The sequence below is a fragment of the Pseudomonas vlassakiae genome (assembly GCF_014269035.2).
Classification (GTDB): Bacteria; Pseudomonadota; Gammaproteobacteria; order Pseudomonadales; family Pseudomonadaceae; genus Aquipseudomonas; species Aquipseudomonas vlassakiae.
On record NZ_JABWRP020000003.1, the window covers coordinates 1 to 56,806 of the forward strand.

At 62.6% G+C, this 56,806-nt stretch carries 54 protein-coding genes (1 of these 54 cut by a window edge); 31 read left to right on the forward strand and 23 right to left on the reverse strand.

Features of this window, described 5'->3' with window-relative positions; translation table 11 throughout:
• Positions 1–387: 387 nt before the first annotated feature.
• Entirely contained in the window at positions 388–1,608 is a 1,221-nt protein-coding gene (locus HU738_RS04250) for a CaiB/BaiF CoA transferase family protein (protein WP_186601627.1), read from the reverse strand.
• 14 nt (positions 1,609–1,622) lie between these two features.
• A complete protein-coding gene (locus HU738_RS04255) occupies positions 1,623–2,804 on the reverse strand; it encodes an acyl-CoA dehydrogenase (protein ID WP_186601626.1) in 1,182 nt (393 codons plus the stop codon).
• 163 nt (positions 2,805–2,967) lie between these two features.
• Here HU738_RS04255 and HU738_RS04260 point away from each other — a divergent pair, with 163 nt between their 5' ends.
• From HU738_RS04260 to HU738_RS04305, 10 genes are all read left to right on the forward strand, one after another.
• Positions 2,968–3,894 carry a LysR family transcriptional regulator gene (locus HU738_RS04260; protein WP_186601625.1) on the forward strand — a complete coding sequence of 309 codons (927 nt, stop codon included), beginning with the start codon at positions 2,968–2,970 and terminating at the stop codon, positions 3,892–3,894.
• 411 nt (positions 3,895–4,305) lie between these two features.
• On the forward strand, positions 4,306–5,427 hold the full coding sequence (locus HU738_RS04265) for a Re/Si-specific NAD(P)(+) transhydrogenase subunit alpha (protein WP_099815286.1): 1,122 nt from the start codon (positions 4,306–4,308) through the stop codon (positions 5,425–5,427).
• Positions 5,428–5,438: 11 nt separating this feature from the next.
• On the forward strand, positions 5,439–5,753 hold the full coding sequence (locus HU738_RS04270; RefSeq protein WP_003256966.1) for an NAD(P) transhydrogenase subunit alpha part 2: 315 nt from the start codon (positions 5,439–5,441) through the stop codon (positions 5,751–5,753).
• Between the two features lie 2 nt (positions 5,754–5,755).
• Positions 5,756–7,192 carry an NAD(P)(+) transhydrogenase (Re/Si-specific) subunit beta gene (locus HU738_RS04275; protein WP_186601624.1) on the forward strand — a complete coding sequence of 479 codons (1,437 nt, stop codon included), beginning with the start codon at positions 5,756–5,758 and terminating at the stop codon, positions 7,190–7,192.
• A 185-nt stretch (positions 7,193–7,377) separates the two neighbouring features.
• On the forward strand, positions 7,378–8,871 hold the full coding sequence (gene scpC, locus HU738_RS04280) for a succinyl-CoA:acetate CoA-transferase ScpC (RefSeq protein WP_176508376.1): 1,494 nt from the start codon (positions 7,378–7,380) through the stop codon (positions 8,869–8,871).
• Between the two features lie 354 nt (positions 8,872–9,225).
• Complete coding sequence (locus HU738_RS04285) at positions 9,226–9,441, forward strand: DUF1127 domain-containing protein (protein WP_054884336.1); 216 nt, start codon at positions 9,226–9,228, stop codon at positions 9,439–9,441.
• Between the two features lie 300 nt (positions 9,442–9,741).
• Positions 9,742–10,059, forward strand: coding sequence for a DUF2388 domain-containing protein (locus HU738_RS04290; protein WP_186601623.1), 318 nt, complete (start codon positions 9,742–9,744; stop codon positions 10,057–10,059).
• An 89-nt stretch (positions 10,060–10,148) separates the two neighbouring features.
• Positions 10,149–10,442, forward strand: coding sequence for a DUF2388 domain-containing protein (locus HU738_RS04295; RefSeq protein ID WP_186601622.1), 294 nt, complete (start codon positions 10,149–10,151; stop codon positions 10,440–10,442).
• A 36-nt stretch (positions 10,443–10,478) separates the two neighbouring features.
• Positions 10,479–10,799, forward strand: coding sequence for a DUF2388 domain-containing protein (locus HU738_RS04300; RefSeq protein ID WP_054884339.1), 321 nt, complete (start codon positions 10,479–10,481; stop codon positions 10,797–10,799).
• Positions 10,796–12,754, forward strand: a complete 1,959-nt coding sequence (locus HU738_RS04305) for a DUF7844 domain-containing protein (protein ID WP_186601621.1) — start codon at positions 10,796–10,798, stop codon at positions 12,752–12,754. Before HU738_RS04300 ends, HU738_RS04305 begins: the two co-directional genes overlap by 4 nt.
• 101 nt (positions 12,755–12,855) lie before the next feature.
• Here the strand turns inward: HU738_RS04305 and HU738_RS04310 are convergent, their stop codons facing one another.
• A complete protein-coding gene (locus tag HU738_RS04310) occupies positions 12,856–13,257 on the reverse strand; it encodes a GFA family protein (protein WP_176508380.1) in 402 nt (133 codons plus the stop codon).
• Between the two features lie 278 nt (positions 13,258–13,535).
• Here HU738_RS04310 and HU738_RS04315 point away from each other — a divergent pair, with 278 nt between their 5' ends.
• The 9 genes from HU738_RS04315 to HU738_RS04355 all read left to right on the forward strand — a co-directional run bounded on the left by HU738_RS04315 (position 13,536) and on the right by HU738_RS04355 (position 23,698).
• Complete coding sequence (locus HU738_RS04315; RefSeq protein WP_099815282.1) at positions 13,536–14,843, forward strand: CitMHS family transporter; 1,308 nt, start codon at positions 13,536–13,538, stop codon at positions 14,841–14,843.
• 68 nt (positions 14,844–14,911) lie between these two features.
• The gene (locus tag HU738_RS04320; RefSeq protein ID WP_099815281.1) at positions 14,912–15,682 is read left to right on the forward strand and encodes a TerC family protein; all 771 of its coding nucleotides are present in this window, start codon (positions 14,912–14,914) and stop codon (positions 15,680–15,682) included.
• Between the two features lie 229 nt (positions 15,683–15,911).
• Entirely contained in the window at positions 15,912–17,570 is a 1,659-nt protein-coding gene (locus HU738_RS04325; RefSeq protein WP_186601620.1) for a Na/Pi cotransporter family protein, read from the forward strand.
• A 30-nt stretch (positions 17,571–17,600) separates the two neighbouring features.
• Positions 17,601–19,007, forward strand: a complete 1,407-nt coding sequence (locus HU738_RS04330; protein WP_186601618.1) for a M16 family metallopeptidase — start codon at positions 17,601–17,603, stop codon at positions 19,005–19,007.
• Between the two features lie 91 nt (positions 19,008–19,098).
• Entirely contained in the window at positions 19,099–20,121 is a 1,023-nt protein-coding gene (locus HU738_RS04335; RefSeq protein ID WP_186601616.1) for a DUF5924 family protein, read from the forward strand.
• 81 nt (positions 20,122–20,202) lie between these two features.
• On the forward strand, positions 20,203–21,336 hold the full coding sequence (locus HU738_RS04340; protein ID WP_186601614.1) for an ABC transporter permease: 1,134 nt from the start codon (positions 20,203–20,205) through the stop codon (positions 21,334–21,336).
• Positions 21,333–22,124, forward strand: a complete 792-nt coding sequence (locus HU738_RS04345) for an ABC transporter ATP-binding protein (protein WP_186601612.1) — start codon at positions 21,333–21,335, stop codon at positions 22,122–22,124. Before HU738_RS04340 ends, HU738_RS04345 begins: the two co-directional genes overlap by 4 nt.
• A gap of 3 nt (positions 22,125–22,127) precedes the next feature.
• On the forward strand, positions 22,128–23,066 hold the full coding sequence (locus HU738_RS04350) for an MlaD family protein (protein WP_176508387.1): 939 nt from the start codon (positions 22,128–22,130) through the stop codon (positions 23,064–23,066).
• Positions 23,063–23,698 (forward strand): ABC-type transport auxiliary lipoprotein family protein, encoded by a 636-nt coding sequence (locus HU738_RS04355; protein WP_186601610.1) that lies wholly within the window; start codon positions 23,063–23,065, stop codon positions 23,696–23,698. Before HU738_RS04350 ends, HU738_RS04355 begins: the two co-directional genes overlap by 4 nt.
• On the opposite strand, the gene HU738_RS04360 is transcribed toward HU738_RS04355, so the two are convergent.
• From HU738_RS04360 to HU738_RS04385, 6 genes are all read right to left on the reverse strand, one after another.
• On the reverse strand, positions 23,680–24,909 hold the full coding sequence (locus tag HU738_RS04360; RefSeq protein ID WP_186601608.1) for a nucleoside recognition domain-containing protein: 1,230 nt from the start codon (positions 24,907–24,909) through the stop codon (positions 23,680–23,682). The genes HU738_RS04355 and HU738_RS04360 overlap by 19 nt on opposite strands.
• A 165-nt stretch (positions 24,910–25,074) precedes the next feature.
• Positions 25,075–26,403 carry a glutamate/aspartate:proton symporter GltP gene (gltP, locus tag HU738_RS04365; RefSeq protein ID WP_176508390.1) on the reverse strand — a complete coding sequence of 443 codons (1,329 nt, stop codon included), beginning with the start codon at positions 26,401–26,403 and terminating at the stop codon, positions 25,075–25,077.
• A 726-nt stretch (positions 26,404–27,129) separates the two neighbouring features.
• Positions 27,130–27,603 carry an inhibitor of vertebrate lysozyme family protein gene (locus HU738_RS04370; RefSeq protein WP_186601606.1) on the reverse strand — a complete coding sequence of 158 codons (474 nt, stop codon included), beginning with the start codon at positions 27,601–27,603 and terminating at the stop codon, positions 27,130–27,132.
• A gap of 2 nt (positions 27,604–27,605) precedes the next feature.
• Positions 27,606–27,767, reverse strand: a complete 162-nt coding sequence (locus HU738_RS04375) for a DUF1328 domain-containing protein (RefSeq protein WP_003252966.1) — start codon at positions 27,765–27,767, stop codon at positions 27,606–27,608.
• A gap of 42 nt (positions 27,768–27,809) precedes the next feature.
• Entirely contained in the window at positions 27,810–28,103 is a 294-nt protein-coding gene (locus HU738_RS04380) for a hypothetical protein (RefSeq protein WP_186601605.1), read from the reverse strand.
• 177 nt (positions 28,104–28,280) lie between these two features.
• A complete protein-coding gene (locus HU738_RS04385) occupies positions 28,281–29,084 on the reverse strand; it encodes a BON domain-containing protein (protein WP_225923405.1) in 804 nt (267 codons plus the stop codon).
• 228 nt (positions 29,085–29,312) lie between these two features.
• Between HU738_RS04385 and algB the strand changes: the two genes are divergently transcribed.
• Complete coding sequence (gene algB / locus HU738_RS04390; RefSeq protein ID WP_176508394.1) at positions 29,313–30,659, forward strand: sigma-54-dependent response regulator transcription factor AlgB; 1,347 nt, start codon at positions 29,313–29,315, stop codon at positions 30,657–30,659.
• Between the two features lie 8 nt (positions 30,660–30,667).
• Positions 30,668–32,434: a KinB sensor domain-containing domain gene (locus HU738_RS04395; protein WP_189660505.1), complete on the forward strand. Its 1,767-nt coding sequence runs from the start codon at positions 30,668–30,670 to the stop codon at positions 32,432–32,434.
• Positions 32,435–32,446: 12 nt separating this feature from the next.
• Here the strand turns inward: HU738_RS04395 and HU738_RS04400 are convergent, their stop codons facing one another.
• The 7 genes from HU738_RS04400 to HU738_RS04430 all read right to left on the reverse strand — a co-directional run bounded on the left by HU738_RS04400 (position 32,447) and on the right by HU738_RS04430 (position 39,607).
• A complete protein-coding gene (locus HU738_RS04400; protein ID WP_186601602.1) occupies positions 32,447–34,066 on the reverse strand; it encodes an EAL domain-containing protein in 1,620 nt (539 codons plus the stop codon).
• Between the two features lie 82 nt (positions 34,067–34,148).
• Complete coding sequence (locus HU738_RS04405) at positions 34,149–34,925, reverse strand: N-acetylmuramoyl-L-alanine amidase (protein WP_197894656.1); 777 nt, start codon at positions 34,923–34,925, stop codon at positions 34,149–34,151.
• Between the two features lie 65 nt (positions 34,926–34,990).
• Positions 34,991–36,928, reverse strand: a complete 1,938-nt coding sequence (locus HU738_RS04410; RefSeq protein ID WP_186601600.1) for a GGDEF domain-containing protein — start codon at positions 36,926–36,928, stop codon at positions 34,991–34,993.
• Between the two features lie 98 nt (positions 36,929–37,026).
• Positions 37,027–37,881 (reverse strand): endonuclease/exonuclease/phosphatase family protein, encoded by an 855-nt coding sequence (locus tag HU738_RS04415; RefSeq protein WP_176508399.1) that lies wholly within the window; start codon positions 37,879–37,881, stop codon positions 37,027–37,029.
• A gap of 12 nt (positions 37,882–37,893) precedes the next feature.
• On the reverse strand, positions 37,894–38,529 hold the full coding sequence (dsbA, locus tag HU738_RS04420; protein WP_176508400.1) for a thiol:disulfide interchange protein DsbA: 636 nt from the start codon (positions 38,527–38,529) through the stop codon (positions 37,894–37,896).
• Between the two features lie 153 nt (positions 38,530–38,682).
• Positions 38,683–39,300 carry a c-type cytochrome gene (locus tag HU738_RS04425; protein ID WP_176508401.1) on the reverse strand — a complete coding sequence of 206 codons (618 nt, stop codon included), beginning with the start codon at positions 39,298–39,300 and terminating at the stop codon, positions 38,683–38,685.
• A 31-nt stretch (positions 39,301–39,331) separates the two neighbouring features.
• Positions 39,332–39,607 carry a c-type cytochrome gene (locus HU738_RS04430; RefSeq protein ID WP_176508402.1) on the reverse strand — a complete coding sequence of 92 codons (276 nt, stop codon included), beginning with the start codon at positions 39,605–39,607 and terminating at the stop codon, positions 39,332–39,334.
• Between the two features lie 220 nt (positions 39,608–39,827).
• On the opposite strand from HU738_RS04430, the gene yihA reads away from it, so the two are divergent.
• Entirely contained in the window at positions 39,828–40,460 is a 633-nt protein-coding gene (gene yihA, locus HU738_RS04435; RefSeq protein WP_054884364.1) for a ribosome biogenesis GTP-binding protein YihA/YsxC, read from the forward strand.
• Between the two features lie 402 nt (positions 40,461–40,862).
• Here yihA and polA read toward each other — a convergent pair whose 3' ends face one another.
• Positions 40,863–43,610 carry a DNA polymerase I gene (gene polA, locus HU738_RS04440; protein ID WP_186601599.1) on the reverse strand — a complete coding sequence of 916 codons (2,748 nt, stop codon included), beginning with the start codon at positions 43,608–43,610 and terminating at the stop codon, positions 40,863–40,865.
• A 74-nt stretch (positions 43,611–43,684) separates the two neighbouring features.
• Here polA and HU738_RS04445 point away from each other — a divergent pair, with 74 nt between their 5' ends.
• Positions 43,685–43,972 (forward strand): DUF2782 domain-containing protein, encoded by a 288-nt coding sequence (locus HU738_RS04445; RefSeq protein ID WP_027917186.1) that lies wholly within the window; start codon positions 43,685–43,687, stop codon positions 43,970–43,972.
• A gap of 71 nt (positions 43,973–44,043) precedes the next feature.
• Entirely contained in the window at positions 44,044–44,994 is a 951-nt protein-coding gene (locus tag HU738_RS04450; RefSeq protein WP_186601598.1) for a homoserine kinase, read from the forward strand.
• Positions 44,995–45,104: 110 nt separating this feature from the next.
• On the opposite strand, the gene HU738_RS04455 is transcribed toward HU738_RS04450, so the two are convergent.
• Positions 45,105–46,061 carry a zinc ABC transporter substrate-binding protein gene (locus HU738_RS04455; RefSeq protein WP_176508405.1) on the reverse strand — a complete coding sequence of 319 codons (957 nt, stop codon included), beginning with the start codon at positions 46,059–46,061 and terminating at the stop codon, positions 45,105–45,107.
• An 18-nt stretch (positions 46,062–46,079) separates the two neighbouring features.
• On the opposite strand from HU738_RS04455, the gene zur reads away from it, so the two are divergent.
• The 4 genes from zur (at position 46,080) to HU738_RS04475 (ending at position 48,945) form a co-directional block, all read left to right on the forward strand.
• Positions 46,080–46,565: a zinc uptake transcriptional repressor Zur gene (gene zur, locus HU738_RS04460; protein WP_054884368.1), complete on the forward strand. Its 486-nt coding sequence runs from the start codon at positions 46,080–46,082 to the stop codon at positions 46,563–46,565.
• Positions 46,562–47,335, forward strand: coding sequence for a zinc ABC transporter ATP-binding protein ZnuC (znuC, locus tag HU738_RS04465; protein WP_054884369.1), 774 nt, complete (start codon positions 46,562–46,564; stop codon positions 47,333–47,335). Before zur ends, znuC begins: the two co-directional genes overlap by 4 nt.
• Positions 47,328–48,110 (forward strand): zinc ABC transporter permease subunit ZnuB, encoded by a 783-nt coding sequence (znuB, locus tag HU738_RS04470; protein WP_054884370.1) that lies wholly within the window; start codon positions 47,328–47,330, stop codon positions 48,108–48,110. Before znuC ends, znuB begins: the two co-directional genes overlap by 8 nt.
• Before the next feature lie 127 nt (positions 48,111–48,237).
• Entirely contained in the window at positions 48,238–48,945 is a 708-nt protein-coding gene (locus tag HU738_RS04475; RefSeq protein WP_176508408.1) for a PA5502 family lipoprotein, read from the forward strand.
• Between the two features lie 48 nt (positions 48,946–48,993).
• Here HU738_RS04475 and katE read toward each other — a convergent pair whose 3' ends face one another.
• Positions 48,994–51,123, reverse strand: coding sequence for a catalase HPII (katE, locus tag HU738_RS04480; RefSeq protein WP_186601597.1), 2,130 nt, complete (start codon positions 51,121–51,123; stop codon positions 48,994–48,996).
• A gap of 224 nt (positions 51,124–51,347) precedes the next feature.
• Here katE and HU738_RS04485 point away from each other — a divergent pair, with 224 nt between their 5' ends.
• The 3 genes from HU738_RS04485 to HU738_RS04495 all read left to right on the forward strand — a co-directional run bounded on the left by HU738_RS04485 (position 51,348) and on the right by HU738_RS04495 (position 53,864).
• On the forward strand, positions 51,348–52,355 hold the full coding sequence (locus HU738_RS04485) for a methionine ABC transporter ATP-binding protein (RefSeq protein ID WP_186601596.1): 1,008 nt from the start codon (positions 51,348–51,350) through the stop codon (positions 52,353–52,355).
• Complete coding sequence (locus HU738_RS04490; RefSeq protein WP_176508411.1) at positions 52,355–53,026, forward strand: methionine ABC transporter permease; 672 nt, start codon at positions 52,355–52,357, stop codon at positions 53,024–53,026. Before HU738_RS04485 ends, HU738_RS04490 begins: the two co-directional genes overlap by 1 nt.
• A gap of 64 nt (positions 53,027–53,090) precedes the next feature.
• Positions 53,091–53,864, forward strand: coding sequence for a MetQ/NlpA family ABC transporter substrate-binding protein (locus tag HU738_RS04495; protein ID WP_186601595.1), 774 nt, complete (start codon positions 53,091–53,093; stop codon positions 53,862–53,864).
• A gap of 150 nt (positions 53,865–54,014) precedes the next feature.
• Here the strand turns inward: HU738_RS04495 and HU738_RS04500 are convergent, their stop codons facing one another.
• The 4 genes in view from HU738_RS04500 to HU738_RS04515 are tightly spaced (at most 9 nt apart) and all read right to left on the reverse strand, a layout consistent with a single transcriptional unit that may run on beyond the window.
• A complete protein-coding gene (locus HU738_RS04500; protein WP_176508413.1) occupies positions 54,015–54,647 on the reverse strand; it encodes an SCO family protein in 633 nt (210 codons plus the stop codon).
• Positions 54,644–55,537, reverse strand: a complete 894-nt coding sequence (gene cyoE, locus HU738_RS04505) for a heme o synthase (RefSeq protein ID WP_186601594.1) — start codon at positions 55,535–55,537, stop codon at positions 54,644–54,646. Before cyoE ends, HU738_RS04500 begins: the two co-directional genes overlap by 4 nt.
• Positions 55,522–56,601, reverse strand: a complete 1,080-nt coding sequence (locus tag HU738_RS04510; RefSeq protein WP_186601593.1) for a COX15/CtaA family protein — start codon at positions 56,599–56,601, stop codon at positions 55,522–55,524. The genes cyoE and HU738_RS04510 overlap by 16 nt, the downstream gene beginning before the upstream one ends.
• 9 nt (positions 56,602–56,610) lie before the next feature.
• Positions 56,611–56,806, reverse strand: partial view of a PA_0111/PP_0108 family redox-active disulfide protein gene (locus HU738_RS04515; RefSeq protein ID WP_176508416.1) — the end only. 386 nt of this gene lie beyond the right edge of the window; only the last 196 of its 582 coding nucleotides appear in the window; the start codon falls outside the window, past its right edge; the stop codon is at positions 56,611–56,613.

Consider the following 56,806-nt stretch of genomic DNA (forward strand, 5'->3'; position numbering starts at 1 on the left):
CTCAACCGAGGCGCGCATTCTACGCTTTCCTCATTTGCTGTCAAGCGTTTATTTTGAAGTTTTTGCGAGAAACTCGTTTAGCTTCAAACACTTGACTCGCTGCGATCTCTCGTAGCGGGAGGCGAATAATACAGCGTTTAAAACCGCTGTCAACCTTCATCTCGACCGCCATCGATCATTCGATCGAAGCGCTTCCAACCTCACCATAACTACCTAACTCGTTGAATTTCAAGGAGTTTGTCGTTCCGATGTCGCTGGAAGTGGGGCGCATTATAAGGGGATTCGAGACCCCGTCAACCTTTAATTTCTGGAAACTTCAAGATCGCTGAAAAGCAATGCGGGGAGGCCTGACGGCCTCCCCGCATTTCAACTGCTCTATCTATAGCCTCAAAGCACGCCAGCACTGCGCAAACGCCCCACGGCAGCGGCATCCAACCCCAGCACATCGCCCAGCACAGCCTCGGTATGCTCACCCAACAGCGGCGGCGCATGGCGATACTCCACAGGCGTCTCGGACAGCCGAATCGGGCTGGCTACTTGCGGTACGCTTCCCGCCAATACATGTGGCATGGATACCTTCAGCCCTCGCGCCAGTACCTGCGGATCCTGGAACATCTGCGCGAGATCGTTGATTGGCCCGCACGGCACCCCGGCAGCCTCCAGCTGGCTTACCCATTCGGCAGTGGTCTTGAACACCGTCGCCTGGCGAATCAGCGGAATCAGTTCGGCCCGGTTCGCCACCCGCTGCTTATTGGTCGTGAAGCGCGGGTCATCCGCCCACTGCGGCTGCCCAGCCACTTCGGCAAACTTGCGAAACTGGCCATCGTTTCCCACCGTGAGGATGAAATCGCCATCCGCTGTCGGGAAGTCCTGGTAAGGAACGATGTTGGGGTGCGCATTACCCAACCGCCGCGGCGAATTACCCGTGGTCAGGTAGTTCATCGCCTGGTTTGCCAGGCACGCCACCTGTACATCCAGCAACGCCATATCGATATGCTGCCCAACGCCATGCTGATCGCGGTAGGCGAGGGCGGCCAGAATCGCCACGGTCGAGTAGAGCCCGGTAAGAATGTCGGTCAGCGCAACACCTACCTTCACTGGCCCAGCACCCTCTTCTCCATCCGGGCGCCCCGTAAGGCTCATCAGCCCTCCCAAGCCCTGGATCATGAAGTCATATCCGGCACGCTTGGCGTATGGCCCCGTCTGGCCGAAGCCCGTGATCGAGCAATAGATGAGCTTGGGGTTCATCGCCTTCAGGCTAAGGTAGTCCAGCCCATAAGCGGCCAGCCCACCGACCTTGAAGTTCTCGATGACGATATCTGACTTGGCCGCCAGCTCTCGCACCAGGCGCTGGCCTTCCGGCTGGGTGAAGTCGATGGTCACCGAGCGCTTGTTGCGGTTTGCCGCCAGGTAATAGGCCGCCTCGCTGGTGTTCTCGCCTTCAGCATCCTTAAGGAAGGGCGGCCCCCAGGAGCGAGTGTCATCGCCACTGCCAGGGCGTTCGACCTTGATCACGTCTGCACCAAGGTCCGCCAGAATCTGGCCAGACCAAGGCCCCGCCAGCACACGGGAAAGGTCCAGCACCCGCAGATGAGATAGCGCGCCCATGGACTGGCTCCTTATCAGTAGAAAGCCTGGATGCCGGTCTGTGCACGCCCGAGGATAAGCGCATGCACGTCATGGGTACCCTCATAGGTGTTGACCACCTCAAGATTGACCAGATGGCGCGCCACGCCGAACTCGTCGGAGATGCCGTTGCCACCCAGCATGTCGCGGGCCATGCGGGCAATGTCCAGGGCCTTGCCGCAGGAGTTGCGCTTCATGATCGAGGTGATTTCCACCGCCGCAGTACCTTCGTCCTTCATCCGCCCCAGGCGCAGGCAGCCTTGCAGGGCCAGGGTGATCTCGGTCTGCATGTCGGCCAGCTTCTTCTGGATCAGCTGGTTGGCCGCCAGCGGGCGTCCAAACTGCTGACGATCGAGGGTGTACTGGCGAGCGGTGTGCCAGCAGGCTTCGGCCGCACCCAGCGCGCCCCAGGAAATGCCATAACGCGCCGAGTTCAGGCAGGTGAACGGCCCCTTGAGGCCGCGCACATCTGGGAAGATGTTCTCCTCGGGCACGAACACGTTGTCCATGACGATCTCACCGGTGATCGAAGCACGCAGGCCAACCTTGCCGTGGATCGCCGGAGCACTGAGACCTTCCCAGCCTTTTTCCAGGACAAAGCCACGGATATCGCCGGCATCATCCTTGGCCCAGACCACGAACACATCGGCGATCGGGCTGTTGGTGATCCACATCTTGCTGCCGCTCAGGCGATAGCCGCCATCGACCTTCCTGGCACGGGTAATCATCGAGCCTGGGTCGGAGCCATGGTTGGGCTCGGTCAGGCCAAAGCAGCCAATCCATTCGCCTGTCGCCAGCTTGGGCAGGTATTTCTGCTTCTGCGCTTCGGTGCCGAACGCATTGATCGGCACCATCACCAGCGAAGACTGCACGCTCATCATGGAACGGTAACCGGAGTCGATCCGTTCCACTTCGCGGGCAATCAGGCCGTAACACACATAGTTCAGGCCGCTGCCACCGTATTGCTCGGGGATGGTCGCACCGAGCAAGCCGACTTCACCCATCTCGCGAAAGATCGCCGGGTCGGTCTGCTCATGACGGAACGCCTCCAGCACACGCGGAGCCAGCTTGTCCTGGGCGAACTGATAAGCGCTGTCACGCACCATGCGCTCTTCTTCAGTGAGCTGCTGATCCAGCAGCAGCGGGTCGATCCAGTTGAAGCTTGCTTTACCGGCCATGAGCGAAATCCTCGAAAAAGGGGGAGCGGTGTCTTGTGCCATTGATCCTAGGCCTGATCCGCAAGCACGACAAACGAGGATTGCGCACGCATAAGTGATATTTTGTCACTCCGTGATACTGCATATCGCCATGTTCATGGCTCCATGAGTGAGGTTGACGTACATGCGCCGCAAAATCCCCAGCACCACCGCACTGGTCTGCTTCGAAGCGGCCGCACGCCACGAGAGCTTTACCAAGGCGGCCCAGGAACTGGCTCTGACCCAAGGCGCCGTCTGTCGCCAGATCGGTGGACTGGAGGCATTTCTCAATGTCGAGCTGTTCAGGCGCTCACGTCGCGGCGTGAAGCTGACCGAGGCCGGGCTGTCCTACAGCCGACAGGTCGCCGCACAGCTGGATGCGGTGGAGCGCGACACCTTGTCGGTCATGCGCCAGCAGGGCGCCAACGTGATCGAACTGGCCGTGGTGCCTACCTTCGGCACCCAATGGTTGCTGCCACGCCTCAAGGATTTCCAGCAACGCCACCCCGAGGTCACCGTCAACCTGACCAACCGTACCCGCCCGTTCCTGTTCGCCGACACCCCGTTCGATGCGGCCATCTACTTCGGCGATGCCGACTGGTCCGGCACTCAGTCTCATCGCCTGATGGGCGAGAACCCCGTCCCGGTGTGCAACCCGTCATTGCTGGGCGGGCAAGGCACGCTGGACGCCCAGCGCATTGCCGGCCTGCCGCTGCTGCAGCAGACCACCCGGCCCTATGCCTGGCGCCAATGGTTCAATGGGCTGGGCCTGAATATCGCGGGCGACATGACAGGCCCGCGCTATGAACTGTTCTCCATGCTGGCCCAGGCGGCCATGCATGACATGGGCATCGCCCTGATCCCGCCGTTCCTGATCCAGCGCGAACTGGAAGAGGGCAGGCTGGTGGTCGCTAACAGGTATGCGCTGTCCAGCGACAAGGCCTACTATCTGATGATTCCCGAACGCAAGGTGGAGTCTGCCTCGCTCCGGGCCTTCCGTGACTGGCTGGTTGGACAGGCACACCTCTACACCGCCTCGCACAAAGGCGAGAGCGCGGACCTGCCTTTGTAGTCAATTATTTTAAACACCTACAGATATACGTTTTTGTCGCATAACAGAAAACTGTTCAGGTGAATCGAAAAACCCCTTGCAAGCCTCTGAACACGGGGGTTTCAGGGGTTTTTACGACGCTCACGAGCCCATCCGCGAAATCATCGCAAAAAATTTCCAATTTTCTCCTAATCTGCGAATAGCCCATGGTTGACGGGCTGCAGCCGGTCGCTTGCGACATACGGTCACAGGGTGACTTGTAGTTTTGACTTCGTTTCGCTCCAGTACCGGTTGAAGGCCCCTGGGTTCGTCTGCAAAATGCTTCGCCCGCCTTGGATTCGGCGGGCTCGGCGCTCAACAGCCGCCCCAGCGCACCATCCGTAGTGTGCTGGCTCTTACAAAGACAAAAAGGTCACCGCAGGAGAAAAAGTCGTGCACATTGGTGTTCCTCTCGAGACGCAGACCGGTGAGACAAGGGTCGCTGCGACCCCGGAAACCCTCAAGAAACTGATTGGCCAGGGCCATCAGGTCACCGTCCAACGGGGGGCAGGGCTCAACGCCAGCATTCCGGACAGTGCCTATGAGGCCGCGGGGGCTTCCCTGGGAAGCGCAGCCGATGCCTACGGCGCCCAATTGATACTCAAGGTGGTCGCCCCCAACGACCAGGAACTGGCCCTGATCAACAGTGGCAGCCTCCTGGTAGGCATGCTCAACCCCTTCAACAGTGAGCTGATCGGCAAGATGGCTGAACGCGGGATCACCGCTTTCGCCCTGGAAGCCGCGCCCCGTACATCACGGGCCCAGAGCCTTGATGTGCTGTCTTCGCAAGCCAACATCGCCGGCTACAAGGCCGTGTTGCTGGCAGCCCATCACTATCCTCGCTTCATGCCCATGCTGATGACTGCCGCCGGCACCGTCAAAGCCGCGCGCGTACTGATTCTGGGGGCAGGTGTTGCTGGCCTGCAGGCCATCGCCACGGCCAAGCGCCTGGGCGCGGTGATCGAGGCGTCCGACGTACGCCCCGCAGTGAAGGAGCAGATCGAGTCGCTCGGCGCCAAGTTCATCGACGTGCCTTATGAGACCGACGAAGAGCGTGAATGCGCCGAAGGCGTCGGCGGTTATGCCCGACCGATGCCAGCCAGCTGGATGCAACGTCAGGCCCAGGCAGTACACGAACGTGCCAAGCAGGCGGATATCGTCATCACCACCGCTTTGATCCCCGGCCGCAAGGCACCGACCCTGCTCAGCGCCGAAACCGTGGCACAGATGAAACCCGGCTCGGTGGTCATCGACCTGGCTGCCGCCCAAGGCGGCAACTGCCCGCTGACCGTCGCGGACCAGGTGGTGCAGGCAAACGGTGTGACCATCGTCGGCCCGACCAACCTGCCAGCCCAGGTGGGCGCAGATGCCTCGGCGCTGTATGCCCGCAACCTGCTGGACTTCATGAAGCTGCTGTTCGACAAAGACGGCGCGCTGGTCATCAATCTCGAAGACGACATCGTCGCGGCCTGCCTGATGTGCCGCGACGGCCAGGTCGTCCGCAAGAACGGCTAAGGAGCACGACAATGGAAGACATGCTGATTTCCCATGGCATCTACAACCTGATCATCTTCGTGCTGGCCATCTATGTGGGCTACCACGTGGTGTGGAATGTCACCCCGGCGCTGCATACACCGCTGATGGCGGTTACCAACGCCATTTCGGCGATCGTCATCGTCGGCGCCATGCTGGCGGCGGCACTGACCGTGACCCCGGCCGGCAAGCTGATGGGCACCCTGGCGGTGGCCCTGGCTGCGGTCAACGTGTTCGGTGGCTTCCTGGTCACCCGTCGCATGCTTGAGATGTTCAAGAAGAAAACCAAGAACGAGGCGCAGAAGTAAGCATGAGCATGAATCTGGTAACGCTCCTCTACCTCGTCGCCTCGGTGTGCTTCATCCAGGCCCTCAAAGGCCTGTCGCACCCGACCACTTCGCGGCGTGGCAACCTGTTCGGCATGATCGGCATGGGGATCGCGATCCTCACCACGGTTGGCCTCATCTATAAGCTGGGTGCCGAGCTCGCCACTGCCGGCCTCGGCTACGTCATCGTCGGCCTGTTGGTCGGAGGTACCGCCGGCTCGATCATGGCCAAGCGCGTCGAGATGACCAAGATGCCGGAACTGGTCGCTTTCATGCACAGCATGATCGGCCTGGCCGCAGTGTTCATCGCCATCGCCGCCGTGCTCGAACCGCAGTCGATGGGCATCGTCGCCGCCATCAGCGACCCGATCCCCACCGGCAACCGCCTGGAACTGTTCCTGGGTGCAGCCATCGGCGCCATCACCTTCTCCGGTTCGGTGATCGCCTTCGGCAAGCTGTCGGGCAAGTACAAGTTCCGCCTGTTCCAAGGCGCACCGGTACAGTTCGCTGGCCAGCACAAGCTGAACCTGATCCTTGGCCTGACCACCATCGCCCTGGGCCTGCTGTTCACCTTCACCGGCCACTACAGTGCCTTCACCCTGATGCTGGTCCTGGCTTTCATCATGGGCGTGCTGATCATTATTCCGATCGGGGGGGCCGACATGCCGGTGGTGGTGTCGATGCTCAACAGCTATTCGGGCTGGGCAGCGGCCGGTATCGGCTTTTCGCTCAACAACTCGATGCTGATCATCGCAGGCTCCCTGGTCGGTTCGTCCGGTGCCATCCTTTCGTACATCATGTGCAAGGCGATGAACCGCTCGTTCTTCAACGTCATCCTCGGCGGGTTTGGCGGCGATACCGATGCCGGCGCGGCACAAGGCTCGAAAGAGCAGCGCCCGGTGAAGTCCGGCTCTGCCGACGACGCCACCTTCCTGCTGAGCAACGCTGACAGCGTGATCATCGTGCCGGGTTATGGCCTGGCGGTGGCCCGTGCCCAGCACGCATTGAAGGAACTGACCGAGAAGCTGAGCCACAACGGGGTGACCGTGAAGTACGCGATCCACCCGGTGGCAGGGCGCATGCCTGGGCACATGAACGTACTGCTGGCCGAAGCCGAAGTGCCCTACGACCAGGTATTCGAGATGGAAGATATCAACGCCGAGTTCGGCCAGGCCGACGTGGTGCTGGTGCTGGGCGCCAATGACGTGGTCAACCCCGCAGCGAAGAACGATCCAAAGTCGCCAATCGCCGGCATGCCGATCCTCGAAGCCTTCAAAGCCAAGACCATCATCGTCAACAAACGCTCGATGGCCAGCGGCTATGCAGGCCTGGATAACGAACTGTTCTATCTGGACAAGACCATGATGGTGTTCGGTGATGCGAAGAAAGTCATCGAAGACATGGTGAAGGCGGTGGAGTGACAACGGCCGCTGCAAACCAGTTGATATAAAGGAAGCCCCGGTCAGAATCTGCCGGGGCTTTCCTTTATTGATCCGGATCAACGGCTCTACGACGAGGCCTCTCATACGACCATGGTCGTGGGACGCCAGAGGGCGAAATCTCTAGACTGCGCCTCAGTAGTTTCAGTAGCCCGAGATAACAATCCATGTACCGTGATCGTATCCGCTTGTCCTCCCTGCACAGCAAGGTAATGAGTGCGGCTGATGCCGCTGGCCTGATCGAGGACGGCATGACCGTCGGCATGAGCGGTTTCACCCGCGCCGGCGAAGCCAAGGCTGTGCCGCATGCCTTGGCCGAACGCGCCAAGCAGTCGCCACTGAAAATCAGCCTGATGACCGGCGCCAGCCTGGGCAACGACCTCGACAAGCAGCTGACCGAAGCCGGCGTGCTGGCGCGTCGCATGCCATTCCAGGTCGACAGTACCCTACGCAAGGCCATCAACGACGGCAAGGTGATGTTCATCGACCAGCACCTGTCGGAAACCGTCGAGCAGCTGCGCAACCAGCAACTCAAGCTGCCGGACATCGCGGTCATCGAAGCCGTGGCCATCACCGAGCAAGGCCACATCGTGCCGACCACCTCGGTGGGCAACTCGGCCAGCTTCGCGATCTTCGCCAAGCAAGTGATCGTCGAGATCAACCTGTCGCACAACGCCAACCTCGAAGGCTTGCACGACATCTATATCCCGACCTATCGCCCGACCCGTACGCCCATCCCGCTGGTCAAGGTCGATGACCGCATTGGCAGCGCCGCGATCCCGATCGACCCGGCAAAGATCGTCGGCATCGTCATCAGCGACCAGCCAGACTCGCCATCCACCGTGCTGCCTCCGGACGACGAAACCCAGGGCATCGCCGACCACTTGATCAACTTCCTGAAGCAGGAAGTGGACGCTGGCCGCATGACCAACAAGCTCGGCCCGCTGCAGGCAGGTATCGGCAGCATTGCCAACGCGGTGATGTGTGGCCTGATCGAGTCGCCATTCGAAGACCTGACCATGTACTCCGAAGTACTGCAGGACTCGACCTTTGACCTGATCGACGCTGGCAAGCTGAGCTTTGCCTCGGGCAGCTCGATCACCCTGTCGACCCGTCGCAATGCCGACGTGTTCGGCAACCTGGAGCGTTACAAGGACAAACTGGTCCTGCGCCCGCAGGAAATCTCCAACCACCCCGAAGTGGTTCGCCGCCTGGGCATCATCGGCATCAACACGGCGCTGGAGTTCGATATCTACGGTAACGTCAATTCCACCCATGTCTGCGGCACCAGGATGATGAACGGCATCGGCGGCTCGGGTGACTTTGCCCGCAACGCCCACCTCGCGGTATTCGTCACCAAGTCGATCGCCAAAGGCGGTGCCATTTCCAGCGTGGTGCCGATGGTCAGCCACGTCGACCATACCGAACACGACGTCGACATCCTGGTCACCGAGCAAGGTTTGGCTGACCTGCGCGGCCTCGCTCCACGTGAGCGGGCGCGGGCGATCATCGACAACTGTGTGCACCCGGACTACCGCGCAGCGCTGAACGACTATTTCGAACGCGCTTGCCAGCGTGGCGGCCACACCCCACACATCCTGCGAGAAGCGCTGAGCTGGCACGAGAACCTGGAAGAAACCGGGCGCATGCTCGCCAGCTGATACAGTCGCCGCCACTGTTCAGGGCCCTGTCGTCGCTACGCCGGCGTCAGGGCCAGTACCGTCAAACCCCAGCACCCGAACACTTCGTTCATCTCTTTCATTCCAAACTGTACAACTGTACCGTTAATTCGGCGCCATCTCGCCCTCATCAGCGCGTACGCAGAGCGAAAACGCACCAACTTGGTGCGCACCGGTACAGTTTCGCCTGTTTCAAGTGCAACAGTCGGCTTAAACAGTTAACTGGCCTATCTCATTACTGGTGAACTGTATCTACTGTTATGGACAGCAGAGGAGGATCATTGGCATCAGTTAAATCACTACCTAATCCCGCCATAAGCGGAAGGATGAAACATCATGGAACGTACCCTCAGTTCCGGTCTGGTTTTTGAAAGCAACGCCCAGCAGTCCCAGGCTTCCCTGCCACTGCGCGCTATCTCCACCCTGCTGCTGTGGCAGCGTCGCATGGCCAGCCGCCGTCAACTGGCTCGCCTGGATGCCCGCCTGCTGGCCGACGCCGGTATCAGCGAGTCGCAGCGTTACGAAGAGCTGAGCAAGCCATTCTGGCGCTAAGCTCCGGTCCGCCGGCTGCGGCCGGCACCGCGAATTCCCCGACCCGTTGCAGGCGACTGCAGCGGGTTTTTTATTGTCCGCACGGCTCTGCCCAGAGCCATTCCGGGCGCCACCAGTACAGTTGCAAATATTTAAATATCGACCGAAACAGTTGTCCGCTCTCGCTCGCACTCACATTCAGAAACAGCACCGCGTGATACGCTTCGCTCAACAGTCTGTTAAAACCCGTTGTCGAACACGTAACGCGACCAGCAGTGCAAGCGTCCGATGAAGCAGAACCCTGTCCAGGAGTCCACGAACATGTCCCGTAAATACCTTATTGGTGCCGCCATGCTGCTCGGCCTGGCCAGCACCGCCCAAGCCAGCAGCTTCGTAGTCACCACCGATGCCGTGGTACGTGCTGTTGCCGCCTCGACTGACGCCACCTCCGACCTGACCTCATCGTTCCGCGATGACAAGATCGTGCAGGCCGCCCGTGATGACGCCGCCAGCTTCGTCGGTACTCAGGGCGCCATTCGTGGTGCGCGGCTGGAAAGTGCCTTGCTGCACATCCGTTCGAGCATGCCGCAGCTGCAAGCCAGTGATGCACAGCTGGCTCAGGCCATCCTCGCGATCTGATCAGGGCGCTGCAAAGCAGGTGCGTTGGCTAGCGGCCGCGCACCTGAGGTAGCCTTCGTCTTTCACTTCCCCTGCCGTCAAGAAAGCTCATGCGTTATCTGTTGCCGTTGCTGTTCAGTGCCACTGCCATGGCCAGTGCCCACGCCATGGACACCACCACACAAGGCCTGGTCATCACGGGCTACGTTACCAGCCAGGTCACCGCTGCCCCCTTCGACCGCAAACTGGTCAGGCAGGCTCGCGACGATGCCGCGGCATTCGTTGCCAGCGATGGCATGATCCGCGGTGCACGCCTGGAAGCGGCACTCGACTCGCTGCGCCACAACTGCACCCGGCCCTCCGTCGGCGACCTTGAACTGGCAGAAGCAATTCTCGTCCAATAACCACACCTGACTCCCTGTATTTTTCGGAGATGCTCCATGCGTAAACCGCTGATTGCCGCTACCCTCGGCATGTTGCTGCTGGCCGACCTGGCCCATGCACAGACCCTGGTGGCCACCAGCAACATCATCGTGCGCGCCTTTGGCCGCTCGATCGATTTCACCTCTGACACCACCACTTCGATCCGCGACGCCAAAGTCGTGCGCGAAGCCCACGACGACGCCGCCAGCTTTGTCGCCAGTAATGGCGATATCCGCGGTGCCCAGCTTGAGGCTGCACTCAGCACCCTGCGCGAGCGCGTGCCTGAAGCGCGCGACGCCAGCGACCAAGTACTGGCCGAAGCCATCCTCGCGCTGTGAGCCGCGTGCGTGCCTGGCTGCTCGGCTGCGCCCTGACGCTGCTGGGCACGCCCGCCCTGGCCGACCTGCAGCTTGAGCTGCAGGCGACCGGCCTCGACCCGCAACAGACCCAAGCCAGCCAGGCCCTGCTCGACGAAGCCATGGCCAAGCTGCCGCCCCTGTTCAAGCAACGGCTGGACAGGCGGGTAACGGTCAGCTGGAGCGACAACATGCCAGCCGATGCCTATGGCCAAGCTTCGCTGGTATCGACTCTCGAACTCAATCGCCGCCTGCTCCCCAGCCTCACTGACGGCAGTGCCGCCAGCAAGCGAACCAACCGTCCCCACGGCACGGTCCGTGAAGAGTTGCTGGCCACCGTCCTGCATGAGCTGACCCATATCTACGACCGTGCCCGCCTGTGGCCCGGCAGTGAGCGCTCGCTGATCGCCCGCTGCGCGCGCCAGCAAGCTACGCTGGGCAAGATCGGTCAGCTGGCAGAGTGCCGTAGTCAGGCCGAACGCCGTTTTACCCTCAGCGACGACCCGCGCTTTCTCGACCTGGCCGGCTGGCCGCAATACGTCGGCCGTCGTGGCGAACGTGAGCAGCACAACGCACAGTTCATGCGCAGCCCCGACAGTTATGAGCTGAGCAGTCCCAAGGAATACATCGCGGTCAACATGGAGTATTTCCTCCTCGACCCGAGCTACGGCTGCCGTCGCCCGGCGCTCAACCAGTACCTGCGTGACCACTTCGGCTGGGCACCGCCGCAGAACACTTGCGCCAAGGGCCTGCCGTTCATCAACGCTGGCAGCGACTTCGCCCGGCAGCCGCTGGGCGAAATTGACCCAGAACGGGTTTACGAGGTCGACTTCCTGCTGGCTGAAGCCAACCAGAACCTTGTGAGCCGCTGGGGCCACAGCATGCTGCGCCTGGTGATCTGCAAACCCGGCCGCCCCCGCGGGCCGGATTGCCGCCTGGACCTCGACCAGAGCCTGGTGCTGTCTTACCGCGCTTTCGTCAACGATGTGCAACTGTCCAGCTGGGACGGGCTGGTAGGTGCCTATCCCTCACGGCTGTTCGTGTTGCCGCTGGGCCAGGTGATCGATGAATACACCAAGACCGAACTGCGCAGCCTGGCCTCGGTACCGCTGAAGCTCAGCCGCGACGAAATCGAGAACCTGGTGCGCCAGGCCGCCGAGATGCACTGGAGCTACGACGGCAACTATTGGTTCCTGTCCAACAACTGCGCAGTGGAATCCTTGAAGCTGCTGCGCAGCGGCACTGCCAACCCACGCCTGAATGATCTCGACAGCATCATGCCCAATGGGTTGCTGGCCGTGCTCAAGGGCAGGGGGCTGGCCGATACCCAGGTGCTCGACGACCCACGCGAAGCCCTGCGCCTGGGCTACCGCTTCGACTCCTACCGCGAGCGCTACCAGGCCATGTTCGATGTGCTGAGGAAGCAGTTGCCGATCAAGCAGACCGAAGTCGAGGACTGGCTGGCCCTGGAGGCAGAGCAGAGGCGCCCGTGGTTCGACAAGGCCGACCTGCGCACCAGCGCGGCCTTGCTGTTGCTCGAACAGGCCAGCCTGCGCCGGCAGTTGCTGCTGGCTCAGGACGAAGTGAAACAGCGTTACCTGAACGCTGCAGCGCTGAAGGACGGCAGCATCAACAAAGCCGACGAGACCCTGAAGCAGATGCTCGCCAACAGCGGCTTCCTCAGCCGCCCGGCCGAGCTGCTGGATGCCAAAGGCTATGGCTTGCCGCAGCCGGACGAGCGCGCGCACCTGGAGCAGGTCAGTGCCGAGCGACAGGCCAAGCTGCTGCGCCTGAGTACCGACCTGGACAAAGAGGTGAGGGCGCTGCTGGAGCCGTCGCGGGCCAGCGAGATCGCGGCGGTCGAGGCCAATGTGAAGCACATTGGCGAGCATCTGCGGGCGTTGCACAAGGCAGCTGGCGGTCTGCAGTTGCCCTGAATCCTGAACCGGCCTCATCGCGGCTTAAGCGCTCCTACAGACTGAGGTGCGCCCCTGTAGCGGCTTTAGCCGCGATGAGGCTGGTACAGGCAGCACAAGGCCTACAGACTTTCCTCCGCCTCCCCGGGCAACGCCTCATCCAGATGCAGCCAGGGCAACCGGCTGCCAATCCAGATATGCCGCCTGGCAGGCGCCCGCTCCGGGTGGTCCAGCGTCGCCACCGTCACATCGATGGTCGTCGGGCTATGCTCGGTCACCAGCGCCACATGCGCCCCGCATTCGCCACAGAAGTACCGCTTGCAACTGGCTGGCGCCACATAACACTGGGGGCGCCCCGCCAGCCAGCGGAAACCCGTGCGGGGCAGGGTGAGCCAAGTCACCACGAGCCCGCCGCTGACCCGCCGGCAGATCGAACAATGGCAATGGGCGACATCCTTCAGGTCCCCCTGCAGCCGGTAGCGCAAGGCACCACAATGGCAGCCACCTTCGTTTACATCCAGCATCACCTACCTCCCGTCGCCGTTTTTCCGGCGAAAGCTGGCTGAAAGCTTACCCCCCTAGGATAGCCGCCACTACCGGCACAAGACCGGTCAGCCAGGGCACCCGGAAATCTCCGCGCCCGGCCCATCAACAACAACAATGGTGATTCTGATGTGTTCCTGCACCCGCCTGTTCGCACGCCTTCATTCAATGCCCCTGCGCATGCTCCCCGCTCAGCGCCAAACGCGCTGATTCGCCCGAATAGCCATTCCTTTCGCCGCGCCACGCCTGGAGTATTGCCATGCTGACCTTCCTCGGCTTTGCCATGGTCATCACCTTCATGTACCTGATCATGACCAAGCGCCTGTCGGCCTTGATCGCGCTGATTCTGGTACCCATCCTGTTCGCCCTGTTCGGCGGCTTTTCCGCCAAGATCGGCCCGATGATGCTCGAGGGCATCAGTAAACTTGCGCCCACCGGCGTGATGCTGATGTTCGCCATTCTCTACTTCGCCCTGATGATCGACTCCGGCCTGTTCGACCCGGCCGTGCGCAAGATCCTCAAGCTGGTCAAGGGTGACCCGCTGAAAGTCTCGGTCGGTACTGCAGTGCTGGCCCTGGTGGTGTCGCTCGATGGTGACGGCGCCACCACTTACATGATCTGCTGCGCCGCCATGCTGCCGCTGTACAGCCGCCTGGGCATGAGCCCGCGGATCATGGCCGGCCTGATCATCCTCGCCGGCGGGGTGATGAACATGACCCCGTGGGGCGGGCCGACCGCCCGCGCAGCAAGCGCCCTGCACGTAGACCCGTCGGACATCTTCGTGCCGATGATCCCGGCCATGGCCTTCGGCGTGCTGGCGATCCTTGCCATCGCCTACATGTACGGCAAACGCGAGCGTGCCCGCCTGGGTGAACTGCACCTGCCGACCGATGACATCGATCACAGCGAAATCAGCGTGTCGCAGTTCCCTGAAGCGCGCCGCCCCAAACTGATCTACTTCAACGGTGCCCTGACCGCCGGCCTGATGGTCGCACTGATCGCAGGCGTGCTGCCGCTGCCGGTGCTGTTCATGATCGCCTTCAGCATTGCCATGATCGTCAACTACCCGTGCCTGCAGCAGCAGAAAGACCGCATCGCCGCCCACGCTGGCAGTGTGCTGGCCGTGACCGGGTTGATCTTCGCCGCCGGTATTTTCACCGGCATCCTGTCCGGTACCGGCATGGTCGAGGCAATGTCCAAGAGCCTGCTGGCAGTCATCCCTGAAGCCTTGGGCCCGTATTTGGCGGTGATCACCGCGATCGTGAGCATGCCGTTCACCTTCTTCATGTCCAATGACGCCTTCTACTACGGTGTGCTGCCAGTGCTGTCGGAAGCGGCCAGCCATTACGGCATCAGCCCGGTGGAAATGGCCCGTGCCTCGATCGTCGGGCAGCCGGTTCACCTGCTTAGCCCGCTGGTGCCTTCGACCTACCTGCTGGTGGCCCTGGCCGGCATCGAGTTCGGCGATCACCAGCGTTTCACGCTGAAGTGGGCAGTGCTGGTATGCCTATGCATAATGCTCGCCGCGCTGCTGATGGGCATTTTCCCGCTGTTCAGTAGTCTTTAATTAACACGCATCACCCATGCGATGCGCCCTGAAGGGGCGCCTCGCCTTTATCGTTTGAAGGAATACACATGGAATGGCTGACCAGCCCGGAAATCTGGGTTGCCTTTTTTACCCTCACAGCGCTTGAGATTGTCCTCGGGATCGACAACATCATCATGATCTCGATCCTGGTCAGCCGCATGCCCAAGCACATGCAGCCGCGCACCCGGATCTTCGGCCTCGCCCTGGCCATGGTCACCCGGATCATGCTGCTACTGTCGATCACCTGGGTCATGCGCCTGACTGCCGACCTGTTCGAGGTGTTCGGCCAGGGCATCTCCGGTCGCGACCTGATCCTGTTCTGCGGCGGCCTGTTCCTGCTGTGGAAAAGCTCGCAAGAGATCTACCACGGGCTGGAAGGCGAGGAAGAGAGCGCCGACGAACCCAAAGGCGCTGGCGGCAAGTTCCTGTACACCATCATTCAGATCGCCATCATCGACATCGTGTTCTCGCTGGACTCGGTGATCACCGCCGTCGGCATGGTCTCGCACGTGCCGGTGATGATCGCCGCCATTGTTGTCGCCGTCCTGGTGATGATGGCCTGCGCCGGCGCCATCAGTGACTTCATCGACAAGCACCCGTCGCTGAAGATGCTTGCCCTTTCCTTCCTGATCGTCGTTGGTACCGTGCTGATCGCCGAATCTTTCGACGTGCACGTGCCGAAGGGTTACGTCTACTTCGCCATGGCCTTCTCGCTGGCCGTCGAGGCGATCAACATCCGCATGCGCACCGCCATGGCGCGCAAGCAGGGCAAGGAGCACGACCCGGTGAAACTGCGCAAGGACATTCCGGGTCAATAAGGTCAGGACAAGCAGCGTAAAGGGCCCTCCGGGGCCCTTTTTCATGTACAGCCTTTCATGACAGAAACATTTCAAATGCTTGCAGAGCGTGCCAAGCTGGCGCGAGGTCCGCAAAACAACTAAAGCTTGAGTAAGCACTGGATCAAAACACCCACCCCCGGGCCAGGCTTACGGCTTCACACATTTTGGCTCCAGTGCCGGAGCCCGAGAACAAAAGGGGGGCTCGACCATGCTGACCCTGCTCAACCTGCTCTCTGCCGTAGCCTTGCTGGTGTGGGGCACGCATATCGTTCGTACCGGCATCCTCAGGGTGTTCGGCTCCAACCTGCGCCGCGTGCTCGGCCAGAACATGAACCGTCGGCCACTGGCGTTCATCGCCGGCATCGTGGTCACTGCCGTGGTGCAGAGCAGCAATGCCACCGCCATGCTGGTGACCTCCTTCGTCGGTCAGGGCCTGATGGCCATGACCCCAGCGCTGGCGATCATGCTCGGTGCCGACGTGGGTACCGCGCTGATGGCGCGGGTACTGACCCTGGACTTGTCGTGGCTATCGCCGCTGCTGGTGTTCCTCGGGGTGATCTTCTTCCTCTCGCGCAAACAGACCCGTGCTGGCCAGTTGGGCCGCGTGGGGATCGGCCTGGGCCTGATCATCCTGGCCTTGCAGCTGATCGTACAGGCGGCGACGCCGATCACCCATGCACAAGGGGTGAAGGTGCTGTTCGCATCGTTGACCGGCGACATCATGCTCGACGCCCTGGTAGGTGCGCTGTTCGCCATGGTGTCGTATTCCAGCCTGGCTGCCGTGCTGCTTACCGCGACCCTGGCTGGGGCCGAAGTCATCAGCCTCCCGGTGGCCATCGGCCTGGTCGTTGGCGCCAACATCGGCAGCGGCCTGCTGGCCTTCATCAGCACCAGCATGCAGAACGCCGCTGGGCGCCGCGTGGCCCTGGGCAGCCTGTTGTACAAGCTGATCGGCCTGGTGCTGATCATCCCCGTGCTGCATCCGCTGGTGGAGTGGATGGACAGCCTGAGCTTCAGCCCACAGGAGCTGGTAATCGGTTTCCACCTGCTCTACAACACCCTGCGCTGCCTGATCATGCTGCCGACGGTCAACCCCATGGGCCGCCTGTGCAACACACTGCTACCCGAACGCGAGGCTGGCAACGGCCAGATACGCCCGCGCCATCTCGATGCTTCGGCGCTGGCCACGCCTAGCCTGGCCTTGGCCAATGCCGCCCGTGAAACCCTGCGTCTGGGTGACATCGTCGACAGCCTGCTGGAAGCCATGCTTGGCGCCTTGCGCGGTACCCATACCGCCATGCCCCAGCAGGTGCGGGCCTTGAGCGAAGATGCCGAAGCGCTGTACAGCGCGATCAAACTGTACCTGGCGCAGATGCCGCGGGAAGACCTCAGCGACCAGGACAACCGGCGCTGGGCCGAAATCATCGAGCTGGCGATCAACCTGAAGCTAGCCTGCGACCTGATCGAACGCATGCTGCGCAAGGTGCAACAGCAGAAGACCAGCCAGCGCCGGGAGTTCTCCCAGGTCGGCCTGGAGGAACTCACCGGGCTGCAGGAGCAATTGCTGGCCAACCTGCGTCTGGGGCTGTCGGTGTTTCTCAGTGCCGACCCGGAAAGCGCACGCCTGCTGCTGCGGGAAAAGCGCCGTTTCCGCGCCCAGGAACGGCGCCTGGCGCATGCCCATGTCAGCCGTTTGCAACGTAAGGTGGTGCAAAGTATCGAGACGAGTTCGCTACACTTGGAGCTCATCGCCGACATGAAGCGGTTGAACTCTTTGTTCTGCAGCAGTGCCTATGTGGTACTGGGTGGCTCGGACACTGGCGGGCTGCTGCTCGACAGCGTCCCGGAAGACGCCCACCTGTCCTGATCTCGCACACCTGGAGACCGTCGCTCGCCCATGCGTTGCCTGATGTTCGTTTGCCTGCTGATCTGCAGCCTGCCCTCATTTGCCCTCGATCGCTCGCGGGTCGAGGGTTACCTGTTGCCCAATGGCCTGCAGGTGATCCTGAAATCCGGTTACGAGCGCGACCATGTGGCGATCCGCCTGGTGGTAGGGGTTGGCCTGGATGACTTCGACTGCGAGCAGAAAGAGCTGCCGCACCTGCTCGAACACCTGCTGTTCACTGGCATCGATGCAACCGGTGAAGGCGGCCTGGAAGAACGCTTGCAAAGCCTGGGGGGCGAGTGGAACGCCTACACCAGCAGCGCCGACACGACGTTTGTCATCGAGGCGCCGGCACGCAACCAGCGCAAGGTGCTCGACCTGTTGCTGGCGATCATCCGCGACACCCGTATCGACGCCAAAGCCCTGGCCACGGCCAAGCGCATCATCGAACGCGAGGATGGCGGCCACTATGGCCACCTGCAGCGCTGGCTCGACCGTCAGGACATCGGCCACCCGGCCAGCGATCAGTTGGCCACCGAGCTAGGCCTGAAATGCCCCGAGCGCTCCAACGTCGCGGATATGACCCTGGAGCAGGTAAAAAGCCTGCGTGACCGCTGGTACGCCGCCAATAACATGACCCTGATCGTCGTCGGCGGCCTGGATCGGCTGCTGCCGGCCTATCTGGAGCGTACCTTCGGCGAACTGCCTGCCACCGAGCCGGAAGAGCGGCGCAACCTTGAAAGCATCAGCGAACAGGCCGAGCAGCGCCGCGACCTGACCCATGGCCTGTTGGGCGATAGCGTCAAGTTGCATTGGCTGTTCATCGAGCCGGTTCTGGACAATGACCATCAACAGACCCTTGACCTGCTGTCGCGCTACCTCGACTGGGCCTTGTACGACCAGCTGCGCCTGCGCAACGGCCTGTCGTATGGGCCGTCGGTACAACGTGAGAGCTTTGGCGACAGCGGCATGCTGAGCCTCAATGCCGACCTTGAGCGCGAGGATATCGACCACGCCGTGAAGGTCATGCAGCAGCTGTTCGATCACCTGCGCAAGGAAGGTCTCGACCCGGATACCTTTGCCCGCATCAAGGATGCCGCCGTGGCCAAGGAAAGCTGGAGCACTCAGGGCAACAGTGCGCTGGCCGATTATTACTGGGGGGCGCTGAACGATTACAACAACGGCCGCTTTGCCGACCCGGCACGCAAGCTGCGCCAGGTGACGCTGGAAGAGGCCAATGCGGCCCTGAAGGAATTGCTCAAGGATCAGGGCTACCTGCGGATCGAAAAGCCGTTCCTTGGGTATGACGAACTCTATGGCCTGGTTGCCTTGCTGGTGGGGCTGATTCTGGCGCTTGGGCTGTTACGCTGGCGGCGGCACAACCCGGAACGACCGAGTGGTGCTACACGGCAGCAGTGAATCGGCGGTATCCTTTTGCCAGTACCGGCCCTTTCGCGGGCAAACCCGCGAAGAGGCCGGCACAGCCACTTCCTATTGTTGTTTTAGACCCATGCCTCCAATACCCCACTTCGTCCAGCGCGCCATCGAACTGCTCAAACGCTATCCCGGCGTCATCGCGCTCGGTGGCTTCCTTTCCGGTATCGGCAGCTTCATCCTGGTCGATCGCCAGGCCAGCCTGGCCAGCTGGATCGCCATCCTCATGCTGGTCAGCTGGGTCTGGCTGATGCTGGAAAATACCCTGACCGGTCTGTTCGCTCGCACCTTCAACCGCGAGATCCCGCAGCCGTTGCTGCGCTACGCAACGCAGATGATTCACCAGGAAAGCCTGTTCTTCGTCCTGCCGTTCTTCTTCATCACCACCACCTGGAACAGCGGCCAGCTGGTCTTCACTGGCTTGCTTGGGGCCGCCGGGCTCGTTTCGATCATCGACCCGCTCTACTACAAGTGGCTGGCACCCCGGCGCTGGCTGTTCCTTGCACTGCACACCCTGACCCTGTTCGCCGCACTGCTCACCGCGCTGCCGATCATCCTGCACCTGACCACTGCACAGAGTTTCAAGCTGTCATTGATCGCCGCCATGGCACTGTCGTTCCCAAGCCTGATCAGCAGCTTCCCGGTCAATACCTGGCGCCGCGGCGTGGCACTGGTACTGGTGACCCTCGCGGTGGGCGGCAGTGGCTGGTTGCTGCGTTCGTGGGTGCCGCCGGCAACACTGTGGATGACGGACGTGGCGGTCAGCACCGAAGTACTCAATCGTCAACCCGGCGAATCGCTGGAAGAGGTGGCCGCCAGCCGCATCCGCAGCAACGGCCTGTACGCCTATACCGCAATCAACGCGCCGCGCGGCCTGGACGAACGCATCTACCATGTGTGGCAGAAGGACGGCCAGGAAGTCGATCGCATTGCCCTGGATATCCACGGCGGGCGCAAGGAAGGCTACCGTGCCTGGACCCACAAGCAGAACTTCCCACCCAACCCGGTGGGCAAGTGGCAGGTCCGGGTGCTGACCGAGGACGGCCAGATGATCGGCGTGCTGCGCTTCAAGGTGGTGGACGACGCGCCTGCGCCGTGACGCTGGGCGCACGACAGCACATTTTCAACAAACCGCTCCATGCCCGCTGCGCTATGATCAGCCTCTAGCCCAGCCGGATGCATGGAGCCTATGACCACCCCCAGCGCCACCCTGGACACCCGTTGCCAACCGGCCTGCCTGCGGATCGCAGGTGACTGGACCCTGGCTCACTACGCCAGCCTCAAGCGCGACAGCGAGCGCCTGCGCACGCAGTATGGTGCCGACACCATCGCCGACCTCAGCCAGCTGGGCCGCCTGGACACCGCCGGGGCCTCGCTGCTGGCCGAACTGCTTGGCTCCGAGCGCCTCTCGCAGTGCACCCATGGCCTGCCCGAAGCCAGTCGTGCCCTGCTCAAGAATGTGTACTGCTCGGTGCAGGACTACTGTATCCCGGTCAAGCAGCCCGAGCGCAACGTGGTGCTGGTGCTGCTGGAGCGTATCGGTTGCGCGGTCGGCACGCTGTGGCAGGACACCCTGCAGCTGCTCGGCTTCCTCGGCCTGATCATCGAAACCCTGCTGCGCCGCCTGCTGCAGCCACACCGCTGGCGCGTCACCCCGGTGGTCGCGCACATCGAGCAGACCGGGCTGGACGCAGCCCCCATCGTGGCCTTGCTGACCTTTCTGGTCGGCGCCGTGGTGGCCTTTCTTGGCGCCACGGTGCTGGCCGACTTCGGTGCAACCGTGTTCACCGTCGACCTGGTGGCCTTCTCGTTCCTTCGCGAATTCGCCGTACTGCTGACCGCCATTCTCATGGCCGGGCGCACCGCCAGTGCCTTCACCGCACAGATCGGCTCGATGAAGGCCAATGAAGAGATCGATGCCATCCGCACCTTGGGCCTTAACCCCATCGAGCTGCTGGTGGTGCCGCGGGTACTGGCGCTGCTGATCTCGCTGCCCTTGCTGACCTTCGTCGCGATGATCTGCGGCATCGTCGGGGGAGCGGTGGTCTGTGCCCTGTCACTGGGGATATCGCCGGCCATGTTCCTGTCGCTGCTGCAATCCGACATCGGTGTGCAGCACTTCCTGGTCGGCCTGGCCAAGGCGCCGATCTTCGCCTTCCTGATCGCCGCCATCGGTTGCCTCGAAGGCTTCAAGGTCAGCGGCAGCGCCGAATCGGTCGGTGCCCACACCACTTCCAGCGTGGTGCAATCGATTTTCGTGGTCATCGTGCTGGATGCGGTGGCAGCGCTGTTCTGCATGGAGATGGGCTGGTGAGTGGCCGGGAAGCGGTGATCGAAGCACGGGGCATCTGCAATCGCTTCGGTAGCCAGGTGGTGCACAAGGATCTTGACCTCGATCTGTACCGCGGCGAAATCCTCGCGGTGGTCGGTGGGTCGGGGAGCGGCAAGTCGGTGCTGCTGCGCAGCATCATCGGCCTGCGCCGCCCTGACGACGGGCAGATCAAGGTATTCGGCGAAGACCTGGCCGGTTTGCGCGAGCAACAGCGTTCACTGGTCGAACGCCGCTTCGGTGTGCTGTTCCAGAAAGGTGCGCTGTTCTCGTCGTTGACCGTGACCGAAAACGTCGCCCTGCCGCTGATCGAGCACGCTGGCCTGTCGCGCGCCGATGCCGAACACCTGGCCGGGGTCAAGCTGGCCTTGGCTGGCCTGCCCATCTCCGCTGCCGACAAATACCCTGCGTCGCTCTCTGGCGGCATGATCAAGCGCGCCGCCCTGGCGCGCGCGCTGGCACTGGACCCGGACATCCTGTTCCTCGACGAGCCCACCGCCGGCCTCGACCCGATCGGTGCTGCCGCCTTCGATCAGTTGATCCTGACCCTGCGCGATGCCTTGGGCCTGAGCGTATTCCTGATCACCCATGATCTCGACACCCTCTACACCATTACCGATCGCATCGCCGTGTTGTCACAGAAGAAGGTGCTGGTCGCCGGCCCTCTGGCCGAAGTCGAGCAGACCAACGACCCCTGGATCCACGAGTACTTTCACGGCCCACGCGGGCGCGCAGCGGAACACGCCGCCGCCAACGCCGGGCAGGAGCGCTGAACAATGGAAACCCGAGCTCATCACGTCCTGATTGGCCTGGTCACGGTGCTGGTGGTAGCGGGCGCCATGCTGTTCGGCCTGTGGCTGACCAAGTCCAGCGTCGACGACGCCTTCAAGGACTACGAAGTGATCTTCAACGAAGCCGTCTCTGGGCTGTCTCGGGGCAGCCCGGTGCAGTACAACGGCATCAAGGTCGGCGATGTCACCAGCCTGCGCCTAGACCCGAAAGACCCACGCCGGGTGCTAGCCCGCGTGCGCCTGAGCGGTGACACCCCGGTCAAGGAAGACACCCAGGCCAAGCTGACCCTGGCCGGGGTCACCGGCAACTCGTTCATCCAGCTCAGCGGCGGCACGCCGCACAGCCCGGAACTCAAGGGCAAGGACGGCAAGCTGCCGGTGATCGTCGCCTCACCGTCGCCTATCTCACGCCTGCTCAATGACAGCAGTGACCTGGTGACCAACATCAACATGCTGCTGCACAACGCCACGCAGATGTTCTCGGACAGCAACATCGAGCACCTGAGCAACACCCTGGCCAACCTCGACCAGACCACCGCTGCCTTCGCCAACCAGAACGGCGGTGTCAGCGAGGCAATCGCCCAGCTGGCCCAGGTCGGCAAGCAGGCCAATGCCACCCTGGCCGAAACCCAGGCGCTGATGCGCAATGCCAACGGCCTGCTCGGCACCCAGGGCAAGCAAGCCATCGGCAGCGCCGAGCAGGCCATGCAGTCGCTGGCCGACAGCGCCGCGACCCTCAACAGCCTGCTGCAAGACAATCGCCAGTCCATCGACGACGGCGCCCAGGGGCTCAACCAGCTGACCCCGGCCATCCGCGAGCTGCGCGAAACCCTCAATTCGCTCAAGGGTATTTCCCGGCGCCTGGAAGCTGACCCGAGCGGCTACCTGCTGGGCCGTGACAACAACAAGGAGTTCCAGCCATGACCCCATCGCTGCGCCTGCTGGCCCTGACGGCCGCCTTGAGCCTGGCCAGCGCCTGCTCGATCCTGCCGCAGAGCGAACCGGTGGATGTCTACCGCCTGCCGGTCAACCAGGCCAGCCACAGCAGCAACCCGGTGGCCTGGTCCCTGCGCCTCAACAAGCCACTGGCCAGCGAAGTGCTGGCCGGGCCACGCATCGCAGTGATCCCCCACGGCGATGTGATCAGCAGCTACAAGGGCGCCCGCTGGAGCGACCCGGTTCCGTTACTGGTGCGCAACCGCTTGCTCGATGGCTTCCAGCGCGACGGCCGGGTGCAGCGGCTGAGCGCTGACGACAGCAACCTGCAGGCCGATTACGAGCTGAGCGGCGAACTGCAGGCGTTCCAGAGCGAGTACCAGCCAGGGGGCAAGGTGGACGTGGTGATCCGCTACGACGCACGCCTGGTGCAAGGCCGCAGCCAGCGCATCCTCAGCAGCAAACGCTTCGAAGTACGCCAGCCGCTGGCGGATACCCAGGTGTCAGCCGTGGTCGCCGGCTTTGGCGCAGCCAGCGATCAGCTGGCCAGGCTGGTGGTGAACTGGACCGTAGCGCAAAGCAGCCAGGCTCAGCATCAGGTTCAGGCAAAGAACCAGTAGCAGACGCAGATGGCTGCGATCACACCGGCCAGCTCGGCCAGCAGGGCACAGCCAACGGCGTGGCGCACACGCTGGATGCCGACTGCGCCGAAATAGACCGCCACCACGTAGAACGTGGTTTCGGTGCTGCCTTGAATCGTCGCTGCCACCAAGGCCGGGAAGCTGTCGACGCCGTGGGTCTGCATGGTCTCGATCAGCATGGCCCGCGCCGCGCTACCGGAAAACGGCTTGACCAGCGCCGTGGGCAGGCCCTCGACAAAGCGGGTATCCAGGCCCGCCCAGTCGACTGCGTGGCGAATGCCATCCAGGGCCAGCTCGAGTGCGCCCGACGCCCGCAGCACGCCCACCGCGACCAGCATGGCCACGAGGTAAGGCAGCAGGCTCTTGGCCACGTCGAAACCTTCCTTGGCGCCCTCGACGAAGGTTTCGTATACCGGCACCCGCTTCAGCGCGCCGACCAGCAGAAACAGAATGATCACGCCGAACAAAGTCAGGTTGCCGAGGATCGACGACAGGCTGGCCAGCGCGGCCGCCGACAGGGTGCCCAGGAACGCCATGAAGCCGCCCAGCAGCAGCGCACCGGGGATCAGGTAGGCGAGCACCACCGGATCCCACAGGCGCAAGCGCTGCATCACCGCCACCGACAGCAGGCCGACCAGGGTCGAGGCACTGGTCGCCAGCAGGATCGGCAGGAACACCAGGGTAGGGTCGGTGGCGCCTTGCTGGGCGCGGTACATGAAGATGGTCACCGGCAGCAGGGTCAGCGACGAGGCGTTGAGTACCAGGAACAGAATCTGCGCGTTGCTCGCCGTCGTACTGCTGGGGTTGAGCTCCTGCAGTGCGCGCATGGCCTTCAGGCCGATCGGCGTGGCGGCGTTGTCCAGGCCCAGGCCGTTGGCAGCGAAGTTCATGGTGATCAGGCCCAGGGCCGGGTGGCCGGGCGGCACCTCCGGCATCAAGCGGGCGAACAGCGGCCCGAGCACCTTGGCCAGCCATTCGACGATGCCGGCCTTTTCGGCGATCTTGAGGAAGCCCAGCCACAGGGTCAGGGTGCCGAACAGGAGGACCATGACCTCGACCGACAGTTTGGCCATGGCGAAGATGCTCTCGACCATCGCGGCGAAGATGCCGGTATTGCCAGCGACCAGCCATTGGGCCAGGGCGGAGACAGCCGCCACCAGGAAAAAGCCGAGCCAAAGGCCGTTGAGCATCCGTGTGTTCCCCCTGAAAATTGCCCGCATGATAGCGTATCGTCGCCCCTCACTGGCGACCGAGATACCTGTAGCGGCTTTAGCCGCTCCCACAGGGACCGCACCAGACTCACAGGCAGCAAAAAGCCCCGATACGTCGGGGCTTTCTGGTTCAGCAGGTCAGGCTCAGCGCTTGGCGGGTTCGCCAATCACAGCGGCCTGCTGTTTGTCCGCCATCAGCGAAGCGTAGTACTGCTCGCCCTTGGCGGCGTCGTACATGCCTTCCCAGCGCGCAATGACCAGCGCTGCCAGGGCGTTGCCGATCACGTTCAGGGCGGTACGTGCCATGTCCATGATGCGGTCGACGCCGGCGATGAAGGCCAGGCCTTCCAACGGGATACCAACGCTGCCGAGCGTTGCCAGCAGTACCACGAAGGAAACGCCCGGCACGCCGGCGATGCCTTTGGAGGTGACCATCAGCGTCAGCACCAGCAGCAGCTGCTGGCTCCAGGACAGGTCGATGCCGTACAACTGGGCAATGAAGATGGCCGCGATGCTCTGGTAGAGGGTCGAACCGTCGAGGTTGAACGAGTAGCCGGTCGGTACCACGAACGAGCAGATCGACTTCGGCGCGCCGTACTTCTCCATCTTTTCGATCACGCGCGGCAGCACGGTCTCGGAGCTGGAGGTGGAATAGGCGAGGATCAGTTCATCTTTCATGATGCGCATGATCTTGATCACCGAGAAGCCGAACAGGCGCGCTACCAGGCCCAGCACCATGAAGGCGAAGAAGGCGATGGCGAAGTACACCAGCAGTACCAGCTTGGCCAACGGCAGCAGCGAGCTGAACCCAAAGTTGGCGACAGTCACGGCGATCAGGGCGAACACACCGATCGGGGCGTAGTTCATGATCATGTGAGTGACCTTGAACATGGTCTCCGACACAGCCTGGAAGGTGCGCACCAGCGGCTCACGCAGGTCGGCCTGCAGGCTCGACAGGCCGAGGCCGAACATCACCGAGAAGAAGATGATAGGCAGCATTTCGCCACGCATCAGCGCTGCGAAGATGTTCGACGGAATCAGGTTGAGCAGGGTCTCGATGAACGCGTGCTCATGCTGCACTTCGGCTGCAGTGGCCTGGTACTTGGAGATGTCGACGGTACCCAGGGTGCTCATGTCGATGCCGGCGCCCGGGTGGAACAGGTTGGCCAATACCAGGCCGACAACGATGGCGATGGTGGTCACCACCTCGAAGTAGAGGATGGTCTTCAGGCCGATGCTGCCCAGTTTCTTCGCATCGCCAACCCCGGCGATACCCACGATCAGCGACGAAATCACGATCGGGACGACGATCATCTTGATCAGGCGAATGAAGATGTCACCGGCGGGCTGGAGGACGTTGCTGATCCACCAGGCCTTTTCTGCGCTGAAGTGGTTCAGCAGCGCGCCGACTGCAACACCCAGGAGCAGACCGATGACGATCTGCCAGGCGAGGCTCAGTTTTGCCTTCTTCATGTCTTTACCCTTTGTTCTAGTGGTCACGGGTACCGACCGGAAAAGCGCGTAACAGAGCCGTTGGCAACGTCACGGGCAGCTTTGGGCTTCCGTCCGGGGACCTCGTGCAAGGACACCGCGAGCGAGCGACAGGGCGCTCGGGCCAGCGAAAAGGCGGCAACTATTGCGATGGGACAGGCTGAAATCTAATGCCGGAAACGCATACCCCATGCCGATACGGCATAGCCCAACAAGTCAAAATGCGTCGCACGTAAGTCATTGATTTATAACGTTCGGGAATCCGAACAAGACCGAACCGCCATATTTCGGCCGTTTTGGCGGTATAGGAGGGGAGATGAAAACGGCCTGTTCGACAATCCGAATGGCCGAAATGCCACTTGCGCGGCACCCGTACCGAGCGAAAAAAAGTTGATGTACGGTCAACACAAAATGTGTCTTGAGCCAACAACCTGAAAGGCATCCGTACAACGGGGCATGGCGCCTCGGAAGCCAGGCCAGGTTACGATGTTGTCAGACACCCCCGACCTGAAGCTTCCGATTCTGCCTTTTCCTGACCCGGCCCAATACTGGAGGCACTCCCTGTACCCCTAGGCCACTCCGATCCTGCAACAATCAGAACAGCCCGGCCCCCTGGTCATGCGCGGCCCCTCCTCGGAGCGGCGCATCATAGAAGCAGGAAAGATAAAAAGGTTCCGCTTCTATTGCGTGACAGCGCGCGACCGCTGGTCAGTACCAGTTCGGGTCACGTTTGAGTTGCTCTTGCAACAAGGCCTTCATGCCGTCGTCCGGCTTGCCCAGCCAACGGTACTGCGCATGGCGGGTCGGCGACTTGTCACGAGGCAAGCCTTCGGGCACCTCGACAAGCATCCCGTAGGCGTCGTCCTTGTCCCAGCTGAACGCTACGATCAAGCGCTTGTAGGTGCAGTTCTGCGGCGACTCGCACAACGGCCCCACCAGGTACTTCTCACCGTCTTCGGTCACGGCAGACATCTGCTCCTGGCCGCTACCGCTCAGGTTGATCACCCAATCAGGCAAGCGTTCCTCGCCCTTGATCGTGTCTTGCCAGGTTTCCCGGTATTCAGGGTCCGAGCCGAGCAATTGCTCGACCCGGATCTGGCCATCATTGGCCGCCAGCACGGCTGTACTACCGCCTGTCATCAGGGCGGCGACAGCAAGGGCTGCGCATAGCTTCCTGCTCATCTTCAACCTCGACCACGTCCAAAGAAGAAGGAGGCGACAAACAGGACCAGGAAGACAATGAACAGGATCTTCGCGATACCCGTAGCGGCGCCAGCGATACCACCGAAGCCAAGCACTGCGGCGACAATGGCGATGATGAGGAAAGTGATAGCCCAACTCAGCATGATGCTTCTCCTTTCTTTTTTGAAAACGGTGCGGCCAGCGCCTCAGAACACCCAGCGTTGCTGGGGCACGATGTTGTCGACGGTGGCCGGTGAGGTGTTGGCGGCAGGCCGCTGCCCGACAGGTTCGGCGGCTTTTACCAAGGTGTTGGCGCGACTTGCCTGAATCTGGGACAGCAGCGCGGTTTGCGCTGCCACCTGGTCGGCCAGGCGCGCGGTCTGCCAGCTGTAATAGAAGAGGCCGGCGGCCAAGGTCAGCAGCACTGCCATCCCAAGGAACAGGAACTGGCGCACGGGGAGTGCGGCATTCAGCGAGCGTTTGACGGATGGGCGGTTCATGCCAGCTTCTCCTACTGTAATTTTTCTGTTCAAACCTGAACAAGTAATTGCAGCCTGCATGCCAGTCCGCCCAACCAAATAAAATCCTTTAAAATCAATAAGTTAAATGTAACGACAAACCTCGCTCAGGACGTATCCTGCACGATACCCCTGCTGACGTCGTGCGAATTGCACGATTCAACCCTCGACCTTGGTCGCCACCTTGAGCAGATCGGCGTCGACACCCCGCACACCGATGATCTGCCGGGCAATCTCCACGGCAATGGTCTTCTGCTCACTGCTGACCACCTCACCGGTCAGCCGCACCATGCCTTGCTCGCTGGCCACTTTGATATTCAAACCGTCCAGATTGCGGCTGAATCGCAAGCTGGTCTGAATCTTGTCGACCACCCAACTGTCGCTTGGCTGCGGCCCGCTCTGAGCCCCTGCCGGGTTCTCCCTTGCCTTGGCCATGGCCGCGCTATCAAGGCTTACCAGGTTGTTGACCAGGTGCACACCGTCAGTGGTGCGCGCCACCACGCCCGCCAGCTCCTTGGCCTCGGCACTGTCGACCTTGCCACGCAGGGTCACCACGCCATCGCTGCTTTGCACTTCGATAGGCGCTTTTTCCGTGATCCGGCTCCACAGCAAGCGCGCCCGGATCACCGCCGCCAAGGTCACATCTTCAAGCCGCTGGGCGTAGGCACGCAGCTCCAGCGGGCGCTCGACCAGTTCGGCGTTGACTCGCAACTGGTTGTCGACCTGCTCGATGCCCCGTGTGGCCAGGGCCACATGTTCGGCCAACTCGCGCTCGACGCTGTTCTCGACTTCGCCAGACAGGCGGGCCAGCGGGCCATCGACCTCGACCTTGATGCGGAACGGGTTGAGCACCCTGTTGAGGGCCAACGCGGTTTGCAGCGAACCCTCCAGGCGAGCGTCCTGGACAGGATCGGCCGACGCAGGTGCGCAAACGGACAGCATTGCGGCCGCCAACACGGCCATTCGGATGGTAGGGGACACGGTTGGACCTCCTTTTAGTTGGCAAAAGCAGAAAATCATCGCAACCAATGTGCCAGCGCGCTGCTCTAAGAAAATCATCGGGATACCTGGCATCACGGTATGAATTGGCCATTGGCTAGCATGCAAAGGACAGATTCCTTCACAATTGACCGTGCAACTTGCCCGATTTTTCCCACACTAATTGAAGATCTTTCCGAAGGAGCGCAGTAAATGGAATCAGCCCAGGACAACCAAGGCCGCATTCTGCTGGTGGATGACGAGTCCGCGATCCTGCGCACCTTCCGCTACTGCCTGGAAGACGAAGGCTACAGCGTGGCCACGGCCAACAGCGCCGCACAGGCTGATGCGTTGCTGCAGCGCCAGGTGTTCGACCTGTGCTTCCTCGACCTGCGCCTGGGCGAGGACAACGGCCTCGATGTGCTGGCACAGATGCGTATCCAGGCACCTTGGATGAGGGTGGTGATCGTCACCGCGCATTCAGCGATCGACACCGCAGTCGATGCCATCCAGGCCGGTGCCGCCGATTACCTGGTCAAGCCCTGCAGCCCTGATCAGTTGCGCCTGGCTACCGCCAAGCAGCTGGAGGTCCGTCAACTCTCGGCACGCCTGGAGGCCCTCGAAGGCGAAGTCCGCAAACCCAAGGACGGCCTCGACTCGCATAGCCCGGCAATGATGGCCGTGCTGGAAACCGCCCGCCAGGTGGCCACCACCGATGCCAACATCCTCATTCTCGGCGAGTCGGGCACCGGCAAGGGCGAACTGGCTCGCGCCATCCACGGCTGGAGCAAGCGAGCACGCAAGGCTTGCGTGACCATCAACTGCCCGTCGCTGAATGCCGAACTGATGGAAAGCGAACTGTTCGGCCATACCCGTGGTGCGTTTACCGGTGCCAGCGAGAGCACCCTGGGTCGCGTCAACCAGGCGGATGGCGGCACACTGTTCCTCGATGAAATCGGTGATTTTCCCCTGACCTTGCAGCCCAAGCTGTTGCGTTTCATTCAGGACAAGGAATACGAGCGCGTGGGCGACCCGGTCACCCGCCGCGCCGACGTGCGCATCCTCGCGGCGACCAACCTTAACCTTGACGACATGGTGCGCGAGAACCGCTTCCGCGAAGACCTGCTGTATCGCCTCAATGTCATCACCCTGCACCTGCCGCCGCTGCGCGAACGCAGCGAGGATATCCTGACCCTGGCCGACCGCTTCCTGGCCCGCTTCGTCAAGGAATACTCCCGTCCGGCCCGTGGTTTCAGCGACGAAGCGCGTAGCGCGCTGCTCAACTACCGCTGGCCGGGCAACATCCGCGAACTGCGCAATGTGATCGAACGCGCCAGCATCATCTGTCCTCAGGAGCGCGTGGAAATCATTCACCTAGGGATGGGCGAACAACCGGCAGGCAATGCCCCCCGGGTCGGTGCGGCCATGAGCCTGGATGAGCTGGAACGCGCGCACATCGGTGCCGTGCTGGCCGCCAGCGACACCCTCGACCAGGCCGCCAAGACCCTTGGCATCGACGCCTCCACGCTCTACCGCAAGCGCAAGCAGTACAACCTGTGAAGCTGCCAATGAAGCTGCGCACGCGGCTCTTCCTCAGCATCTCGGCCTTGGTGACCGTGGCGTTGCTGGGCCTGTTGCTTGGGTTGGTGAGCGTGCTGCAGATGGCCACGGTGCAGCAGCAGTCGGTGCGCGAAACCACCCATGTGCTGGAAGTGGGCCTGAAACTGCGGCAGAACCTCGGCGAGCAACTGATGCTGCTGCTGGACGAGGACACCACACCGGACAGCCTGCGCCCCCTGCAGGACGACTTCCAGGAGCTGCTCAACCATGGCTTGGCCGAAGGGGGTGAACGCACCGGTTTCAGCAAGGCCAGCAGCAACTACCAGGCCTTCCTCCAGGCTTACCGCGACAGCCCGGCACCGGCGCGCAGCATGGGCGTGGATCAACCCTTGGGCGCAGCATTCAACCAGGTGCGTACCGACCTGATCGATTCGCACAAGCAGGCCCTCGACTACATCACCCGCAGCGAAGAACACACCCGTGACCGCGCCTTGCTGGTCAGTGGGATACTTGGCCTGATGGGGCTGGTGGTGCTGGTGCTAGGCTTCGTCACCGCGCACAACATCGCGCGACGCTTCGGCCAGCCGATCGAGGCGCTGGCCAAGGCCGCCGACCAGCTCGGCCAAGGGGATTTCGAAATCACCTTGCCGGTCACCCAGGCCGTCGAACTCAACCAGCTGACCCGCCGCTTCGGGCTGATGGCCGACGCCTTGCGCAAGCACCAGGCAACCAATGTCGATGAGCTGTTGGCGGGCCAGCAGCGCCTGCAGGCCGTGCTCGACAGCATCGATGATGGTTTGCTGATCATTGACCGCCAGGGGCATCTGGAGCACCTCAACCCCGTCGCTCAGCGACAGCTGGGCTGGAACAGCAGCCGGGTCGGCAGTGGCCTGGCCGACGCCCTGCAGCGCCCGGAACTGGAGCAACAGCTGCGCCAGGTCCTGCGCGGCGGCAGCCTGGATCGGCCACCGGAGGACCTGAGCATCGAGGTCGATGAAGAATCACGCCTGCTGACCTACAGCCTGACCCCGGTCAGCCATCCGCAAGGGCCGATCCTGGGTGCAGTGATGGTGTTGCACGATGTCACCGAGCAACGCGCCTTCGAACGTGTGCGCAGCGAATTCGTGCTGCGTGCCTCGCATGAACTGCGCACCCCGGTCACGGGCATGCACATGGCATTCGGCCTGTTGCGTGAGCGCTTGAAGTTCCCGCCCGAGGCGCGCGAGAGCGATCTGCTGGAGACCATTGGCGAAGAGATGCAGCGCCTGACCCAGTTGATCAACGACCTGCTCAACTTCTCGCGCTACCAGAGCGGCTTGCAGAAGCTCGAACTAGCCCCGTGCGCCATCGACGACCTGCTCGACAGGGCGCAGGCACGCTTCAGCGAACAGGCCGCCGCCAAGCAGATCGAGCTGATCAAAGCCCTGGAGCCACCGCTGCCACGCATCCAGGCAGACGTGGCGCAACTCGACCGGGTGCTGGACAACCTCCTACACAATGCCATCCGCCATACCGCCAGTGGTGGGCGCATCCGCCTGCATGCACGGCGGCACGCAGAGCGCATGATCATCAGCGTCGAGGACAATGGCGAGGGCATCGCCTATGGCCAGCAGGGGCGCATCTTCGAACCGTTCGTACAGGTTGGGCGCAAGAAAGGTGGAGCCGGGTTGGGACTGGCGCTATGCAAGGAGATCGTGCAACTGCACGGCGGGCGCATGGGTGTGTTTTCCCGGCCCGGCCAGGGCACTCAGTTCTATATGGCCTTGCCAGTCTGACCTGGCCCACGCTCAGGGCTCATCATCGATCCGCGCCCGCCGTGGTTGCCGGCCACGGGTCACCAGTTCGGCGAATTGCCGGGCATTGAGCGGATGGGCAAACAACCAGCCCTGCCCGTAATGCACCCCCTCGCTGTTGAGCAGCACGGCCTGCGCCTCGCATTCGATGCCCTCGGCAATCACCCGCAGATGCAGGTCATGTGCCATGCGTATGATGTGCGGCGCCACGCCGCTGCTGGCAGCATCGTGCCCCAGGGCATCGATGAATGCCTTGTCGATCTTGAGGCAGTCCACCGGCAAGGTCTGCAGGTAGGCCAGGCTGCAATAACCCGTGCCAAAGTCGTCGATCAACACTTGATGCCCGACCGCACGCAGGGCCTGGAGGTTATCACGCGCCACCACCACGTCGATCAGCCCGCGCTCGGTGACTTCAAAGGCAATCTGGCTGGCCGCGACGCGATGCAACGCCAGCAGCCGCGCCGCCACCCGGCCTATGCGCGGCACCATCACATCGCAGGCTGCCAGGTTCACCGAGATATAAAGATTGCGATGCGAGCGCAGCAACTGGCCCAATTGCTCCAGCACACGTTGCAGCACGAAATCGGTGATCTGCCGGATCTGCCCAGTGTTTTCCGCCAGCGGAATGAACAAATCCGGGCTGGTCAGCGAGCCGTCCGGGCGACGCCAGCGCACCAGGGCCTCGGCACCGACACAGCGACGGCTGTCGAGCTCGATGATGGGTTGATACAGCACCTGCAACTCGCCCCGGCGCAGGGCATTCTGCAGTTCGGAACTCATCGAACGCCGCTGCAGAATCAACTGCAGCACCAGCCAGCCGATACAGCAGGCCGCCAGCACACTGCCAGGGAACAGCAGCCAGAGCATGCCGTTCATGCGTAACGGCAGGCTGGCCCGCGGCGCGATCAGCACCAGCTGGTAGTCCGGCGACTTGGTCGGCATGCGATAGACCAGCCGATCGCGCAGCTCGAATAAAGACTTCTGGCTGGGGGGTGGCCAGCCACTGGTGGGCGGCCATGCCTGGGGCGGGCCCAGCACCGGGATTGCACGGGTGCCGTTATCCAGCACCACCAGCAGGCTGCCGCCCGGTGGCAGGTCAACCACGTCGGTCAGGTGCCCACGCGAGGTGGAAACCAGGAAATTACCCCGCGCCAGCATCAAGGCAGCGAGGTTTTCGTTGGGTTCAGTGGTGGTGTTGAGCCAGTAGCTGTAGGTCGGCCCCTGAATATCCGGCGCACGGGTTGGCACGAAGGCCCTTGCCCCGCCCCGGTTTGAGCAAGCGACATTGGCATCCACATAAGCGGCTTCATAAATGAAGCGCGAACCCAGACCTACTTGCTGCAGCACTGAAACCATCGCCGGGCTGCAGCCGCGCAGCGACTGCGCCTGCAGTTCGTCAACGCCCTCGCGCAGTTGGCCGAACACCTGCTCCAGGCGGTCGAGAAAGCGCTCGCCCTGGGCGTTCATCTGCGCGCTCTCGCTTTCCTTCATCTGCTGCAGCGCAATACCGATACTGGCGGTCAGCAATACGGCGGCGCTGGCCAACGCTGCCAGGGAGGCCAGCATCCAGGGGCGGTAAAAAAATTGGCGCAACACAGAAATCAGGGCAGACATGGGCAGCATCCAGTTGATTAACAAGGTATAGCAACTGGAATGTGAATCGGCTCTGCCGTTTGGCGCCCGAATACGATTCGCCTTAGCGCATGCGATTTAGCACCGAAAGCATGGCAGCGGTCTGAGCGTCCGGCATGCCGTCGAAACGCTGCGGGCGGAAATGCATCTGGAAGGCGGCGATCACATGCCGCGTGGTGACATCCAGCTGCCCGGTCTGCTCGATGGCATAGCCGAAGCGCGCCAGTTCCTGCTGGAACCAGCCAATGGTCGGAGGATTGACGTTGAAGTACGCCTGCTGGCGGGCCACGGCATTGGGCTCGGGCCAGACGCCAAGGCCCGCATCCGCCAGGCGCTTCCAAGGGAACAGCGGGCCAGGGTCGAGCTTGCGCGATGGCGCAATGTCGCTGTGGCCAATGATGTGCCGCGGCTCGATGTTGTTGCGCTTGACGATATCCTTGAGCAAAGCGATCAGCGACTGGATCTGCGCCTCGCTGTAGGGGTACCAGACGCGGCCATTGGCAGTATCGTCGAACCCGGGGTTGACGATCTCGATGCCGATGGAACTGGAATTCAACCAGGTGCGCCCTTGCCACTGGCTGTCACCGGCATGCCAGGCGCGACGGTTCTCGTCGACCAGCTGGTAAACCGTGGCCGGGCCGTCGCCGATCAGGTAATGCGCGCTGACTTCGCCATGGGTCAGCAATGCCAGCGAACGCTCCAGCGAGGCGTTGGTGTAGTGCAGGACAACGAACTGGATACGGTTGTCCTGGTTGGCGGAAGGGTGGCTGCGGTCGATGCGCAAGCCGGTCGAGCAACCGGCCAGTACAAGCATCAGCAATGCGCAAATCAATGCTTTCATGTGGGAAGCCAAGCTAATCGGGCAGTAACGCAATAGCATAACGTAAGCGCACGCCGGCTACCCGTTCAGCTTTGTTCCACGCGATTACGGCCTTGATCCTTGGCCCGATACAACGCAGCGTCGGCGCGCTTGAGCACCTGGTCGCCACGTTCGCCAGAACGGAAAGCGCTCAAGCCGATGGATGTGGTGATGACCACGCGTTCGCCCTTGAAATGGAACGGGCAGGCCGCGATCGCCGCGCGCAGCGTTTCGGCAACCTGGGCTGCGGCCGCCGGGGAAGTCTGCGGCAACAACAGCACGAACTCTTCACCGCCGAAGCGGGCAATGAAATCGCGGGGGCGCAGGCGTTTGCGCAACTGATCGGCGACAATCTTCAGCACCTTGTCGCCGGCAAGGTGGCCGTAACTGTCATTGATACGCTTGAAGTGGTCCAGATCGAGGATCGCCATGGCCAGGTGACCACCACTTTCCTGCCAGTCGAGCATTTCGCGCTCGACCTGTTCGCTCCAGGCCGCCCGATTGGGCAGCCCTGTCAGCGGATCGATCAATGCCTTCTGCCGCTGTTCTTCCAGGTGTTCGCGATAGCCAAGGGCTTCCTGTTCCATGCTGGCGACCCGCTCGGCCAGGCCTTGCAGGCGCCCGGCAAGTTCCTGCTCGCGGCGATCGCGCTCGTGCTGGTGCTCGTCCATGGTGCCAAGCAGTGTTTCCAGGCGGTTTTCCAGGATGTGCTTGAGGCTGTCCACATCCACCGCGCCCTGAACGCTGCTTTGCAGGCCGCCGACCTGTTCGCGCAGCTGGTTGTCCAGCTCGCGCGCAGCGGAACTGTTGTCGGCATGGCCGGCGCTGGCTTCGTGCAGGTGGCTCTGGAAGCTGTCGAGGCGCTCGTTGAGCTGCTGCAGGTAAGTCTCGATTTCGTGCTGGCCGCTGTCGGTGATCGCCAACATGAGCACGGCCAGGTCGTCGAGAACCGGGATCAATTCATACCAGTTCAGCCCGCGTGCTACCCGCTCGCGCATTTCCTGGGCCTGAGCCTTGTGGCGCTCCGGCAGGCTGAGGTCGTCCAGCAGGCCGATCAGCGTTTGTTCGATGTGTGCGGCGACCTGGCTGTACGGCGGCTCCAGCGCATCGGGAAGGGCGTAGGGGCCGTCTCCTGCGAACACTTCTTCAAGTGTCGCCGGCACCGGGTCCGTCGACTGCTCCGGCATTTCGGGAGCTTCTGCGGCCTGCGGCTCAGCTTCAGGCTGGACCACCCGCGGTTGTTCAGCGCGGTGTGCCTCTGCAAGCACGTGCGGCTGGGCAACATGCGCAGTTTCCTCAGGCGCCGGCGCAGGCGCGGCAGCCGTCAGAGGTTGCAGCTCGTCTGCATCACGCGGCGGCAAGTCCACCAGCACGGGCCCATCCGGCTGTGGTTGGGCTTCAGGCGGCGCAATTGCAGGCGCAGGTTGCGCAGGCGGAGCGGCCTCATGCTGAGGCTCGTGGTCGCGGTTGCCGAACAGGCGTTGCAGGAAGCCCGGCCGGGCCTCGTCATCCGGTTTGCTCAGCGACGAGAGCGCACGCCCTTGCAAGCCACTGAGTTCACCCAGCAATGGCGGTAACTCGCGTGACTGGGCGACCCCGCCATCGAGCTTTTTCGCCAGCTTTTTCAAGGGCCGGGCAACTTCACCCGGCAATGGCAAGCCCTGAAGTTGGGTAACCAGCGCGTTCAGGGCATCGCTGACCTGATTCATGCGGGTTTCCCGGCGCTGCTCGGAGTCCAGCACCGCCTTTTCCAGGCGCGGAATCAACCCGGCAAGGCCGGCGTCCATGTTGTCGCTGCGAATAACCTCACGCATCTCCTTCATGCACTCGTCGACGACCTTGTCGCTGCCTTCGGCCGCCAGGGTGCTGCGCACCAGGCCACGGCGCAGCAGGTCGAGGCGCGCTTCCCAGCGGCGTTCGAGCTTTTCCTGCTTTTCGATGCTTTTGAGGTATTTTTCTTTCCAGCGCTCGGCTTCTTCGGTCATGCCTGGATCCGCGACGGGTAATGCATCTGTGGGCTGTGTAATGACACACTGTCGGCGCGCCTGGCAAACACTTGAGGGCTTGCCGCGCTTTTGCTGATCTAGCTCAAGACCGGCAGCGTATCCACAGTCAGTGCATCAGGCAATCGGATCTCTACCGCAACGGGAAGGTGATCGGAAATCGGCTGCGCCAGCACCTCGACCCGCTCCAGGGTCAGGCTCGAACTGAGCAGGATGTGATCCAGGCAGCGCTGCGGACGCCAGCTGGGGAAGGTGGCTTCGACCTGAGGTGCAATCAGGCCGAGATCGCGCAGGGGCGAGTGCTCGAGCAGGTCGGTGGCGTGGGTATTCATGTCCCCCATGAGCACCTGGTGACGGTAACCGCCAATCAGCTCACGGATGTAGCCCAATTGCAGGGCGCGAGTCTTGGCGCCCAGGGCCAGGTGCATCATGACCACGATCAGCGCATCCTCACCCTCGCCAAACCGCACCAGGATCGCACCACGACCGGCCGGGCCGGGCAGCGGGTGATCTTCGAGGTGTTGCGGCTTGAGGCGGCTGAGCACGCCATTGCTGTGCTGGGCAAAACGCCCGAGGTTGCGGTTGAGCTGCTGGTACCAGTAAGGGAAGGAACCCAGCTGGGCCAGATGCTCCACCTGGTTGACGTAGCCTGAGCGCAGGCTGCCGCCATCGGCTTCCTGCAGGGCCACCAGGTCGAAGTCGCTGAGCAACTGACCGATTTTCTGCAGGTTGCCGGCCCGCCCGGTATGCGGCAGCAGGTGCTGCCAGCTGCGGGTCAGGTAGTGCCGGTAGCGCTCGGTGCTGATACCGACCTGGATGTTGAAGCTGAGCAGCCGCAGGCGACCATCCTCGGGCAGGCCCGGGGCCTGCAGGTGATGCTCGTTGACCTGCGGCTGGTGCAGGCCAATGCCACGCGCGGTCCTGAAGCGGCGCATGGGGTACGCCGCTTACTTAGCGGCGCGCTCCTTGGCGATCAGTTGGTCAGCAACATTCAGCACGCCTTCCGGCCCGCCAGCGGTGCCCAGGTCGAAGCGGTACTTGCCGTTGACCACCATGCTCGGTACGCCGGTGATCTCGTACTTCTTCGCCAGTTCCTTGGCCTGGTTGACCTGGCCCTTGATGGCGAACGAGTTGAAGGTGGCGAGGAACTTGTCCTTGTCCACGCCTTGGGTGGCGAGGAAGTCGGCCATGTCGTTCGGGTCGGTCAGGCGCTTGCGCTGGTTCTGGATGGCGTCGAAGACGGCTGCATGAACCTTGTGCTCGACGCCCATGGCTTCGAGGGTCAGGAACATCTGGCCGTGGGCGTCCCACGGGCCACCGAACATCGCCGGTACACGCTTGAAGTTGACATCCTTGGGTAGCTTATCGACCCACGGGTTGATGGTCGGCTCGAAGTGGTAGCAGTGAGGGCAGCCATACCAGAACAACTCGACCACTTCGATCTTGCCTGGCTGGGATACCGGAACAGGGTTGCTCAGCTCGATGTACTCCTTGCCGGCAGTGGCAGGCTCTGCGGCCTGGACGGCAGTCATCCCGAAGACGCTGGCAGCGACCAGCGCGGCGCTGAGAATCAGTTTACGCATGCTTTACTCCTGAGCATTTCATGGTCGCCTCGTCGCGACCTGTGCTGTGACCGGTGGCGAAGGGCCCGAGTTCTGTAGTGTAACGGCTGCGGACAGAAAAAAGGGCGGTCCGCGCCGCCCTTTCATCTTTAGCGTTGCTGCATTAACCCAATGTTAATGCAGGCCCTGGATGTAGCTGGCCAGCGCTTCGATCTCGTGGTTGCTGAGCTTGCCGGCGATGGTACGCATGGTCATCGCATCGCCGTCGTTGGTGCGGTTGCCTTCGCGGAAATCGGTAAGCTGCTTGGTCACGTACTGCGCATGCTGGCCGCCCAGGTGCGGGAAGCCGGCGAGGGCAATACCCGCGCCGTTGGGCGAGTGGCAGCCGGTGCAGGCAGGCATGCCTTTTTCCAGGTTGCCGCCATTGAACAGCGCACGGCCGCGTTCGACCAGCTTGGGATCGGCTGCACCCACGCTGCCTTTCTGGCTGGCGAACCAGGCGGCGATGTCGGCCAGGTCCTGGTCGTTGAAATTGGCCAGCATGCCGGTCATTTCCAGCACGGTGCGCTTGCCCGACTTGATGTCGTGCAGTTGCTTTTCAAGGTAGCGCTGGCCCTGGCCAGCCAGTTTCGGGAAGTTCGGCGCCAGGCTGTTGCCGTCCGGGTTGTGGCAGGCGCCACAGACGGCCGTCTTGGCCTGGCCAGCGGCGGCATCGCCTTTGATGGGTTCTGCAGCAGTGGCCGCACCTGCGACACCCAGGGTCAACAGCAGACTCACGACTAGTTTGTTCATCAGCTAATCCAACACGGCTAAGGGTGAAATGTTATGTATCGGGACTGCCGCTCATCCAAAGGATGACCAAACGGTAGTCCTCGGCACTGCAGTCCATGCACAATCCACGCGGCGGCATAGCCTTGAAACCCTGGGTAACATGCACCACCAGTTGCTCCATGCCTTGCGCCAGCCTTGGCTCCCAAGCTGCCAGGTCACCCTTCTTGGGTGCCTGTGGCAACTGCCCGGCATGACAGGCCGCACACGTGCGGTTGTACAACGCCTCGGGATCCTGTGTAGCCTGTGCGCTGAAAAACGGCAGGAACATACCGACAGCTAGCAGCCATTTCGCCGAGCGAAACGACCTGACAGGGTTGGGGGACGCGCTGCGTTCTGATGCGCGAGCTATTGTTCGACACCCCATGCCCATTCCCCTTCGCTGGGAGAATGAGCACACAAAAACTGGGGCATTATATACTTCCGCCATCCAAACGGAAACGACACCGCTTGCCAGCCTAGGCTTTGGCAACACCCACATCGGATATCCCATGCAAGTCAAGAACCCCATCCTCGGCCTCTGCCAGAAAGCCAAATTCGCCCTCAGCGCTGCCAAGGTCGAACAATGCCCGGACGACCAGGGTTACGAGGTGGCTTTCGCCGGCCGTTCCAACGCCGGCAAATCCAGCGCCCTCAATACCCTGACTCATGCCAGCCTGGCGCGAACCTCGAAGACTCCAGGGCGCACCCAGCTGTTGAATTTCTTCAGTCTGGACGATGAACGGCGTTTGGTCGACCTGCCGGGCTACGGATATGCAAAAGTCCCGATTCCGCTCAAGCAGCACTGGCAAAAGCACCTGGAGGCCTATCTGGGCAGCCGTGATTGCCTGAAAGGCATCATCCTGATGATGGATGTGCGTCACCCGATGACCGACTTCGACAAGATGATGCTCGACTGGGCCAGAGCCAGCGGCATGCCGATGCATATCCTGCTGACCAAAGCCGACAAACTCACCCACGGCGCAGGCAAGAACACCTTGCTCAAGGTGCAGTCGGAAATCCGCAAAGGCTGGGGGGACACGGCCACCATCCAGCTGTTCTCGGCGCCCAAGCGCCTGGGCCTGGAGGAGGCTTACCGGGTGCTGGCCGACTGGATGGAACTGGAAGACAAGCCAGCTGTTTGATGGCAGGCATCACACACTGTGGGAGCGGGATTACCCGCGAATGCGATGTTGGAAGTGCCGCCGCATTCGCGGGTAAACCCGCTCCTACAGGGATCGCTACAGGCCATAGGTCGAATTCCGGGCAAAAAAAACCCCGGACTTCGTATGGGGAGGGGGAAGTTCGGGGTTCAAGTCTGGACCGCTAGGGCGGGGTCCAGGTATCTGCCAACACTTAACACAACATAGGAGCATCGAAAGGCTTCACCAGCCATTCAGTTACTCTGAGTTCCGCTTCACTGGTTTAGTTCCGGAGCGCTCAAAACTATTTGCGATAGTTTCATGAAACTGCCGAACTAATGGCATCGAGCCATGCCAGGATCCGCGTCGCTACGTCGCAGATCCTACACACCTTTCCCGGCTCAATCAGTGAGCTTCATCCCAATTCGAACCAACACCTGCCTCGACCACCAGCGGGACATCCAGCTGCGCGGCATTGCTCATGTGCGTGCGAATTTCATCCTTCACCTGCTCCACCAGGTCTTCACGCACCTCCAGCACCAGTTCGTCGTGCACCTGCAGGATCACCCGTGCGTCCAGGCCGCTCTCGCTCAGCCAGTTGTCGACGTTGACCATTGCACGCTTGATGATGTCGGCGGCAGTGCCCTGCATCGGCGCGTTGATCGCCGTGCGCTCGGCGCCCTTGCGCAGGGCCGGGTTCTTGGCGTTGATGTCGGGGAGGTACAGGCGTCGGCCGAACAGGGTTTCAACGAAACCTTGTTCTGCGGCCTGGGCGCGGGTGCGCTCCATGTAGGCCAGCACGCCCGGGTAGCGGGCGAAGTAGCGGTCGATATAGTCCTGCGACTGCTTGCGGTCGACCCCAATCTGCTTGGCCAGGCCAAACGCGCTCATGCCATAGATCAGCCCGAAGTTGATGGCCTTGGCACTGCGCCGCTGGTCGGTGGTGACGTCTTCCAGCGCCACGCCGAACACTTCCGCCGCCGTTGCGCGGTGCACGTCAAGATCGTTGCGGAAGGCATGCAGCAGGCCTTCGTCCTTGGCCAGGTGAGCCATGATGCGCAGTTCGATCTGCGAATAGTCCGCCGCCAGCAGCTTGTAGCCGGGGCTGGCAACGAAGGCCTGACGAATGCGCCGGCCCTCGGCGGTGCGGATCGGGATGTTCTGCAGGTTCGGGTCGCTGGATGACAAGCGTCCGGTGGCGGCTACGGCCTGCTGATAGGAGGTGTGGATACGCCCGGTGCGCGGGTTGATCTGCCCCGGCAGCTTGTCGGTATAGGTGCTCTTGAGCTTGCTAAGGCTGCGGTACTGCATCAGCACTTCAGGCAGCGGGTAGCCTTGTTCGGCCAGTTCGTCGAGCACCGCTTCGGCGGTGGAGGGCTGGCCCTTGGCGGTCTTGCTCAGTACCGGCATGCCCAGTTTGTCGTAGAGGATCGCGCCCAGCTGCTTGGGCGAGCCAAGGTTGAATTCCTCGCCGGCCAGGGCGTAGGCGCGCTGCTCCAGCTCAGCCATCTTCACGCCCAGCTCGCCGCTCTGAACCTGCAACAGCGCGGCATCGACCAGCGCGCCCTGGCGCTCGATCTTGGCCAGCACCGGCACCAGCGGCATCTCGATGTCCATCAGCACCGCCTGCACGCTTGGCGTCTGCGCCAGGCGCGCCTGCAGTGCGTGGTGCAGGCGCAGGGTGATATCGGCATCTTCGGCGGCGTAGGGGCCGGCCTTGTCCAGGTTGATCTGGTTGAAGGTCAGTTGCTTGGCGCCTTTGCCGGCGATGTCCTCGAAGGCAATGGTGGTGTGGTCGAGGTACTTCAGTGCCAGGCTGTCCATGTCATGGCGGGTGGCGGTGGAGTTGAGCACGTATGACTCCAGCATGGTGTCGTAGGCCACACCGCGCATGTCGATGGCTGGCGAGCTGTTGGCGAGGATGTTGATGTCGTACTTCGCGTTCTGCCCGACCTTGGCCTTGGCCGGGTCTTCCAGCAGGGGTTTCAACGCCAGCAGCACAGCCTCGCGGTCCAGCTGGGCCGGGGCGCCTTCATAGTCATGGGCCAGCGGCACATAGGCCGCTTCATGAGGCTCGACCGCGAACGACACGCCCACCAGCTGCGCCTGCTGGGCGTCCAGGCTGGTGGTTTCGGTATCGAAAGCGAACAACGGTGCCTGGCGCAGCTTCTCCAGCCAGACGTCGAAGCGGGCTTGATCGAGAACAGTCTCGTACTTGGGCTCGACCGTGGCAGCCGGCGCTTCGATCACGGCGACGGGTTCGCCGGTCTTGACCGCATCGCGCTGGACCTCGGCAATCCAGCTCTTGAACTCCATCTCGGTGTACAGCGCCAGCAGCGCCTCGCGGTCAGGCTCGCCACAGACCAGCGCCTCGACCTCCACCTCCAGCGGCACATCGCACTTGATGGTGGCCAGCTCATAGGACAGGAATGCCGCGTCGCGATGCTCCTCGAGCTTGGCGGGCAGGGTCTTGGCGCCGCGGATGGCCAGCGTCGGGACCTTGTCGAGGTTGGCATACAGGTCGCTGAGGCCACCGCCGATACCGGTCAGCAGGCCGACGGCGGTCTTTTCACCCACGCCCGGCACGCCAGGGATGTTGTCGACCTTGTCGCCCATCAGGGCGAGGAAGTCGATGATGTGTTCCGGGCCAACGCCGAACTTTTCGTGCACGCCGGCTACGTCAAGCACACTGCCGGTCATGGTGTTGACCAGGGTCACGTGGCCGTCCACCAGTTGTGCCATGTCCTTGTCGCCGGTCGAGATGATGACCGGGCGGCCCTGGGTCGCGCTGCTGCGGGCGAGGGTGCCGATCACGTCATCGGCCTCGACGCCTTCGACGCACAGCAAGGGGTAGCCCAGTGCCCGGACGCTGGCATGCAGCGGCTCGACCTGCACCCGCAGGTCGTCGGGCATGCTCGGGCGGTTGGCCTTGTACTCGGCGAACATGGCATCCCGGAAAGTCCCGCCCTTGGCGTCGAAAACCACGGCAAACAGGCTGTCAGGGTATTGCTTGCGCAGGCTCTTGAGCATGTTGAGCACACCCTTGACCGCGCCGGTCGGCATGCCCTTGGACGTGGTCAGCGGCGGCAGCGCATGGAAGGCGCGGTAGAGGTAGGAGGAACCGTCCACCAGGACGAGGGGCGCTTGGCTCATGAGCAGAATCAACCTTTTCGGCGGGTCCGGAGCTAGAATAGCCGGATCAATGACGACAAAGGGACTAGGTTATCATGCGTACACTCAATCGCCTGTTACTGCTCGGCCTGTTGGCAACCATGCCGGTCGTCACCCTGGCGGCGGAAGACGCCCCCTCGGCCGATCCCGAGGTGACCATTCGCACGGAAGGCGATAAGACCATCCAGGAATACCGGCAAAACGGCTTCCTGTATGCAATCAAGATCACGCCGAAAAACGGCAAGCCGTATTTCCTGGTACGCGCCGATGGCACCGATGCCAATTTCATTCGTTCCGACCAGCCGGACATGCTGATCCCGTCCTGGAAGATCTTCGAGTGGTAATCTGACGCGCGCACCGTTCACATCAACCCGGCACTTCCCGGCGGAAGTGCCCGTATGGGCTTTTTTTCATCATGTCAGTCTTCACCCCCGTGACCCGGCCTGAGCTGGAAACCTTTCTGGCACCGTACGCGCTGGGCCGCCTGCTCGACTTCCAGGGCATTGCCGCCGGTACCGAGAACAGCAACTTCTTCGTCAGCCTCGAACAGGGTGAGTTCGTCCTGACGCTGGTCGAGCGCGGCCCGGTCGAGGACATGCCGTTCTTCATCGAACTGCTGGACGTGCTGCACGGTGCCGACATGCCTGTGCCCTACGCCCTGCGTGACCGTGACGGCAATGCCCTGCGCGAACTGTGCGGCAAGCCGGCCTTGCTGCAGCCGCGGCTTTCGGGCAAACACATCAAGGCACCGAATGCCCAGCATTGCGCCCAGGTGGGTGAATTGCTCGCGCACATTCACCTGGCTACCCGCGAACGCATCATCGAGCGCCGCACCGACCGCGGCCTGGACTGGATGCTGGCATCCGGTGCCGAGCTGCTGCCGCGCCTGAGCGCCGAACAGGCGGCACTGTTGCAGCCTGCACTGGATGAGATCACCGCGCACAAGGCGCAAATCCTGGCCTTGCCACGGGCCAACCTGCATGCTGACCTGTTCCGCGATAACGTGATGTTCGAAGGCACCCACCTGACCGGTGTGATCGACTTCTATAACGCCTGTTCCGGGCCGATGCTGTATGACATCGCCATTACCGTGAACGACTGGTGCCTGGATGAACATGGCGCGATCGATGTGCCGCGCGCCCAGGCACTTCTGGCGGCCTATGCGACGTTGCGGCCGTTTACCGCTGCCGAAGCCGAACTGTGGCCAGAAATGTTGCGGGTAGGCTGCGTGCGCTTCTGGCTGTCGCGCCTGATTGCGGCGGAATCGTTTGCCGGGATGGATGTGATGATCCACGACCCGAGCGAGTTCGAGGTGCGCCTGGCACAGCGCCAGCAAGTGGCTTTGCACCTGCCGTTCGCCCTGTAGACCGCATCTGCTTCTTCGCGGGCGAACCCGCTTCCACAGTTTGGTGCCAGGCTTGAAACCTGTGCCACTTCAGTGGGAGCGTGTTGACCCGCGAAAGGGCCGATACAGCCTTACAACTGCTCCAGGCAGCCTGCCAGGTCACTACCCAGCCTCTCGAGCAGGCGCTCGTAGCCCTTGGCATCCACAGGGTCATTGCCACCCAATGCATCCAGCTCCGCCAGGCGCACCGGCAGCCCGGCGGTCAACGTCTCGGCCAGACGCGGCCGCAGCGGTGGCTCACTGAACACACAGGTCTTGCCCACTTGTTGCAGGCGCTTGCGCATCGCGGCTACATGCTGTGCCCCGGGCTGCACCTCGGACGCCACACTGAACACCCCGGTGTGCTGCAAGCCATAAGCCGACTCGAAGTAGTCAAACGCTTCGTGGAACACGAAATAGGGCTTGCTGGCGATCCCGGCTACTCGCGCCTTGATCCGTGCATCCAGGGCATCCAGGCGCTCGGTGAAGGCTTTCAGGTTGCTCTGGTAGCGCGCCGCATTGGCCGGATCAGCCGCCGCCAGGTCAGCCGCCATCTTCGTCGCGATCACCCGGGCGTTGACTGAAGAGAGCCACAGGTGCGCATCCAGGCTGCCTGGGCGGTGATCGTGGTCGTGATCGTCCTGGTCCGCCTCTTCATGGGAATGGCTGTCTTCGCCAAAGTGGCGCAGCTTCATGCCTGCAAGCGACTGCACGGCCACTGCCGGCTTGCTGCGGCTGCCCAGCACCCGCGGCAGGAAGTTCTCCATGTCAGGGCCGATCCAGTACAGCAGGTCGGCGTCGCCGACCTTGCGCACGTCAGACGGGCGCAAGGCGTAGTGGTGCGGCGAAGCGCCCGGCGGCAGCAGCACGTCCGGGGTGCCCAGACCATCCTGCACGGCGGCGGCGATCTGCTGCAGGGGTTTGATGCTGGTCAGCACACGCACGTCGGCCTGCGCCGAACAGGCGATGAAAGCGACAAAAAGCACAAGGAATCGGGACACGATGAATACTCGACTCGTCAGAAACAGGTAACATAATAACGTCTCCATCCAGAACCGTCGCTGCCCATGTCCATCACGCCGCTGGCTCACCGTCCTCACGATCATTCCCATTGCGTGCACAGCGCCTTGTCCGAAGCCGATGCCTTGTGCACCCGCCAGGGCCTGCGCCTGACCGCACTGCGTCGGCGTGTGCTCGAGCTGGTGTGGCAGAGCCACAAGCCGCTGGGCGCCTACGACATCCTCGCCGTACTCAGCGAACAGGATGGCCGCCGCGCCGCACCCCCTACCGTGTACCGCGCGCTGGACTTTTTGCTGGAAAATGGCCTGGTACACCGCATCGCCTCGCTCAACGCCTTCATCGGCTGCAGCCACCCGGAGCACGCTCACCAGGGCCAGTTCCTGATCTGCCGTGCCTGCCACGTGGCCATCGAGCTGGAGCAGGACAGCATCAGCGACGCCATCATCCACAGCGCGAAGGCCGTGGGCTTCAGCGTCGAAACCCAGACGGTGGAAATCGTCGGCTTGTGCGCCAACTGCCGGAGTGCAGCATGAGCGACGCCCTGATCCGCCTCGAGCAGGTCGGTGTCAGCTTTGCCGGCGAGGCCGTGCTCGACAGCATTGACCTCTCGGTGGCGCCCGGCCAGATCGTCACCCTGATCGGCCCTAACGGCGCCGGCAAGACCACCCTGGTGCGCGCCGTCCTCGGCCTGCTCAAGCCGCACCGTGGCAAGGTCTGGCGCAAGCCGAAACTGCGCATTGGCTACATGCCGCAAAAGATCCAGGTAGACGCCACGCTACCGCTGTCGGTGCTGCGTTTCTTGCGCCTAGTGCCTGGGGTTGACCGTGCGGCTGCCTTGTCGGCCCTGCAGGAAGTGGGGGCCGAGCACGTCATCGACAGCCCGATCCAGACGATTTCCGGCGGTGAGATGCAGCGCGTGCTGCTGGCCCGGGCGCTACTGCGCGAGCCGCAACTGCTGGTGCTCGATGAGCCCGTGCAGGGGGTGGACGTGGTCGGCCAGACCGAGTTGTACAACCTGATCACCCGCCTGCGCGACCGCCACGGCTGCGGCGTATTGATGGTCTCCCATGACCTGCACCTGGTCATGAGCGCCACCGACCAGGTGGTCTGCCTGAACCGCCACGTGTGCTGCTCGGGCCACCCCGAGCAGGTCAGCAACGATCCCGCCTTTGTCGAACTTTTCGGCCAGAACGCCCCGAGCCTGGCTGTCTACCACCACCATCACGACCACAGCCACGATCTGCACGGTTCGGTCGTCACCCCTGGCACCCATGTTCACGGAGAGCACTGCAAGCATGGCTGATTTTCTTCTTTACGCCTTGCTTGCGGGTCTTGCCCTGGCAGTGGTAGCGGGCCCGCTTGGCTCGTTCGTGGTGTGGCGGCGCATGGCCTACTTCGGCGACACCCTGTCCCATGCCGCGCTGCTGGGCGTGGCCATGGGCTTCGTGCTGGATATCAGCCCGGCCCTGGCGGTGACCGTGGGCTGCCTGTTGCTGGCGATCCTGCTGGTGACCCTGCAGCAACGCCAGCCGCTGGCCTCCGACACCCTGCTCGGCATCCTCGCCCCCAGCACCCTGTCGCTGGGCCTGGTGGTGCTGAGTTTCATGCACGACGTCCGCATCGACCTGATGGCCTACCTGTTCGGCGACCTGCTGGCCATCAGCACCACCGATCTCGCCTGGATCCTTGGCGGTAGCGCGTTGGTCCTGCTGCTGCTGGCCGCGCTGTGGCGGCCGTTGCTGGCGATCACTGTCCACGAAGAACTGGCCATGGTCGAAGGTCTGCCAGTGGCCGGCCTGCGCATGGCCCTGATGCTGCTGATCGCCGTGGTCATTGCCGTGGCGATGAAGATTGTCGGCGTACTGCTGATCACCTCGCTGCTGATCATTCCCGCTGCTGCGGCACAGCGTCACGCCCGTTCGCCAGAACAGATGGCGCTGGCCGCAACGTTGATCGGCATTACCTCGGTGTGCGGTGGCCTGGCCATGTCCTGGTTCAAGGACACCCCGGCCGGGCCATCGATCGTGGTCTGCGCGGCGGTGCTATTCTTGCTGAGCCTGGCACTGCCAAAACGCTGAAAAACAGGGTGCACGCCGGTGCGCCCTGCAACCTTTTCGCGGGTAAAGAGTCTGTAAGACTTATTTTCGAGCGTGCGCACCAGGGTGTAGACTTGCTCGCTTTTTGCGCAAATAGAGAGCCGCAGGAATGAAGCCGTTCGCATCCCGTTATCTGCTTGTCGCCGCGTTTTCCCTGTTGTTGGCCGCCTGTTCCAGCACACCGGTGGAGCAGGCCAACGCACCTGCCCAAGCCGATGCCTGGCAGCAGCTGCAACAGAGCATCACCAGCAACGAGCTGGCCACCGCCGAAGACCAGCTGGCTGCCCTGCAGGCGCAGTCACCGGATGACGCTCGCCTGGAGCAGAACCAGCGCCAGCTGGCCGAGGCCTACCTGAAACGCAGCCAGATCGTCCTGCAAAAGGGCGACGTCAATGCGGCTGCCACCGCACTGGCCCGCGCCAGGGCGCTGATGCCGCAGGCACCGGCCGTGACCGGTGGCGATGCCGTAGCCCAGGCCCGCAAGGCCGAACTGGAGAAAGCCGAAGCCGCCTTGAAGGCTGCCGAGGCCAAGCCCCAGGCGCGGGTGATCGATCCGACGGCACCGAGCACCGTGATCGCGCTGAAGACCACCGACATCAATGCGATGCGCCGCCAGCTCGACGAAATTGCCAAGGACGTGGTCAATTACCAGTGCGAAGTGGTGTTCCAGGTGCCGCGCACCCAAGATGCGCCTTGGCTGAAGAATCTGCTTGAGAAGCGCGTTCACAAGATCGACAGCGCGTTCAAGCTGAAACAGAAGCATGAGATTCAGCGGTCGATGCCCGCGCAGGTGGTACTGGTCCCGCATCAGCGCTAAACCTCCAGCACCCTGTCGCCGGCAAGGCGACAGGGTACAAGGCAACCGCTAGGCCGGCACCGCCTCGGCAGCTGCTTCCCGCTCCCACACCCGATGCCCCTCAACCGCTTTTACAAAGGCATCCACGGAGCTCTGCTCATCCCCCAGCAGCAGCCCCCTGTCTTCCTTGAGCCCCAGGCTGTCCGCCAAGTCCTTGGTCAACACCATCGCTTTCAGATGCTTGTAGCCTTCCAGCAAGAAGTGCTTCGCCAGCCCGCTTGAAGCCAGGGCCTTGTCTACCCCCTTGGGTACGACAACACCGTCGAACATGATCGACGGCATCCCTTCCATCGATGCCCCTACCGCCAGTGCCTTGCCATCCGCCGCCTTCACGGGCGCCGAAGTCGGCCCCAGGAGCATTGGCCTGGCACTCCTGGCTTCCAGCGCCTTTACCAGCTTGTCGACGCTTGTGCCGTCCACGCCATCGGCGACCAGCACCGCGATCTTGCGCCCCTTGATGCCGACTACACCGGGGTGGTTCATCTGGCTCAAGGCGGGCGACTTCGCCAGTTGGCTGCCCTTGACCTGTACCGTACCGGCTTTAGGTGCCGGCAAGCCAAGGTTGGCAGCGACTGCGGCGGCCAGCTTGAGGTCGATGTTGGCCAGGATCTCATTCACCTGGCGCGCACGAATGTGCTCACGCTCGACCTTGCCCAGCTCAAAGCTGTAGGCCTTGATGATGTGCTGTTGCTCGGTCGGGCTCATGCTCTGGAAGAACAGCCGCGCCTGGGAGAAGTGATCGCCGAACGACTCGCTGCGCTGGCGGATCTTGTGCGCGTCGATGCGCTCCTGATAACTCTCGAAGCCTCCATCCTGAGGCGCTGGAGGGGTTTCTTTCGGCCAGCCGCCGTCGATCGAGTTGGGCTCATAGGAAGCCCGCCCTTTGTGCACCACATGCTGATGCAGCGCATCGCGCTGGTTGTTGTGGTTCGGCGCAATGGGCTGGTTGATCGGGATCTGGTGGAAATTCGGTCCACCAAGACGGCTGAGCTGGGTATCGGTATAGGAAAACAGCCGGCCCTGCAGCAACGGGTCATTGGTGAAGTCGATCCCCGGCACGATATGGCCAGGGCAGAAAGCAACCTGCTCCACCTCGGCGAAGAAGTTGTCCGGGTTGCGGTTGAGCACCATCTTGCCCAGCGGCGTGACCGGCACCAGTTCTTCGGGAATGATCTTGGTCGGGTCGAGCAGGTCGAAGTCGAACTTGTGTTCATCGGCCTCCGGCACGATCTGCACGCCCAGTTCCCACTCCGGGTAATCGCCAGTCTCGATGGCTTCCCACAGGTCCCGGCGCTGGAAGTCGGTGTCTTTGCCTGCGAGTTTTTGAGCCTCGTCCCACAAGAGGGAGTGCACGCCCTGGCGTGGTTTCCAGTGGAACTTGACGAAACTCGCCACACCCTCGGCGTTGATCAGGCGGAAGGTATGCACGCCAAAGCCCTCCATCATCCGCAGGCTGCGCGGGATGGCGCGATCGGACATGGCCCAGATGACCATGTGGGCGGATTCGGGCACCAGCGAAACGAAGTCCCAGAAGGTGTCGTGGGCCGAGCCACCGGTGGGGATTTCGTTATGCGGCTCGGGTTTCACCGCGTGTACGAAGTCCGGGAACTTGATGGCGTCCTGGATGAAGAAGACCGGCATGTTGTTACCCACCAGGTCGAAGTTGCCTTCATCCGTATAGAACTTCACGGCGAACCCGCGTACGTCGCGCACGGTGTCGCCGGAGCCGCGTGGGCCCTGCACCGTGGAGAAACGCACGAACACCGGGGTGATTTTCTCAGGGTCCTGCAGGAAACCCGCCTTGGTCAGCTCGGCATGGTTGCCATAGCTCTGGAAATAGCCATGGGCGCCCGTCCCCCGGGCGTGCACGATACGCTCCGGAATGCGCTCGTGGTCGAAATGGGTGATCTTCTCGCGCATGATGAAGTCTTCAAGCAGCGAGGGGCCACGCGGCCCGGCCTTGAGCGTGTTCTGGTTATCGGCGATGCGCACGCCCTGGTTGGTCCGCAGTGCCTGGCCGGTCGCATCGCTGCGATGCTCTTCCAGGGCCTGCAACTTGCGGTTGGTATTGGCACGATCAGGGGTGTCGGTTCCGGCGAGCTGGCTGTGTTTGGGCGATTCCGGTTTCTTGCTAGGCATCACGGCTCTCCATATCGGTCATCAGGCGCGCCCTGTCGGGCTTGTGCAAGTAGTGACCGGAGGGCTTTGTCGAGCGTTCAATCAGAATTACCGGTTGTCGCGATATGCCCGAAGGATTGGTGCATTACGAAATAAATGCTAAGAACAGCTATGGGAAAAGGCTAAAATGCGCGACCCCAGCTAACCGCTGATCCAAATTCCATGCGCCCCACAAGGTTCGCTACGTGATCGAGTTCCAACAGGTACACAAGACCTACCGCGTCGCCGGTAGGGAAATCCCCGCACTGAATCCGACCAGCCTGACCATCGAAGACGGCCAGGTGTTCGGCCTGATCGGCCATTCCGGCGCCGGCAAGAGCACCATGCTGCGCCTGATCAACCGCCTCGAAGAACCTTCCGGTGGCACGATCATCGTCGACGGCGAGGACGTCACCGCGTTCAACGCCAGCCAGCTGCGTGGCTTCCGCCAGCAGGTCGGGATGATTTTCCAGCACTTCAACTTGCTGGCGTCCAAGACTGTCGCCGACAACGTCGCGCTGCCGCTGACCCTGGCCGGCGAGCTGTCGCGCAACGAGATCGACAAGCGTGTCACCGAACTGCTGGCCCGTGTGGGCCTTGCGGACCACGCGAAGAAATACCCCGCCCAGCTGTCCGGCGGCCAGAAGCAGCGCGTCGGTATCGCCCGCGCCCTGTCGACCAACCCGAAGATCCTGCTGTGCGACGAAGCCACCAGCGCCCTCGACCCCCAGACCACCGCTTCGGTGCTGCAACTACTGGCCGAGATCAACCGTGAGCTGAAGCTGACCATCGTGCTGATCACCCACGAAATGGACGTGATCCGCCGGGTCTGCGACCGCGTGGCAGTGATGGATGCCGGCCAGATCGTCGAGCAAGGCCCTGTAGCCGAGGTGTTCCTGCACCCACAGCACCCGACCACCAAGCGCTTCGTCCAGGAAGACGAGCAGGTCGACGAAGGCGAGCAGCGCGATGACTTCGCCCACGTGCCTGGCCGTATCGTGCGCCTGACCTTCCAGGGCGACGCCACCTACGCCCCGCTGCTGGGCACCGTGGCCCGCGAAACCGGTGTCGATTACAGCATCCTCGCCGGGCGTATCGACCGCATCAAGGATGTCCCCTATGGCCAGCTCACCCTCGCCCTGATCGGCGGTGACATGGAAGCGGCGTTCGCCCGCTTCAAGGCAGCTGACGTACATATGGAGGTACTGCGTTGATGGACGCCCTCAACTTCTTTGCCAATGTAGACTGGGCCGAGATCTGGCTGGCCAGCGTCGATACCCTGATCATGCTGTTCGGCTCGCTGTTCTTTACCGTGCTGCTCGGCCTGCCACTGGGCGTGCTGCTGTTCCTCTGCGGGCCGAAGCAGATGTTCGAGCAGAAGGGCGTGTATGCGCTGCTGTCGCTGGTGGTCAACATCCTGCGTTCGCTGCCGTTCATCATCCTGCTGATCGTGATGATCCCGTTCACCGTGCTGATCACCGGCACCTCGCTGGGCGTCGCCGGCGCCATCCCGCCGCTGGTGGTAGGCGCCACGCCGTTCTTCGCGCGCCTGGTGGAAACCGCCCTGCGTGAAGTGGACCGCGGCATCATCGAGGCCACCCAGTCGATGGGCGCCACCACTCGCCAGATCATCACCAGTGCGCTGCTGCCGGAGGCCCGCCCGGGCATCTTCGCCGCGATTACCGTCACTGCCATCACCCTGGTGTCGTACACCGCCATGGCCGGTGTGGTCGGCGCTGGCGGCCTGGGCGACCTGGCCATCCGCTTCGGCTACCAGCGTTTCCAGACCGACGTGATGGTCGTGACCGTGGTGCTGTTGCTGGTGCTGGTCCAAGTCCTGCAGAGCGTGGGCGACAAACTGGTCGTGCATTTTTCCCGTAAGTAACCCCAATGGGGTCGGCCCGGCCGACCCGTTCGGGGGCCGTCGCGGCCCTCACAAGGAGTGATTCATGAAGAAGCTGCTTGCTGTTGTCGCCGCGGTCGCGGCCTTCTCGGCCAACGCCGCGGAAACCCTCACCGTCGCCGCCACCCCGGTGCCACACGCCGAGATCCTCAACTTCGTCAAACCTCAGCTGGCGAAAGAGGGCGTGGAGCTGAAGGTCAAGGAATTCACCGACTACATCCAGCCAAACGTGCAGGTCGCCGAAAAGCGCCTGGACGCCAACTTCTTCCAGCACCAGCCGTACCTGGATGAGTTCAACAAGGCCAAGGGCACCCAGCTGGTCAGCGTTGCCGGCGTGCACATCGAGCCGCTGGGCGTGTACTCGGCCAAGATCAAGAAGCTCGACGAGCTGTCCTCCGGCGCCACCGTGGTCATCCCCAACGATGCCACCAACGGCGGCCGCGCCCTGCTGCTGCTGGACAAGGCTGGGGTGATCAAGCTGAAGGACAACAGCAACATCCTGTCGACCGTGAAGGACGTTGCCGAAAACCCGAAAAGCTTGAAATTCCGTGAGCTGGAAGCGGCCACCATCCCGCGCGTGCTGACCCAGGTCGATATCGCCCTGATCAACACCAACTATGCGCTGGAAGCCAAGCTGAACCCGGAAAAAGACGCCCTGGCCATCGAAGGCAAGGACTCGCCTTACGTGAACATCCTGGTTGCCCGCCCGGACAACAAGGACTCGGACGCGATGAAGAAGCTGGCAGCAGCGCTGCACTCGCCTGAGGTGAAGCAGTTCATCAACGAGAAGTACAAAGGCGCTGTGGTTCCGGCGTTCTAAGCCGTACCACCTCGCTGCATTCTTCGCGGCGGTTCGGCGCCCCGATAAACCCGCTCCCACAGTGATAGCACAAGCTTCGTAGCCGGTGCCGTACCTGTGGGGGCGGGTTTATCGGGGCGCCGAACCGCCGCGAAGCGTTTCAGGGCCCGCTCAATCGCGCTTCACAAGCCCGGGCAACTGCGCGACCAGCTTCTGGTTGTTGAACGGCGCACGAATGAACCCGCGCTGACGCCCATCCGGCCCGACGATCGCCAGGTTACCGCTGTGGTCCACGGTATATCCCGGCTTGCTGGTATCCGCCGGAATGAACGGAATACTCAAGGCATTGGCCAGCTTCTGGGTATCTTCGATCGACCCCGCCACCCCGACGAAATCCTTGTCGAAATAACCCAGGTACTGCTTCAGCTGGTTCGGCGTATCGCGGTTCGGGTCCACGCTCACCAGCACCACCTGCAGCCGGTCCACGGCCTCCTTGGGCAGCTCGCTCTTTACCTGGCGCAACTGGGCCAGGGTGGTCGGGCAGATGTCCGGGCAGTAGGTGTAGCCGAAAAACAACAGCGACCATTTGCCCTTCAGGTCATCCAGCTGCACCGGCTGGCCATCCTGGTTGGTCATGGTCACGTCGGCCACCGTGCGGCTTTGTGGCAGGAGAATGATGCCGGCGTCGATCAGCTCGGTCGGGTTGAGCTGGCCCCGCTCACTGAGCACCTTGTTGACGGTCAGGCCCATGATCAGGGCGACCAAGGCAACGAGGATGAAGACGGTTTTCTGGGTTCGGGTCATAGATTCAGCAACAGGTAGTGGTCAACGAGCAACGCGATGAACAGCGCGAACAGGTAGCCGATAGAGTACTTGAAGGTACCGATCGCCGCGTGCGGCCGGCTGCCACGGTACAACACCCAGGCCCAGTGCAGGAAGCGCAGGCCCAACGCCAAGGCACAGGCCAGGTACAGCGGGCCACTCATGTGGATGGCAAACGGCAGCAGGCTCACCGCCAGCAAAATCAGGCTGTACAGCAGGATATGCAGCTTGGTGCATCGCTCGCCGTGGGTAACCGGCAGCATCGGGATATCGGCCTTGGCGTACTCTTCCTTGCGGTGAATGGCCAGTGCCCAGAAGTGCGGTGGCGTCCAGGCGAAGATGATCAGCACCAGCAGCAGCGGCTCGGCGCTGATGTGGCCGCTCACTGCGACCCAGCCCAACAGCGGCGGCGCAGCACCGGCCAGGCCACCAATGACGATGTTCTGCGGTGTGGCACGCTTGAGAAAGCCGGTATAGAGCACCGCATAGCCTAGCAGCGAAGCCAGGGTCAGCCAGGCGGCGAGGGCATTGGTGAACACCAGCAGCAGGGCCAGGCCGAGCAGGGCCAGGGCCAGGGCGAACAGCAACGCCGGCAACGGCTCGACCCGGCCCTGTGCCAGTGGGCGCTTGCGGGTCCGGGCCATCAGCGCGTCGATGCGCCGGTCCACCACGTGGTTGACCACTGCCGCGCTGCCCGCGCACAGGGCGATACCGAGGTTGCCGAACAGCAACACGCTCCAGCTGACCCCGGCGCGGGTCGCCAGGAACATGCCCGCCAGCGAAGTGATCAGCATCAGCAGCACCACCTTGGGCTTGGTCAGCTCCAGGTAATCGCGCCAGCTGGCACACCGTGCGCTCAGAAGCGTCGCCACGTATCGCTCCTCATGGGATGGGTGAGGCTAACCCCGGCCGCGGGCCGCAGGCGCCAACCTTGCTTGACGCCGACGCGGACCTTGTCGACCACGCGGATGCGGTAGTTCACCAGCACCATGCTCAACAGCAGCAGGGCGCCGCCAGCGTTATGCGCGACGGCCACGGCCAGCGGCAGGTGGAACAGCACATTGCTGATGCCCAGGCCGACCTGCAGCGCCAGCACCAGCAATATCCATCGGGCCAGGCCGGTCAGGCCACAACGGTGCAGCTTCCAGCTGAGCAACAGCAGCACGCAGGTCACCAACAGTGCACCCAGGCGGTGGCTGATGTGAATGGCCGTGCGCGCATCGCTGTCCAGTTGCCCGCCGAGGTAATTGGGGCCGACATGCTGGGTCAGGTGAAAACCGTTGCTGAAGTCCGCTGCCGGCCACCACTGGCCATGGCAAGTCGGCAGGTCAATGCAGGCGACCGCCGCGTAGTTGGAACTGACCCAGCCGCCCAGGGCGATCTGGCCAATCACCACCAGCAGGGCCAATGCGGCTATCCGTCGAAGACTCAGTGGCAATTTCGGCAAGGGCGCGAAGGCCCGAGATAGACGCAGGGATAACAGGAACAGCAGACTCAGGGTGGTAAAGCCGCCCAGCAGGTGCGCGGTGACCACTTGCGGCCACAACTTGAGGGTGACGGTCCACATGCCGAACGCTGCCTGCGCCAGCACAACGCCCAGCAACAACAATGGCAGGCGATAAGGCTGGCCATCGCGGGCATGCCGGCGCAGCGCTTGCAGGGCAAGCAGAGCGATCACCACGGCGAGCGTGCCGGCAAAGTAGCGATGGACCATCTCGGCCCAGCCCTTGGCCTCTTCCACGGGGTGGTCGGGAAAATGCAATTCGGCATGAGCCAACTGCGCTTCACTGTTCGGCACGCTGATGAAGCCATAGCAGCCAGGCCAGTCGGGACAGCCGAGGCCGGCGTGGGTCAGACGGGTGTAGGCACCGAGCAGCACGACCAGCAGTGCCAGCAGGGTGGCGAACACAGCGAGGCGGAATCCGGGTCTGGCCATGGCAAGCTCCTAGCCGATATTGGACAGCTTGAGCAGGTGACGCAGGTCGTCGAGCACGTGCTTGCCGTTGACCTTGCCGTCGTAGCGCAGCACCAGGTTGCCGTGCGGGTCGACAATCCACAGTTGCGGGCCGGGTTCACCGACCTTTTGCAGATAGCGCGGGGCATCCAGTGGATAGCGTTGCAACTGTGGATACTCACGCCCC

Bases quoted from the DNA above. Each gene is read 5' to 3' on its own strand.
- HU738_RS04250 (WP_186601627.1), bottom strand. From the start codon at position 1,608: ATGGGCGCGCTATCTCATCTGCGGGTGCTGGACCTTTCCCGTGTGCTG.
- HU738_RS04255 (WP_186601626.1), bottom strand. From the start codon at position 2,804: ATGGCCGGTAAAGCAAGCTTCAACTGGATCGACCCGCTGCTGCTGGAT.
- HU738_RS04260 (WP_186601625.1), top strand. From the start codon at position 2,968: ATGCGCCGCAAAATCCCCAGCACCACCGCACTGGTCTGCTTCGAAGCG.
- HU738_RS04270 (WP_003256966.1), top strand. From the start codon at position 5,439: ATGGAAGACATGCTGATTTCCCATGGCATCTACAACCTGATCATCTTC.
- HU738_RS04275 (WP_186601624.1), top strand. From the start codon at position 5,756: ATGAGCATGAATCTGGTAACGCTCCTCTACCTCGTCGCCTCGGTGTGC.
- scpC (WP_176508376.1), top strand. From the start codon at position 7,378: ATGTACCGTGATCGTATCCGCTTGTCCTCCCTGCACAGCAAGGTAATG.
- HU738_RS04285 (WP_054884336.1), top strand. From the start codon at position 9,226: ATGGAACGTACCCTCAGTTCCGGTCTGGTTTTTGAAAGCAACGCCCAG.
- HU738_RS04290 (WP_186601623.1), top strand. From the start codon at position 9,742: ATGTCCCGTAAATACCTTATTGGTGCCGCCATGCTGCTCGGCCTGGCC.
- HU738_RS04295 (WP_186601622.1), top strand. From the start codon at position 10,149: ATGCGTTATCTGTTGCCGTTGCTGTTCAGTGCCACTGCCATGGCCAGT.
- HU738_RS04300 (WP_054884339.1), top strand. From the start codon at position 10,479: ATGCGTAAACCGCTGATTGCCGCTACCCTCGGCATGTTGCTGCTGGCC.
- HU738_RS04310 (WP_176508380.1), bottom strand. From the start codon at position 13,257: ATGCTGGATGTAAACGAAGGTGGCTGCCATTGTGGTGCCTTGCGCTAC.
- HU738_RS04315 (WP_099815282.1), top strand. From the start codon at position 13,536: ATGCTGACCTTCCTCGGCTTTGCCATGGTCATCACCTTCATGTACCTG.
- HU738_RS04320 (WP_099815281.1), top strand. From the start codon at position 14,912: ATGGAATGGCTGACCAGCCCGGAAATCTGGGTTGCCTTTTTTACCCTC.
- HU738_RS04325 (WP_186601620.1), top strand. From the start codon at position 15,912: ATGCTGACCCTGCTCAACCTGCTCTCTGCCGTAGCCTTGCTGGTGTGG.
- HU738_RS04330 (WP_186601618.1), top strand. From the start codon at position 17,601: ATGCGTTGCCTGATGTTCGTTTGCCTGCTGATCTGCAGCCTGCCCTCA.
- HU738_RS04335 (WP_186601616.1), top strand. From the start codon at position 19,099: ATGCCTCCAATACCCCACTTCGTCCAGCGCGCCATCGAACTGCTCAAA.
- HU738_RS04340 (WP_186601614.1), top strand. From the start codon at position 20,203: ATGGAGCCTATGACCACCCCCAGCGCCACCCTGGACACCCGTTGCCAA.
- HU738_RS04350 (WP_176508387.1), top strand. From the start codon at position 22,128: ATGGAAACCCGAGCTCATCACGTCCTGATTGGCCTGGTCACGGTGCTG.
- HU738_RS04355 (WP_186601610.1), top strand. From the start codon at position 23,063: ATGACCCCATCGCTGCGCCTGCTGGCCCTGACGGCCGCCTTGAGCCTG.
- HU738_RS04360 (WP_186601608.1), bottom strand. From the start codon at position 24,909: ATGCTCAACGGCCTTTGGCTCGGCTTTTTCCTGGTGGCGGCTGTCTCC.
- gltP (WP_176508390.1), bottom strand. From the start codon at position 26,403: ATGAAGAAGGCAAAACTGAGCCTCGCCTGGCAGATCGTCATCGGTCTG.
- HU738_RS04370 (WP_186601606.1), bottom strand. From the start codon at position 27,603: ATGAGCAGGAAGCTATGCGCAGCCCTTGCTGTCGCCGCCCTGATGACA.
- HU738_RS04375 (WP_003252966.1), bottom strand. From the start codon at position 27,767: ATGCTGAGTTGGGCTATCACTTTCCTCATCATCGCCATTGTCGCCGCA.
- HU738_RS04380 (WP_186601605.1), bottom strand. From the start codon at position 28,103: ATGAACCGCCCATCCGTCAAACGCTCGCTGAATGCCGCACTCCCCGTG.
- HU738_RS04385 (WP_225923405.1), bottom strand. From the start codon at position 29,084: ATGGCCGTGTTGGCGGCCGCAATGCTGTCCGTTTGCGCACCTGCGTCG.
- algB (WP_176508394.1), top strand. From the start codon at position 29,313: ATGGAATCAGCCCAGGACAACCAAGGCCGCATTCTGCTGGTGGATGAC.
- HU738_RS04395 (WP_189660505.1), top strand. From the start codon at position 30,668: ATGAAGCTGCGCACGCGGCTCTTCCTCAGCATCTCGGCCTTGGTGACC.
- HU738_RS04400 (WP_186601602.1), bottom strand. From the start codon at position 34,066: ATGTCTGCCCTGATTTCTGTGTTGCGCCAATTTTTTTACCGCCCCTGG.
- HU738_RS04405 (WP_197894656.1), bottom strand. From the start codon at position 34,925: ATGAAAGCATTGATTTGCGCATTGCTGATGCTTGTACTGGCCGGTTGC.
- HU738_RS04410 (WP_186601600.1), bottom strand. From the start codon at position 36,928: ATGACCGAAGAAGCCGAGCGCTGGAAAGAAAAATACCTCAAAAGCATC.
- HU738_RS04415 (WP_176508399.1), bottom strand. From the start codon at position 37,881: ATGCGCCGCTTCAGGACCGCGCGTGGCATTGGCCTGCACCAGCCGCAG.
- dsbA (WP_176508400.1), bottom strand. From the start codon at position 38,529: ATGCGTAAACTGATTCTCAGCGCCGCGCTGGTCGCTGCCAGCGTCTTC.
- HU738_RS04425 (WP_176508401.1), bottom strand. From the start codon at position 39,300: ATGAACAAACTAGTCGTGAGTCTGCTGTTGACCCTGGGTGTCGCAGGT.
- HU738_RS04430 (WP_176508402.1), bottom strand. From the start codon at position 39,607: ATGTTCCTGCCGTTTTTCAGCGCACAGGCTACACAGGATCCCGAGGCG.
- yihA (WP_054884364.1), top strand. From the start codon at position 39,828: ATGCAAGTCAAGAACCCCATCCTCGGCCTCTGCCAGAAAGCCAAATTC.
- polA (WP_186601599.1), bottom strand. From the start codon at position 43,610: ATGAGCCAAGCGCCCCTCGTCCTGGTGGACGGTTCCTCCTACCTCTAC.
- HU738_RS04445 (WP_027917186.1), top strand. From the start codon at position 43,685: ATGCGTACACTCAATCGCCTGTTACTGCTCGGCCTGTTGGCAACCATG.
- HU738_RS04450 (WP_186601598.1), top strand. From the start codon at position 44,044: ATGTCAGTCTTCACCCCCGTGACCCGGCCTGAGCTGGAAACCTTTCTG.
- HU738_RS04455 (WP_176508405.1), bottom strand. From the start codon at position 46,061: ATGGAGACGTTATTATGTTACCTGTTTCTGACGAGTCGAGTATTCATC.
- zur (WP_054884368.1), top strand. From the start codon at position 46,080: ATGTCCATCACGCCGCTGGCTCACCGTCCTCACGATCATTCCCATTGC.
- znuC (WP_054884369.1), top strand. From the start codon at position 46,562: ATGAGCGACGCCCTGATCCGCCTCGAGCAGGTCGGTGTCAGCTTTGCC.
- znuB (WP_054884370.1), top strand. From the start codon at position 47,328: ATGGCTGATTTTCTTCTTTACGCCTTGCTTGCGGGTCTTGCCCTGGCA.
- HU738_RS04475 (WP_176508408.1), top strand. From the start codon at position 48,238: ATGAAGCCGTTCGCATCCCGTTATCTGCTTGTCGCCGCGTTTTCCCTG.
- katE (WP_186601597.1), bottom strand. From the start codon at position 51,123: ATGCCTAGCAAGAAACCGGAATCGCCCAAACACAGCCAGCTCGCCGGA.
- HU738_RS04490 (WP_176508411.1), top strand. From the start codon at position 52,355: ATGGACGCCCTCAACTTCTTTGCCAATGTAGACTGGGCCGAGATCTGG.
- HU738_RS04495 (WP_186601595.1), top strand. From the start codon at position 53,091: ATGAAGAAGCTGCTTGCTGTTGTCGCCGCGGTCGCGGCCTTCTCGGCC.
- HU738_RS04500 (WP_176508413.1), bottom strand. From the start codon at position 54,647: ATGACCCGAACCCAGAAAACCGTCTTCATCCTCGTTGCCTTGGTCGCC.
- HU738_RS04510 (WP_186601593.1), bottom strand. From the start codon at position 56,601: ATGGCCAGACCCGGATTCCGCCTCGCTGTGTTCGCCACCCTGCTGGCA.